The organism is Streptosporangium sp. NPDC020145, assembly GCF_040631275.1.
Classification (GTDB): Bacteria; Actinomycetota; Actinomycetes; order Streptosporangiales; family Streptosporangiaceae; genus Streptosporangium.
The window spans coordinates 338,490-382,916 of record NZ_JBEXZT010000006.1 but is presented as its reverse complement, the minus strand read 5'-3'; the positions used below and the strand labels follow the sequence as shown (position 1 = coordinate 382,916).

At 70.7% G+C, this 44,427-nt stretch carries 37 protein-coding genes; 16 read left to right on the top strand and 21 right to left on the bottom strand.

Annotated elements, in window-relative coordinates:
• From ABZ463_RS15145 to ABZ463_RS15135, 3 genes are all read left to right on the top strand, one after another.
• Positions 1-1,293 (top strand): GAF domain-containing sensor histidine kinase (locus tag ABZ463_RS15145; protein WP_362776407.1); only part of this gene is annotated, 1,293 nt, incomplete at its 5' end.
• A 371-nt stretch (positions 1,294-1,664) separates the two neighbouring features.
• Positions 1,665-2,363: a hypothetical protein gene (locus tag ABZ463_RS15140; protein WP_362776405.1), complete on the top strand. Its 699-nt coding sequence runs from the start codon at positions 1,665-1,667 to the stop codon at positions 2,361-2,363.
• A gap of 43 nt (positions 2,364-2,406) precedes the next feature.
• The gene (locus tag ABZ463_RS15135) at positions 2,407-2,670 is read left to right on the top strand and encodes a phosphoribosyltransferase family protein (protein ID WP_362776403.1); all 264 of its coding nucleotides are present in this window, start codon (positions 2,407-2,409) and stop codon (positions 2,668-2,670) included.
• A 175-nt stretch (positions 2,671-2,845) separates the two neighbouring features.
• On the opposite strand, the gene ABZ463_RS15130 is transcribed toward ABZ463_RS15135, so the two are convergent.
• From ABZ463_RS15130 to ABZ463_RS15110, 5 genes are all read right to left on the bottom strand, one after another.
• The gene (locus ABZ463_RS15130; RefSeq protein WP_362776401.1) at positions 2,846-3,052 is read right to left on the bottom strand and encodes a DUF1918 domain-containing protein; all 207 of its coding nucleotides are present in this window, start codon (positions 3,050-3,052) and stop codon (positions 2,846-2,848) included.
• A 55-nt stretch (positions 3,053-3,107) separates the two neighbouring features.
• Complete coding sequence (locus ABZ463_RS15125; RefSeq protein WP_362776399.1) at positions 3,108-3,542, bottom strand: OsmC family protein; 435 nt, start codon at positions 3,540-3,542, stop codon at positions 3,108-3,110.
• 27 nt (positions 3,543-3,569) lie between these two features.
• Entirely contained in the window at positions 3,570-4,406 is an 837-nt protein-coding gene (locus ABZ463_RS15120; RefSeq protein WP_362776397.1) for a slipin family protein, read from the bottom strand.
• A 123-nt stretch (positions 4,407-4,529) separates the two neighbouring features.
• Complete coding sequence (locus ABZ463_RS15115; RefSeq protein WP_362776395.1) at positions 4,530-4,784, bottom strand: dsRBD fold-containing protein; 255 nt, start codon at positions 4,782-4,784, stop codon at positions 4,530-4,532.
• A 263-nt stretch (positions 4,785-5,047) separates the two neighbouring features.
• On the bottom strand, positions 5,048-7,717 hold the full coding sequence (locus ABZ463_RS15110) for a cation-transporting P-type ATPase (RefSeq protein ID WP_362776393.1): 2,670 nt from the start codon (positions 7,715-7,717) through the stop codon (positions 5,048-5,050).
• A gap of 197 nt (positions 7,718-7,914) precedes the next feature.
• Between ABZ463_RS15110 and ABZ463_RS15105 the strand changes: the two genes are divergently transcribed.
• The 3 genes from ABZ463_RS15105 (at position 7,915) to ABZ463_RS15095 (ending at position 13,220) form a co-directional block, all read left to right on the top strand.
• Complete coding sequence (locus tag ABZ463_RS15105) at positions 7,915-9,585, top strand: NADH-ubiquinone oxidoreductase-F iron-sulfur binding region domain-containing protein (RefSeq protein ID WP_362776391.1); 1,671 nt, start codon at positions 7,915-7,917, stop codon at positions 9,583-9,585.
• Complete coding sequence (gene fdhF, locus ABZ463_RS15100; protein WP_362776389.1) at positions 9,582-12,260, top strand: formate dehydrogenase subunit alpha; 2,679 nt, start codon at positions 9,582-9,584, stop codon at positions 12,258-12,260. Before ABZ463_RS15105 ends, fdhF begins: the two co-directional genes overlap by 4 nt.
• A gap of 108 nt (positions 12,261-12,368) precedes the next feature.
• Entirely contained in the window at positions 12,369-13,220 is an 852-nt protein-coding gene (locus tag ABZ463_RS15095) for a universal stress protein (RefSeq protein WP_362776387.1), read from the top strand.
• Between the two features lie 156 nt (positions 13,221-13,376).
• On the opposite strand, the gene ABZ463_RS15090 is transcribed toward ABZ463_RS15095, so the two are convergent.
• Both ABZ463_RS15090 and ABZ463_RS15085 read right to left on the bottom strand, forming a co-directional pair.
• A complete protein-coding gene (locus ABZ463_RS15090) occupies positions 13,377-14,012 on the bottom strand; it encodes a CBS domain-containing protein (protein ID WP_362776384.1) in 636 nt (211 codons plus the stop codon).
• 34 nt (positions 14,013-14,046) lie between these two features.
• Entirely contained in the window at positions 14,047-16,701 is a 2,655-nt protein-coding gene (locus ABZ463_RS15085; RefSeq protein WP_362776379.1) for a GNAT family N-acetyltransferase, read from the bottom strand.
• 51 nt (positions 16,702-16,752) lie between these two features.
• On the opposite strand from ABZ463_RS15085, the gene ABZ463_RS15080 reads away from it, so the two are divergent.
• Positions 16,753-16,935, top strand: coding sequence for a hypothetical protein (locus ABZ463_RS15080; protein ID WP_352011741.1), 183 nt, complete (start codon positions 16,753-16,755; stop codon positions 16,933-16,935).
• A gap of 26 nt (positions 16,936-16,961) precedes the next feature.
• Here the strand turns inward: ABZ463_RS15080 and ABZ463_RS15075 are convergent, their stop codons facing one another.
• The 3 genes from ABZ463_RS15075 to ABZ463_RS15065 form a co-directional block, all read right to left on the bottom strand.
• A complete protein-coding gene (locus ABZ463_RS15075) occupies positions 16,962-19,079 on the bottom strand; it encodes a glycoside hydrolase family 65 protein (protein ID WP_362776376.1) in 2,118 nt (705 codons plus the stop codon).
• Positions 19,054-19,812: a beta-phosphoglucomutase family hydrolase gene (locus tag ABZ463_RS15070; protein WP_362776374.1), complete on the bottom strand. Its 759-nt coding sequence runs from the start codon at positions 19,810-19,812 to the stop codon at positions 19,054-19,056. The genes ABZ463_RS15075 and ABZ463_RS15070 overlap by 26 nt, the downstream gene beginning before the upstream one ends.
• 115 nt (positions 19,813-19,927) lie before the next feature.
• Positions 19,928-20,602: a pyridoxamine 5'-phosphate oxidase family protein gene (locus ABZ463_RS15065; protein ID WP_362776372.1), complete on the bottom strand. Its 675-nt coding sequence runs from the start codon at positions 20,600-20,602 to the stop codon at positions 19,928-19,930.
• Positions 20,603-21,050: 448 nt separating this feature from the next.
• On the opposite strand from ABZ463_RS15065, the gene ABZ463_RS15060 reads away from it, so the two are divergent.
• The 4 genes from ABZ463_RS15060 (at position 21,051) to ABZ463_RS15045 (ending at position 25,239) form a co-directional block, all read left to right on the top strand.
• Positions 21,051-23,369 carry a heavy metal translocating P-type ATPase gene (locus ABZ463_RS15060; RefSeq protein ID WP_352011745.1) on the top strand — a complete coding sequence of 773 codons (2,319 nt, stop codon included), beginning with the start codon at positions 21,051-21,053 and terminating at the stop codon, positions 23,367-23,369.
• A gap of 208 nt (positions 23,370-23,577) precedes the next feature.
• On the top strand, positions 23,578-24,267 hold the full coding sequence (locus ABZ463_RS15055) for a DUF305 domain-containing protein (RefSeq protein WP_352011746.1): 690 nt from the start codon (positions 23,578-23,580) through the stop codon (positions 24,265-24,267).
• Between the two features lie 81 nt (positions 24,268-24,348).
• Entirely contained in the window at positions 24,349-24,684 is a 336-nt protein-coding gene (locus tag ABZ463_RS15050; protein WP_362776369.1) for a metalloregulator ArsR/SmtB family transcription factor, read from the top strand.
• 12 nt (positions 24,685-24,696) lie between these two features.
• Positions 24,697-25,239: an N-acetyltransferase family protein gene (locus ABZ463_RS15045; RefSeq protein WP_362776367.1), complete on the top strand. Its 543-nt coding sequence runs from the start codon at positions 24,697-24,699 to the stop codon at positions 25,237-25,239.
• Positions 25,240-25,375: 136 nt separating this feature from the next.
• Here the strand turns inward: ABZ463_RS15045 and ABZ463_RS15040 are convergent, their stop codons facing one another.
• From ABZ463_RS15040 to ABZ463_RS15020, 5 genes are all read right to left on the bottom strand, one after another.
• Positions 25,376-25,774 (bottom strand): metalloregulator ArsR/SmtB family transcription factor, encoded by a 399-nt coding sequence (locus ABZ463_RS15040; RefSeq protein ID WP_352011748.1) that lies wholly within the window; start codon positions 25,772-25,774, stop codon positions 25,376-25,378.
• Positions 25,775-26,143: 369 nt separating this feature from the next.
• Positions 26,144-27,064 carry a TauD/TfdA family dioxygenase gene (locus ABZ463_RS15035; RefSeq protein WP_352011749.1) on the bottom strand — a complete coding sequence of 307 codons (921 nt, stop codon included), beginning with the start codon at positions 27,062-27,064 and terminating at the stop codon, positions 26,144-26,146.
• 34 nt (positions 27,065-27,098) lie between these two features.
• Entirely contained in the window at positions 27,099-27,185 is an 87-nt protein-coding gene (locus ABZ463_RS15030; RefSeq protein ID WP_352012079.1) for a putative leader peptide, read from the bottom strand.
• Positions 27,186-27,314: 129 nt separating this feature from the next.
• Positions 27,315-28,916 carry a monocarboxylate uptake permease MctP gene (gene mctP, locus ABZ463_RS15025; protein ID WP_352011750.1) on the bottom strand — a complete coding sequence of 534 codons (1,602 nt, stop codon included), beginning with the start codon at positions 28,914-28,916 and terminating at the stop codon, positions 27,315-27,317.
• Between the two features lie 3 nt (positions 28,917-28,919).
• Positions 28,920-29,132: a DUF3311 domain-containing protein gene (locus ABZ463_RS15020; RefSeq protein WP_352011751.1), complete on the bottom strand. Its 213-nt coding sequence runs from the start codon at positions 29,130-29,132 to the stop codon at positions 28,920-28,922.
• Positions 29,133-29,397: 265 nt separating this feature from the next.
• Here ABZ463_RS15020 and ABZ463_RS15015 point away from each other — a divergent pair, with 265 nt between their 5' ends.
• Together ABZ463_RS15015 and ABZ463_RS15010 are read left to right on the top strand one after the other, a co-directional pair.
• Complete coding sequence (locus tag ABZ463_RS15015) at positions 29,398-29,694, top strand: hypothetical protein (protein ID WP_352011752.1); 297 nt, start codon at positions 29,398-29,400, stop codon at positions 29,692-29,694.
• Between the two features lie 76 nt (positions 29,695-29,770).
• Complete coding sequence (locus ABZ463_RS15010) at positions 29,771-30,685, top strand: SDR family oxidoreductase (RefSeq protein WP_352011753.1); 915 nt, start codon at positions 29,771-29,773, stop codon at positions 30,683-30,685.
• Here ABZ463_RS15010 and ABZ463_RS15005 read toward each other — a convergent pair.
• On the bottom strand, positions 30,682-31,638 hold the full coding sequence (locus tag ABZ463_RS15005) for a transcriptional regulator (RefSeq protein WP_352011754.1): 957 nt from the start codon (positions 31,636-31,638) through the stop codon (positions 30,682-30,684). The two genes, ABZ463_RS15010 and ABZ463_RS15005, sit on opposite strands and share 4 nt — an antisense overlap.
• 26 nt (positions 31,639-31,664) lie before the next feature.
• The gene (locus ABZ463_RS15000) at positions 31,665-33,272 is read right to left on the bottom strand and encodes a CocE/NonD family hydrolase (protein WP_362776362.1); all 1,608 of its coding nucleotides are present in this window, start codon (positions 33,270-33,272) and stop codon (positions 31,665-31,667) included.
• Positions 33,273-33,581: 309 nt separating this feature from the next.
• Here ABZ463_RS15000 and ABZ463_RS14995 point away from each other — a divergent pair, with 309 nt between their 5' ends.
• Both ABZ463_RS14995 and thyX read left to right on the top strand, forming a co-directional pair.
• Entirely contained in the window at positions 33,582-35,726 is a 2,145-nt protein-coding gene (locus ABZ463_RS14995) for an anthranilate synthase component I (RefSeq protein WP_362776360.1), read from the top strand.
• Between the two features lie 220 nt (positions 35,727-35,946).
• Positions 35,947-37,581 carry an FAD-dependent thymidylate synthase gene (gene thyX, locus ABZ463_RS14990; RefSeq protein ID WP_362776358.1) on the top strand — a complete coding sequence of 545 codons (1,635 nt, stop codon included), beginning with the start codon at positions 35,947-35,949 and terminating at the stop codon, positions 37,579-37,581.
• Between the two features lie 14 nt (positions 37,582-37,595).
• On the opposite strand, the gene ABZ463_RS14985 is transcribed toward thyX, so the two are convergent.
• Genes ABZ463_RS14985 through ABZ463_RS14975 form a run of 3 tightly spaced genes read right to left on the bottom strand, consistent with a single transcriptional unit; the run spans position 37,596 to position 40,358 of the window.
• Complete coding sequence (locus ABZ463_RS14985; RefSeq protein ID WP_362776356.1) at positions 37,596-38,321, bottom strand: hypothetical protein; 726 nt, start codon at positions 38,319-38,321, stop codon at positions 37,596-37,598.
• Between the two features lie 36 nt (positions 38,322-38,357).
• Complete coding sequence (locus ABZ463_RS14980; protein ID WP_352011759.1) at positions 38,358-38,744, bottom strand: cupin domain-containing protein; 387 nt, start codon at positions 38,742-38,744, stop codon at positions 38,358-38,360.
• Between the two features lie 21 nt (positions 38,745-38,765).
• Positions 38,766-40,358, bottom strand: a complete 1,593-nt coding sequence (locus tag ABZ463_RS14975) for an MFS transporter (RefSeq protein WP_362776353.1) — start codon at positions 40,356-40,358, stop codon at positions 38,766-38,768.
• A gap of 63 nt (positions 40,359-40,421) precedes the next feature.
• Here ABZ463_RS14975 and ABZ463_RS14970 point away from each other — a divergent pair, with 63 nt between their 5' ends.
• Positions 40,422-41,084 (top strand): TetR/AcrR family transcriptional regulator, encoded by a 663-nt coding sequence (locus ABZ463_RS14970; protein WP_352011761.1) that lies wholly within the window; start codon positions 40,422-40,424, stop codon positions 41,082-41,084.
• A gap of 42 nt (positions 41,085-41,126) precedes the next feature.
• Here the strand turns inward: ABZ463_RS14970 and ABZ463_RS14965 are convergent, their stop codons facing one another.
• Positions 41,127-43,958, bottom strand: a complete 2,832-nt coding sequence (locus ABZ463_RS14965) for a BTAD domain-containing putative transcriptional regulator (protein WP_362776351.1) — start codon at positions 43,956-43,958, stop codon at positions 41,127-41,129.
• Between the last annotated feature and the right edge of the window lie 469 nt (positions 43,959-44,427).

The window sequence follows — 44,427 nt, the reverse complement described above, 5'->3', positions numbered from 1 at the left end:
CACCCGCCGATGGGCTCCTTCCTCGGGGTGCCGATCCGGGTCCGCGAGGAGGTCTTCGGCAACCTCTACCTCACCGAGAAGCGCGGCGGCGGGGCATTCGACGAGGAAGACGAGGCGATCGTGGTCGCGCTGGCCACCGCCGCCGGTGTGGCCATCGAGAACGCCCGGCTCTACGAGGAGAGCCGCAGGCGGGAGGTGTGGCTGCAGGCCTCCTCCGAGGTGACGACCAGCCTGCTGTCCGGGGCCGACCCGCAGCGGGTGCTGACCCTGATCGCGCGGCGGGCCAGGCAGATGGCGGGCGCCGACATTGTGGCGGTGCTGCTGCCTGACGACACCGGACAGGTCCTGCGGGTGGCCGTCGCCGATGGGCTGACAAGTGATCAGGTGGCCCATGTCGAGGCGGAGGTCACCGATTCCTTGGCAGGGCGGGCTTTCAGCAGCGGCGAGTCACTCATGGTCACTACGCTCGACGAGGCCGGGGCAGCGGTGGCCATTGCCGAATATGCCGAGTTGGGGCCGGTGGCAGCGGTGCCGATTGGGGCTGCGGGAGCCGTACGCGGGGTGCTGTCGCTGGGCAAACGGTCGGGTCGTATCCCGTTCACCCAGGTCGAGCTGCGCACTCTGCACGCTTTCTCCGCGCAGGCTGCGATCGCCCTGGAGCTGGCCGAGAGCAGGATGGACGCCGAGCGGCTCGGTCTCCTCGAGGACCGTGACCGGATTGCCCGCGATCTGCACGACGTGGTGATCCAGCGGCTGTTCGCGGTGGCCATGACGCTGATGAGCACGGTGCGGCTGGTCGAGCACCCTGAGGCCTCCTCACGCGTGAAGAACGCGATCGACGAACTCGACAGCACCATCCGGCAGATCCGCTCGACCATTTTCGCCCTGCAGACGCCCCACCAGGACGGCGAGGCGGGGTTGCGCACGCAGATCGTGGGACTGGTTGAGGGCGCCCGCGGCCACCTGGGGTTCATGCCGGGCCTGGAGATGGAGGGCCCGCTGGACACCCGGGTCGGGCCGGAGCCGGCCGAGCATCTGCTGGCCGTCCTGCGGGAGGCGCTGTCCAACGTCGTACGGCACGCCAGGGCGACCAAGGCCGACGTGCGCGCTGAGGCGACGGGGGACCGGCTCACCTTGGTGGTGACCGACAACGGGGCCGGGCTTCCAGCCGACAGCAGGCGCAGCGGGCTGCGCAACCTCGCCGAGCGCGCGGAGCGGTTCGGCGGCTCCTTCGAGATCAGCTCCCCTTCCGAGGGCGGCACCCGGTTGACCTGGAGCGTCCCCCTCATCTGAGGCTGGATCGGAACAGGTGGCACCGTTCGTGCCGCGTCCGTTCGATCAAGGCAGGGTCGGCCGCCGACACGGGGACGACCCAGGATATGGCCGGCCGCTCGCGGGTACGGCGGCCCGACGCTGCGGCGCGATGAGATCCGCTCCGCCCACAGTACGACGCGACGCGCTAAAGGACCTCGCCGCCGTACCGGCACGGTCGTCGAAGTTTCGTCAGATGCCCGCGGCCTCACCTTTCGGCGGGGCCGGTGTGTTCACCTCCGGTCGGTCCACCGAGCCGATGCCTCCCAGCAAGGGCACAGCGGGTGGAAGGGACCTTCGTCCCTGGAAGCGACGGTGGGAATGGCGGATGGTGGAAAGCGGGGGTGATTGACGTGAAGGAAGGTCATGAGTTCCGCTGGGGCGGGCTGGCCGGGATCACCGCGCTGGTGTTCATGATCGCCGGACGGCTGACGATGGGAAACGTGCCGAGGGTCACCGATCCTGCGGCGGTGATCGCCGGCTACTTTCCGCAGTACCGCGTTCAGATCCTGATCGGAGCACTGCTGTACGCCATCGCGATCGCACTGCTGCTGTGGTTCGGGGCCGCACTCGCCACGGCCTTCCGCCGCGCGGACGAGACGGGGGACGCTCCCGCGCTGGTGCTTGCCGGGTATGTGCTCATGTGCGTGCTCGGGTTCATCGGCGTGGCGCTGTTCGCCGGAATCGCGTACGCGCTGACCATGTACCGCGGCCTTCTGGAGGTCGCCGCGGGGCCGTACACCGCGCTGACCGCGATGGGCACCGTTGCCGGGATCGCGGTGGCCGTACCGTTCGGAGCCTCCGCGGCGGCCATCTTGCGCACACGGGTCTTTCCCGTCTGGATGGCCTGGTTCGCCGTCGTCGTCGCCGCGGTCAATGTGCTGTCGGCGTTCGCGGTGGGAGTCACAGGAGGTGCGTTGGCACCCGATGGTCCGATCGTGGGCTACGTTCCCGGGGCGCTGGTGGGCCTGTGGGTGCTGGTTGCGAGCGGGCTGCTCATCCGCGAGCACCTGCCGCTCCCGGCGGGAGCACGACCGGTGATGGGGCACTGACACGATTCCACCCGCGTGTAGGGCGTGTCCCCCATCAGAGATCGTGCGGCCAGCGAGACTGACGCCAGCGGAGGAACACGAGCGGGCCGAACTTCTTCGTCGCGTGCGACGTTTCCGGAACGGTCGCGTCTCGCTGGATCCGGCGGGCCGTACGGTGATCGTGGTGGACGACGGTGTGGCCACCGGCGGGACGGCCAGGGCGGCCTGCCAGGTCACTCGGGCCCGGGGAGCCTCTCGGGTGGTGCCGGCGGTTCCCGTGGGGCGCCGGACACGATCGCAGGCCTGCGTGAGGTCTCCGATGACGTGATCTGCCGGCGGATCCCCGGTTGTCTTCGCGGGCTCGGGGCATGGTACGGGACTTCACGCAGACCACCGACGAGCAGGTGATCGAGCTGCTCAGGCGGAGCGCGCCCCCGGCGGGCGCACGACGGGAGGTCCCTCGTGACCGTGGCAGGCTAGAAGAGCCACGTGGCGGGAGGCGGTCAGGGGCTCTCGGTCCTCGCTTCCTCGTGCTCGACGTGGGCGTCCGGGCCGGGGAAGAACATGACCTCGTGTTCCTGGTCGAGCCAGTGGACGTCGTACGGAGGCGTACCGTCAGAGTGGTGTAGCCCGGTGATGAGGCCGATACGTCGTGGCTCGCCCACGTGGGTGCTCTCGACGATCAACCGGTCTCCTACTTGCGCCTTCATGATCCTTACCTCTCTCGGTTCTTACCGGCTTTCGGAAAGTACGGTGGTCTGTGGGCTACGCGTGCCCCGGCGTGGACAGGTCCTCCGTGATGTGAAGCCGGAAGGCGATCTCCGGTGGCGTTCGCAGCGAGTTGTACACGGCACTGTGCTCGATCGCCGAGATGAAGGAGTCCCGTAGCCCAGCAGGTACGCCTGAAGCTTCGACGACCAGTTCGATCCGGTTGACGCGTGCGGGACGCAGGGCGAGCTCGTAGCGGGCGGTGACGGTGACGCCGGCGGGCAGTTCACAGCGGTGAAGGTAGCGTTCGGCGCGCTGGGCGGCACAGGCGGCGAGACTTCCGGCGAGCAGTTCGACCGGGTCGGGGCCGGTGTCGCCGCCGCCGAAGTCTCTGATCTGGTCGACGCGGACGATGTGTTGCCGCATGTGGATGTCGAAGCGGTCACCACCGTGCCAGACGATTTTCACGGTGCCGTTGTGGTTCTGCCCCATGCTGACCTCCCGGGATGGGTCCGGGTTTCAGGAACCTGGATGTGAGGTGGTTCGCGAGCCCGTCCCCTGTGTCCATGGCGTGCCCGCCTTCGTGGTTTTGTGCTGTTCCGTGCCGCGCCAGGTCTTGAGTGCACGGGGAGCGATCCTGTCGCGTTCGGCGGCGACGAAGTCGGACAGTTCACGGGCGCGGGTGAGGAACTGGGCAGGGAAGACGATGGTGGAGTTGTGTTCCACGGCGATCTCGCTCAGCACCTGAAGGTTACGCAACTGCAGTGCGATGGGGTGGGCGGCGATGACGTCGGCGGCCTCGGCGAGTCTTCCGGCCGACAGTGCCTCTCCTTCGGCGGCGATGATCTTCGCGCGCTTCTCGCGCTCCGCCTCGGCCTCGCGGGCCATCGCCCTCTGCATCGACTGCGGCAACTCGATGTCCTTGAGTTCCACGAGCAGCACGTAGACGCCCCACTGCTGGGTGATCCGGTCGAGGATCTGCTTGATGGACTCGTTGAGCGTCTCGGTGTCGGTCAGCACCTGATCCAGCAGGGAGCGTCCGACGACGTTGCGGACGGTCGTCTGGGCGATCTGACTGACCGCGTCCTGCACGTTCTCGATCTCCACGATCGACTTCACCGGGTCCACCCGGCGGAAGTAGGCCACCGCGGCGACTCCGATGGAGACGTTGTCGCGGGTGATGATCTGCTGCGAGGCGATCGGCATCGTCACGGTGCGCAGGCTCACTTTACGCATCCGATCCACCAGCGGGATCATGAACCGTAGCCCGGGCTCGCGAACCGCCCGCACCTGGCCGAGCCGGAACACCACTCCGCGTTCGTACTGCCGCACGATTGCGATACCGAGGTTTGACATGACGGTCCCCTTCCTGCCGTCCCCTCCACCCTGTGTCCGTGTCACGCTGGAACACGGACCCGGCGGGCCGGTGGCCACGACCGCGAACCTCCCTGTTCGGACGGTCGCGCCCCACGAGACCTGTTACGAGGCGGAGCCTGTGAACTGGGCGATGTCGTCCGAGGTGACGTTGAGCAGTCTTGCCGCCAGGTCGGCCAGCGCGCGGGCGACAGCGAGCTCGTCGCCGATCTCGGCCACCGGCTCGTCGACCGGGTTGCGGCGTGCCCGGCCGACCCCGGTCAGGTCGTGGGTGTCCCTGGTGGTCAGAACCGCTCTGGCGAGGGTCTCGTCGCCTTCCTCGGTGATGTGGATCTGTACGGCCCACTGCTTGGCTTCCATGATCTGAAACTCCGTTCGACGAAGTGGTGATCGCGATGCCGAGCCGGGTGCCGGATCTCCTTGCCGCTGTACGGTTCGGCGCAGCGCTCTTCGAACCGCCGGGCGCGCAGCATCCGGCGCGACGGCTCCCGCTGTGGGATGGTCCACGCCTTGCGTTTGACTGTCATGGCCGTGTCTCACATGCGCACACCCACCTTCTCCACTGTCGGTACCGCACGCGATGATCGACAGTGGCTAAGGTCCCATTTCTCCAGGTAATTCGGCTATTCCTCGGTGGAACCGTTCATCGGTCGAACACGGTCGCGGGCCGCTGCCGAGCGGCGTACGAGCCGGCGACGGAACTCGTCGCTCCCCCACACGACGAACGGGAACAGGGTGATCAGGGCAACGACGTCGAGCGGGAGCATCGCCGTGCCGAAGACACGTTGCAGAGGCGGAACGTAGACGACCAGGGCGGTGAAGGCCAGCTCGAAGGCGATTCCCCACAGCAGCAGCGGGTTGGTGAACAGTCCGATCCCGCGCAGGGAGGCGTGTTCGGTGCGGGCGGCGAAGGCCGTGCCGACCTGGCACATGACGATCCCGGCGAACGTCGCGGTGGTGGCCTGGACGTAGGCGTGATTCAGGGCCGTGCCCGGCCCGGTCGGGGCGCCCGGATACCAGCCGGACCGCCACAGGATGAGGAAGAACACCACCATGACCAGGGTCGCGGAGATCAGACCGAGGAAAACCCAGGCCCGCACGAGCATGGCAGCGGTGATCACGCCTTCCTGCCGGCGGCGGGGCGGACGGTTCATGATGCCGGGCTCGGCGGGCTCACGGCCCAGGGCGAGGGCCGGGAGTGTCTCGGTGCCCAGGTCGATGGCCAGGATCTGCAGGACCGTCAGCGGTAACGGCACCGCGCCGCCGCTGAGGGCGAAGATCAGGAACGGCACGACCTCGGGAGTGGTGTGGGCGAAGATGTACAGGATGAACTTGCGCACGTTGTCGTAGACCCGACGCCCTGACTCCACGGCGGTCACGATGGTGGCGAAGTTGTCGTCGGTCAGTACCATCGTCGCCGCCTCCCGGGCGACATCGGTGCCCGAACGGCCCATCGCGACCCCGATGTCCGCCCGATGCAGCGCGGGGGCGTCGTTCACCCCGTCTCCGGTCATGGCCACGATCTGTCCCTGGCCGCACAGGGCGTCGGCGATGCGGAGTTTCGTCTCCGGCGACGAACGGGCGAAGACGATCTCCTGGTCGCGGGTGAGCAGTTCGTCCAGTTCGTGATCATGGACGTGTTCGGCCTCGGCGACGACGCACAGGCGGGGGTGGCCGACGCCGACCTCGCGGGCGACCTCGGCGGCGGTCATCCCGTTGTCACCGGTCACGATGTGCACGCGCAGTCCGGCCCGGTGACAGCGCTCCACGGCCCCGGCCACCTCGGGGCGGGGCGGATCGTCAAGGCCGACCAGGCCGATCAGCCGCAGGTCCCGTTCAGCGTCCTCACGGCGTTCAGGGGCGCGACCGGTCGTACGGGCGGCCACGGCCAGGACGCGCAACCCACGTCCGGCGAGAACGGCCACCTCGGCCATCACGTGTTCCCGGTCGCAGTCCGGGACACGGGCGAGTACGGCCTCGGGCGCCCCCTTGACGTAGACCACATGATCGGTCGCGACGGACATCAACCTCAGGAGCGGGTCGAACCTGAACAGCGCCCGGCGGCGTTTGTCGCGACCGTCCAGGTCAGCGGGGTGTCCGAGCCAGTCGGCGCCCTCGACGAGCGCGATCTCGGTCGGGTCCCCGGCCAGGCCGTCAGGGGTGCGGGCGACCGTGGTGCACTCGGTCGTCGCGGCCGCCAACCTCTCGAAACCGGCAGGGTGCGGACACGAGCGGTCGACCGTGCCGTGCGGGGTCCACGCCGCCTCAAGGCGCATCCGGTTGCGTGTCAGGGTTCCGGTCTTGTCGGTGCAGATGACGGCGGTGGATCCGAGCGTCTCCACCGCGCTCAGCCGTTTGACGACGGCGCCGTCGCGGGCCAGCGCGCGCACTCCGACGGCCAGTGCCAGGGTGATCGTGGGCAGCAGTCCTTCGGGTACGTTGGCCACCAGCAGGCCGATGGCGAACGTCAGCGCGGCGACCGTGGACATCCCCGAGGCGACGCCCGCCAGGAGGAACACCGCTCCCATACCGACGGCGGCCAGGGCGATGAGCCAGGCGACTCGTCTCACCTGTGTCTCCAGCGGGCTGCGCTCTCGTACGGTGCGTTGGCTGAGCACCGCGATGCGACCCAGTTCGGTGTGGTCACCGGTGGCGAAGGCCACCGCCGTCGCCTCTCCGGCGACGCAGGTGGTTCCGCTGAAGACCAGGTTGGGCTCACTGAGCAGAGGAGCGCCCTCCCGCGACGGGTCGGCCGTCCGGGCCACCGGCATGGACTCACCGGTGAGCATGGACATGTCCACCTCAAGGGTGCCGTCGATCAGGCGCAGATCGGCGGGAACCCTGTCGCCCTCACCGAGCAGCACGAGATCTCCGGGCACCACCCCGCGAGCCTCGATCGACACCTCCTGGTCATCTCGCGTCACACGGGTGTGTTGCGGCAGGTAGCGGGCGAGGGTTTCGACCGCCCGCTCGGCCTGCCGTTCCTGCAACAGCGCGAACACCGCGTTCAACACGACGACGGCGATGACGGCGGCCGCCAGCACCGCCGTACCCGCGGCGTAGGCCAGGGCCCCGGCCGTCCACAGCAGTAAGGCGAGAGGATGGACCAGCTGACCGAGTAATTCGTCGAGCAGCGACCGGTGCCGTCTGCGGCGTACCTCGTTGGGGCCGTACACCGCAAGACGGCGGGCCGCCTCCCGGGATGACAGCCCTCCGGGACCGGTGCCGAGCTCCCGACGCAGCCGGGACAGGGGTTCCCGAGGGTCCAGATCCCTGACCTCGGCACTTTCCATAGTTCTCACCGTCGGATTCCCGGGGGCGTTCACGGTAGCGGTCCAAGGACTCTTGACATGGGGCGAAGGTCCCACGTCCTGGTAGGAGGGCCTGGCCCGTCGAACCCGGACCAGGATCGGGCAGGAGGGGCGAAGGTCCCGTCGCGTCGGGTCCATGGACCCTGAGAGGCGGGATACGGCGGAACCATTCTGGACTTATGGGCGGTTTCAACGGCTCCAACGGTTTTCGTGTGCTCGCGGGGCGAAGAGGGCACCTCGGTGCCAGGCTGCTGGAGGCTTTGGCCGGGGCCGCCGAGAGGTCACCGGACGGCCCGCAGGTGTGGGCTCCGCGGGTGGCCCGGCGCCTGGGGCTGCCGGCGGCCGCGGGGCTGGGGTCGGCCACCTTCTACGCCGACCTGGCCGCCCCGCGCGGCCGCCGCCACGTGCGGGTCTGCGCCGCGGCGGCCTGCTTCGCCGCCCGGGCGGGTCGTCAGCTCACCGAGGTCGAGGAGGCCCTGGGCGTCGCGGTCGGTGGCGTCGGCCGGAACGACGTCTCACTGCAGGCGGTTCGCTGCCTGGGCTTCTGCTACGCGAGTCCTGGCTGCCTCGACGGTGACACGCCATGCGTCGGCCCCACCCTCACCGAGCAACTGGCCGGGGGGCTGCCTCCCGTGGCACCCGCCATTCCGGCCCGGGACGTCACCGGCGATCCGGTGGCGCTCGCCGGGATCGTCGCCGGTGAAGAGCCCTGGACGGTGTGGCCCGAGGCTGTGGCCACCGGAGCCGCACAGCGGGTTCTGGCCGAGGTGGCGGCCTCCGGGCTGCGGGGACGAGGCGGTGCCGGTTTCCCGGTGTCCGCCAAGTGGGCCGCCGCGGGCGGCTCACCCGACACGGTGGTCGTCGCCAACGGCGACGAGGGCGATCCGGGTTCCTACGCCGACCGGTTGCTGATGGAAGCCGATCCGGCGCGGGTGCTGGAGGGCCTGGCTCTGGCCTGCCTGGCCTGCGGAGCCCGTCGCGCCGTGGTACTGGTGCGCTCGGAGTACCCGCAGGCGCTCACCCGGATGCGGGCGGCGGTCGGCCAAGCCTACGCCGACGGCCATCTGGGCGGCTCGGTCCACGGCAGTGAGGTGAACCTGGACGTCGAGGTCGTCGAGGGCGCAGGATCCTACGTGGCGGGAGAGGAAACCGCGCTGATCGCCGGGCTGGAGGGCGGCCGCGGCTGTGCACGGTCCCGCCCGCCCTACCCCACGCGACAGGGCCTGTGGGACGCCCCGACCGTGGTCAACAACGTCGAGACACTGGCCGCCGTACCGTGGATCGTACGGCGTGGCGGAAACGCCTACGCCTGCCGCGGCACCCGAACCGAAACCGGCACGAAGCTGGTCTGCCTGTCCGAACGCTTCGCCCGGCCCGGCTGCTACGAGGTCGAGCTCGGCACCCCGGTGATCCACATCGTCACCGAGCTGGGCGGCGGCCTGCAAGAGGGGGCCGAACTGGGGGCACTGCAGGTGGGCGGCCCGCTGGGCGGATTCCTGCCCCCTGACGGGCTGGACGTACCGCTGACGGAGGCCGATCTGGCCCGCCACGGCGCCGCCCTCGGACACGCCGGTCTTGTCGCCTTCGACCGGCGTGTGACGGGGCGGGAGGTGCTGCGGCACGTGTGGGAGTTCGCCGCCGCAGAAAGCTGCGGAGCCTGCTCCCCCTGCCGGGTCGGCTCCCGCCGGGGCCTGGAGATCACCGGATCCGGCACGCCGTCCGAGGAGTACACACGGCTGTTGCGGGTGATGGGCCAGGCGAGCCTGTGCGCCTTCGGGCGCAGGGTGCCCGCCGCGGTACGGAGCCTCGCCCGAGCCTACGGGGACGAGCTCGGGGAGTGGGACCGATGAGGGTCGACGTCGACGGCGTCGCCGTCCATCTGGAAGACGGCGCCTCACTGCTGGACGCGGTTCGTCTCGCCGGGGGCGAGTTGCCCACGCTGTGCCACGACGACCGCCTGACATCGGTGGGCTCCTGCCGTACCTGTCTGGTGAGATCCGGCGGGAGCGTGGTGGCCGCGTGTGTCACTCCGGCCGTGGACGGTGCCGTAGTCGAGGTCACCACCGGCGAGTTGCGAGGACTGCGCCGTGACGCCGTGGAGCTGATCGTCTCGGCTTTGCCGCCCCGCGCCCTGGACGGCGGTGCGGACGGTGGCGAGCTGGCCCGGATCTGCCACGAGCTGGGGCTCGCCCCGGACAGCGCCCAGGGGCAGGGCGGACGAGGGCGTGACGACACCCATCCCTACGTCCACCTGGACCGGGATCTGTGCATCGCCTGCGGCCGGTGCGTTCGCATGTGCGCCGAGGTCCAGGGAACCTTCGCCCTCACCCTGACCGGCCGGGGCGCAGACACGGTGGTCGCCCCCGGCACAGGCGGATCATGGGCCGACTCGGACTGCGTCTCCTGCGGCGGCTGTGTCGACACCTGCCCCACCGGGGCGCTCACCGAGCCCGGTCTGCCGGTGGGAGACCGGGCAAGGACCTCAGGACGGACCCATACCACCTGCGGCTACTGCGGGGTCGGATGCTCCCTGGAGGTGCTCACCCGCGATGGCGAGATCGTCGCGGTCCTGCCGGACCACGATGGTCCGGTCAATCGTGGGCACGCCTGTGTCAAAGGCCGTTTCGCGCACGGGTTCCTTCACGCGTCCGAACGGCTCATCCGGCCGCTGCTGCGCCGCGACGGGCTCCTCACACCGGTGAGCTGGTCCGAGGCCCTCGACCATGTCGCTCGTGGCCTACGTGAGGCCGTCGCCGCAGGGGGTCCCGACGCGGTGGCGGCGATCTCCTCGGCCAGGGCGACCAACGAGGAGAACTACCTGATCCAGAAGTTCATGCGGGTCGCCGTCGGCACCAACAACGTCGACAACTGCTCCCGCCTCTGCCACGCCCCCTCGGCGGCCGGTCTGACCGCGGCCTTCGGCCTGTCCGGCGGCACCGACAGCCTCGACGACGTGGAAGGAGCCGACTGCCTGCTGCTGGTGGGCGCCAACCCGGTCGAGGCCCACCCCGTGGTCGGCGCGCGGCTGCTGCGGAGGGTTCTGCACGGGGCACGGCTGATCGTCGCCGACCCCAGGACCGTCGGCCTGGCCCATCACGCCGACGTACACCTGCGGCCGCTGCCCGGCTCCAACGTCGCCCTGTTCAACGGCTTGGCACACGTGATGCTCGCCGAGGGGCTCGTCGACGACGATTTCCTGCGCCATCGGGTCGCCGGGCTGCCGGAGCTCACCGCGCTGCTGGACGGTTACGGACCGGACCAGGTGGCCGCCCTCACCGGGGTTCCGGCCGGGGACCTGCTTGAGGCCGCCCGACTCTACGGGCGGGCCGAGCGGCCGGCGATCGTCTACGGACTGGGCGTCACCGAGCACCTGCACGGCACCGACGGGGTCCGCGCCCTGGCCAACCTGGCGATCCTGCGTGGCGCAGTCGGCACCGGACACGGTTTCGGTATCAACCCGCTGCGCGGCCAGAACAACGTCCAGGGCGCCTCCGACATGGGCGCGCTGCCCGACCTGCTGCCCGGCTACGCCAAGGTGACCGATCCCGCCGCCCGGGCCAGGGCCGCCGACGTCTGGGGAGCGCCGGTTCCGGACCGGCCCGGGATGCGCATCCCGGAGATGTTCGCCGCCGCACGCGCCGGAACGCTGCGGACCCTGTGGATCGTCGGGGAGGACGTCTGCGCCACCGACCCCGACACCGTCCGGGTCACCGAAGCCCTGGAGACCTGCCCGCTGGTCGTCTGCCAGGAGCTGTTCCTGTCCGAGACGGCCCGCCACGCCGACGTCGTGTTGCCGGCCGCGGCCTGGCTGGAGAAGGACGGCACCTTCGTCAACTTCGACCGCCGCTTCCAGCGGGTCCGCCCCGCTCTGGATCCTCCGGGAGACGCCAGGACCGACTTCGCGGCGGTCCACGCTCTCGCCTCCGCCCTCGGCGTGGACCTCGGCTGCCGGACGCCGGCCGAGGCGCTGGCCGAGTGCGCCCGGGTGGCGCCGCTCTTCGCGGGGATCTCCCACGAACGGCTTGACCGTGAGGGCGCCGTCCCCTGGCCCTGCCCGGATCCCTTCCGGCCGGGAGAGGCGAGCCTGTATCGGGAGCGGTTCTCCACCTCCGACGGCCTGGCCCACCTGGCCGCCTGCCCCTACCTCCCACCGGGGGAGACGCCGGACGACCATTACCCTCTCGTTCTGGTCACCGGACGACGCTGGGCGCACTACAACTCCGGGAACATGACCCGCCGTACGGCCAACCTTCAGCTGGAAGGGGTTGATCTGCTCGATCTCCATCCTGCCGACGCCGCTCGGTGCGGCCTCGGGGAGGGGGATCCGGTTACGGTGAGGAGCCGGTACGGCCGCGCCGTGTTGACCGCTCACCTCAGTGACGACATGGTGCCCGGCCAGGTCTTCTGCGCGTTCCACTTCCCTTCCAGCGGGGTGAACACTCTCACCTCCCGCCATGCCGACACCGTGACGTCGTGCCCGGAGTACAAGGTCACCGCGGTACGGCTGATACCGGGGTGCGTCTGAACGGTGACCTACCCACGGCGGGGCGAACGTCCTTTCCGGATCGGGACGATCGCCTCTGGAGGAGGCGGTTTGCCCGCGGTCCGATGAAAGAGGGAAAGGGGGAAGGACATGACCAAGTCGATTGTCGTCGCCACCGACGGCTCATCCGCCGCCACGGCCGCCGTGCGGTGGGCGGCCGACGACGCGGCACGCAGAAGACTGCCGGTGCGGATCGTGCACGTCGTGGAACGCTGGCCGTACGGGATCTCGGCGTTCTCTCCACCGGAATGGCAGGACGCGCTGGCCGACGCCGGTGAGCGGGTGCTCACCGAGGCGGCGAAGGCCGCCGCGGAACGCAGGCCGGACATCGACGTGACGACCGAACTGGTCGGGGGAACACCCGCTGAGACCCTGCGCGAGCGGGCCGCCTCGGCCGTCGAACTCGTGATCGGCAACCGAGGCCTGGGCGGCTTCGCCGAGGCGCTGCTGGGTTCGGCGGTCCTGCGACTGGCGGGCCACGTGCCCGGCGCCATCGTGGTCGTCAGGACTGAGGAGAACGAACCGCGAGACGAGGTCGTCGTGGGCGTCGACGGCTCCCCGGAGTGCGAGCCCGCCCTGGGCTTCGCCTTCGAGCAGGCCCGGCTGCGCGAATGCACCCTGCGTGCCCTGCACGCCTGGCAGGTTCCGTTGCACGCCTTCATGCCGGAGCCTGTCCGTGACCTCTCCGGGGAACGGCGGGAGCAGCAGCGGATGCTCGCCGACCGGCTCACCCCGTGGCGGGACAGGTTCCCCGAGGTCGAGATCGTGTCGGAGGTGACCTACGCCCACCCGGTGTCGGCTCTGAGGGACGCCTCGGCGCAGGCCGACCTGCTGGTGGTGGGTTCCCGTGGGCTGGGTGCCGTCGGTTCGGCGGTGCTGGGGTCCGTCAGCCGGGACGTGCTCCACCACGCCCGCTGCCCGGTGGCCGTGGTCCGGTCGTGAACCTTCCGCGGGAGAAACGTCGGGTCGTGGCTGGGGACGATCTTCTGGTGGTGGACTCCGTGGACGTGGTGACGTCGCCTCGGTCTGGACGGCGCTTCCTCGCGGGCGAGGGCGGGGGAGTTCCCGTCCGGCCATCGGCCAAGGTCTGTGGATCTCCTATCTCTCTTCGGGTCTTCCTTCGGGGCCGGTGTTGTCCCGGTCCCAGGTGAGCTCGTCGACCACGTCGACGACTCCGTCGACCTGCCCAGTCATCCGGACGGCGAGCCGGACGTCCTTGCGCAGAGTCATCCTCCCGCTCAGTGTGACCACGCCGTCGGCGACGACGACACGGATTCGTGAGGTGTCCATCCACAGCGACCGGGACAGCACGTCCCGGCGTATCTCACGCGCGATGTCGTCGTCGGAACGGGCGAACACCTTCAGCAGGTCACAGCGGCTGACGATGCCCGCCAGATGACCGTGGCCGTCGGTCACCGGCAGCCGCTTGACGCCGTGGTGTTCCATCAGGCGGCCCGCGGTCACCACGGGGGCGTCCACCGGGACGGTGACGGCCGGAGCGCTCATCAGGTCTCGGGCCGTCTCGCGCCCCGGCCGGGGCGACCCAGTGCGGAACCGCTCCCGGCGCACCAGGTCGGCCTCGGAGACGACGCCGACCACGTGGCCGTCGCCGTCCAGGACCGGTACGGCACTGACTCCGTGCTCCAGGAGCGTCTCGGCGATGTCCTTGAAGCAGGTGCCCTCGGTGACCGAGACCACCCGCCGGGTCATGACGTCCTTGACGGTGACGCGCATCATCGCCTCCCACCGGATCCGCAGGTCCGGTCGCTCATCGCAGTCTCCTGCGGAAGGGCGACGGCGGCGGGGCGGCGGGTGCGAGCCGTATCCGGACGTCCACGGCGAGCGCGCCGGACGTGGTGACGATCACCGGGTTCAGGTCGAGTTCGGCCACCTGCGGAAGGTCGTCCAGCAGCTGTCCGACCCCGGCGATCTGTTCCCGGAGCGCGGCGACGTCGACGGCGGGGCGTCCCCGGTAGCCCGAGAGCAACGGGGCGCATCGCAGTTCGGCGACCATCGCAGCGGGATCCTGATCGTCGAGCGGAGGTACCCGGAAGGAGTGGTCGGCCATGAGCTCGGCGGCGGCGCCGCCCATGCCGACCATGAGCAACGGGCCGAAGGACTCGTGTGCGACGCCACCGATGATCATCTCCACACCGGGCTCGGCCATCGGCTGGACGATCGCGCCGGTCATCGCCGGTCCGATGGCCTCGGCCATCTCCTGGTAGGCGTGGCGGACCTCGCCGGGAGTGGAGAGGCCGAGGCGGACTCCGCCGACGTCGCTCTTGTGCACCAGGCCGGGCCCGGTGGCCTTGAGCGCGACCGGTAGCCCGGTGGACTCGGCGGCCGCCGCGGCGGTGTCGGGGCCGTCGGCCTTGGTCGAGGCGATGACACGGACGCCGTAGCAGCCGAGCAGGCGGGCTGCGGTGGCGTGGTCGAGCCATCGGCCGCCGGGATGGCGGGCCAGGTCCGCCGCCACGAGGCCACGGGCGGTGACGGTGTCGGCCGCCGGTGGCTTGGCGGGCGCGGCCTGTGGCCTCGCGCGCCACGCCGCGTACCCCACCGTGTGACGCAGGGCCCCCACGGCCTGTTCGGGAAAGGCGTAGCACGGGATCCGTCCGTCCAGCAGGCCGTCGTGCCCGGCGATACAGGCGGCCACGGTCTTGGTCGTCGTGGCGGTCGCGGCGATGATGGCATGGCGGGTGCCGGCCAGTCCGGAGCCGAACGGCGGGGTGTAGACGATCAGGACGGCGTCGATGTCGGGGTCGGCCAGGACGGTCTCCACGGCGAAGGCGAGATCCCGTGCGCCGCCGCCGGCGGTGAGATCAACGGGGTTGGCCACGGCGGCCGAGGCAGGAAGCCGGGAACGCAGGCGTCCACGGGTGAGGGGCGACAGCCCGGGAACCAGCAGGCCGTGCCGCTCGCAGGCGTCGGCGGCCAGGGCTTGAGGTCCGCCGGAGTTGCCGACGACGGCCACCCGCCCGCCACGGGGCAGCGGCTGGGTTCCCAGCAGGCGCGCGGTGTCGAGCATGTCCTGGACGCTGTCGACGCGGATGACTCCCGACGCTTTGAGCAGGGCGTCGACGGCGACGTCCGGGGTGGCGGCGGCCGCGGTGTGGGAGTGGACCGCCCGCTCCCCGGAGACGCCCCGGCCGCTCTTGATCACGATGATCGGCTTGCGTCTGCTCACCCGCCGTGCGATGCGGCCGAATCTGCGGGGGTTGCCGAACGACTCCAGGTACAGGGCGATCACGTCGGTCGCCGGGTCGTCCTCCCAGTACTCCAGCAGGTCGTTCCCGCTGACGTCGGCCTTGTTGCCGACCGAGGCGAAGCCCGACAGGCCGACCCCCAGGGCGTTGGCCCGGTCGATCAGAGCGACCGCGACCGCGCCCGACTGCGACATCAGGGCCAGGCGCCCGGGAGCGGGAGGATGAGGCAGGAAACTGGCGTTGAGATGGGCCCCGGTGTCGGCGACACCGAGGCAGTTGGGGCCGATCAGACGCATGCCGGATTCACGGCAGATCCTCAGCAGCTCGCCTTCCATACCTGTCTCACCCGCCTCGGCGAATCCGGCCGTGACGACGACGAGGTCGTGCACGCCGTGGCCGGCGCAGTCGCGGGCGATCTCCAGCACGGTACGGGCCGGGGTGGCGACGACCGCCAGGTCGACCGGGCCGGGCACCTGCCGCACGGTCGCGTACGCGGGCAGGCCGAGGATCCTGTCGGCGTGCGGGTTGACCGGGTGGACGGGGCCGGAGAAGCCGGCGTCGAGAATGTTGCGCAGGATGCGGTGGCCGATCCCGCCCGGGGCGCGTCCCGCGCCGATCACCGCGATCGACTCCGGGTGGAACAGCCGCTTCAGGCAGGCGGAGGTCGCCTCGTGGGCGCGTTCCTCGATCCGCTCCAGCAGGCCCGGAGTGGGATGCGGATCCATCCGGATCTCCACCGTCCCGTCGAGGAAGGCCCGCCGGGTGGGCAGTCCGAGATCGTCCAGCACTCGCAGCATGGGGCGGTTGTCGGCCAGTACCTCGGCGACCAGCTCGCGCACGCCCTCGTCGGCGGCCTCCAGCGCCAGGTGCTCGACCAGCAGGGTGCCCAGGCCACGGTGGTGCATCGTGTCGTCGATCAGGATCGCGAGTTCGGCGTCGCCGTCCTGACCGGGGACGTACTCCGCGACCGCCACCAGGCCGCCGTCCACCGCGGCGACCAGGACGCGGCCCGGGTGGTCCGGTTCGGTGACGCGGTCCATGTAGGCGTGGGCGCCGGCCTTGCCTCCGGTGAAGAACCGCAGGTAGGCCGAGCGTCCGGACGACCTGTCGACCAGCCTGTGCAGGGACGGCCCGTCGCCGGGACGCAGGGGGCGGATGTGGGCGATGCCACCTTCACGTAACAGGACATCGCATTCGTCGGGGACGGTTCGCCTCATACCAGCAGCCTCCGCCACCGCCGCGCCGGATCCTAGGGCCGAAGTGCCCTGGTGGCAGGGCCGGTCGTCGTCGGCTACCTGGTCCTGGTCGAGCCGGCCAAGAAGGTGTTCTCCGCGTTCCCGGAGGGTGGTGGGCCCGCCGTCCGGCGCCGTGGACACGCCCACCACGCGCGGCGCCGGGCGTCCCGGCTCAGCCACACCGGCCCCCTGCCGAGTGGAGCCGCGCGGCCCTGACGGTCACATGCGCTAGCCGGTGGTGCTCAGGGCCTCTCGAACAGAACGGCCACCCCGGCCATCGCCCCCAGATGGACCCCCTCCGCCGTGGTTCCGCCCTGCAGGTCCCGTACGTCGTTGTTCAGCGCCTCGACGAGGAAGGGCTGGGAGGCGCCGGGACGTACGTGGGCGAGGACCCCGGCGTGCACGACCGCACTGAGCGTGGAACCGTGGCAGGTGCGGGTCAGGTAGTAGTCCACGGTGCGTGCCGCCATCGCGGAATTCCACGTGTGGCCCAGGCCGGTCAGCGCCTCGCCAAGCCCGTCGGAGCCCAGCAGGTGGAACAACATCAGCACGTCGGCCTGTTTGGAGATCTTGTACCGGTTCGGAGTGTCTCCCTCGGCCTCCAGGATGCGATCAAGCCGTCGAATGTCACCATATTTCCTGCGATAGGAGGCCCAATCCAGTTCCTTCAGGGCGTCGTAGCCCTCGAACTGGCTGATCACCCCGTCGTGGAAGTCCACCCGCATCCGTGCGGCCATGGCGGTGAAGCGGTCGACCTCCTCCTGGCTCACCCTTCCGGCTCCGACCAGGGCGATCATGTCCAGGACGCGGCGCATCAGCCAGGCGGTCATCACGTTGGTGTAGGCGTTGTTGTCCACTCCGGGCTCGGCGCGGTCCGGGTAGCCGTCGTGGTACTCGTCGGGCCCCATCACGCCCCGGATGGAGTACCGATCTCCCTCCCGCACGGCGAGGCAGGCGAAGAACCGGGCGATCTCCACCAGCAGCTCGCCGCCGAAGCCGGCCAGGAAGGCGGTGTCCCCGGTGGCCAGGTAGTGCCGCCAGACGTTGTAGGCCACGGCCAGGCCGATATGCCGCTGCAGATGGGAGTGGTCGAGCAGCCAGCGGCCCGATCGGGGGTTCAGGTGCAGGCGGGGGGTCTCCTCCCGGCCGTCGCTGCCGCTCTGCCAGGGGAACATCGCCCCGGTGTACCCGGCTTCACGCGCGGCCCAGCGCGCCTCGGGCAGCCGCCGCCACCGGTAACGCAGCAACGCCTCGGTGACCTCGGGCAAGCGCGGCGCCAGGAAGGGGAAGGCGAACACCTCGTCCCAGAACACGTGTCCCCGGTAGGCCTCGCCGTGCAGGCCGCGAGCGGGAAGCCCGGCGTCGAGTTCGGCCAGGTGCGGGGAGGCCGTCTGCAACAGGTGAAAGACGTACAGGTTGAGGACCTGCTGGACGTCGGCGTCCTCGGCTGTCACGTGAGCCCGCTGCCAGAGCCGATCCCAGGCTCGCGTGTGCCGTCCGAGCAGTGCCTCGAAGGAACCCGCACGTGCCACCGCGGTCCTGGCGGCGCTCTCGCTCCCGGCGATGGCCCGGTCACGGGAGGTGTGCAGGGCGACCACCTTCTCCACGACGATCTCCTGGCCCTCGGCCACCTCCACGGTCCGCTCGTCGCTCACCCACTCCTTCCGGGCGTCGTGTGAGACACCGCCGTCGGCATGGTCGCGTCCTCCGGTCAGGGTGGTGCGGGAGGCCAGGGCGATCTCCACGCGAGAGGTGGCGGTACGCGTCAGCAACCCGATCACCCCGTGGGCGGCGTGCGAGCTGATCGGCACCAGGTGCCGACCGGCCAACCCCTGATAGCGGGCGACCCCGGAGTTGACGACACGCCCGTCCAGAGCGGAGCGGACCCGGAGCGTGCCGCTCCAGTTCTCCGGGACGATCGTCGTCCTCAGGGCGGCCAGGTGCGGATCGTCCATCGAGACCAGCCGTCGCTGCTCCAGCCGGGTGATCCGTCCCCGGAAGTCGCGGACACGCAGCAGCCGGGTCAGCACTCCCGCACGCATGTCGAGAACGCGGCGGGCGGTGAGGAACTCAACCGTGCCGGGGGCGAACCAGTCGTCATCGTCGACGCGGAAGGTCAGCGGCAGCCAGTTCGGCACGTTGACGAGATCCTCGTTGCCCACCGTACGGCCCGCGACCCGGGAGAAGAGCCGGTCGTAGCAGCCGGCCACGTAGGTGCCGGGATAGCGCACACCGTCGGCGTGCGCCTCCGGTGCGGCTCCGCGGGTGGCGAAGTAGCCGTTGCCGAGCGTCGTCAGTGCCTCCCGCAGTCCCTCGGAGGCGGGATCGTCATCGTCATAGATGAGGAGCCAAGGGTTCACCGCTTCTCCCGGCCAGTCGTAGCTCCGCCAGATCGCCGACGACGATGTCGGCTCCCGCCGCCCGTAACGCGTCCCCCGAGCCGTGCCGGTCGACGCCGATGACGAGGCCGAACCCACCCCGCCTGCCCGCCCGCACCCCGGCGAGGGCGTCCTCGACCACCGCCGTCCGCCGCGGCGACACTCCAAGTTCCCCGGCCGCCTTCAGGAACAGCGCGGGGTCGGGCTTTCCGGCCAGTCCCAGCCGAGCTGCCTCGACACCGTCGACTCGGACGTCGAACAGGTGGTCGGCCGCCGCCGCGCGGAGCACCCGCGCGCAGTTACGGCTCGCCGAGACGACGGCCGTACGCACCCCACGACGCCGGAGCTCACGAACGACCTCGACGGTCGAGGGGAAGGCGGCGACACCGTTCCTGCGGATCTCGGCCAGGAAGAAGGCGTCCTTGCGCGCGGCCAGGTCGGCCACCGTTTCCGGGTCCGGCGCGATGCCCCGGGAGCGGAGGAAGTCCTCCACCCCGTCGCGGCGGGATTTGCCGTCGACATGACGCAGATACTCCCCACCGGCGTCGAAGGGCCGGAACCGCCCCCCGGATCGGTCGGCGTGTTCACGCAGGAAGGGGTCGAACACCTGTTTCCACGCGGCGGCGTGCACCCCGGCCGTGTCGGTGACGACCCCGTCGGTGTCGAAGACCACCGCGGCGATCCGCCCAAGGTCGACGACCGCGGGCAACGGCATGGCGCACCCCCTCACTCGCACGGTACGGCGGCGCGCGCCGCCGCCATCAGGGCTGACCGATCATTGGAGGATCGCGCACGTGGTGGATCACCGGCCACGAGACGGTCGTGCGGCCTCACAGGACGTGCTGGATGCGCCGCCCGCTGATCTCCGCGGGGGTGATCGAGACGTACAGCTCGCGGTCGCCGCCCGCCCACGGCTGGACGCCGGAGGTCTCCGCGTCCGCCTGTTCGTCGCCGGTCACGACGTGGTGGAGACCGCCGCGGATGAGCACGCTCCAGCCCTCTCTGCCGGCCTCGTCGATCCGGTCGACCTGGAAGGCGACCTTGAACTCGGCCCCCTGGACGCCGGTGCGCAGATTGCCGTCGAGCGGGCCGCCGAAGGCCGTGCGGAAGACCACGGCACCGTTGTGCACCGCGTAGTTGACCGGCAGGACCACCGGCCCCTCAGGCTCGTTGAAGGCGACCCTGCCCACGCCGCCGGGAGCGATCAGCCGCAGGCACTCGGCGGGGTCGAGCCTGTTCAGGCGGGGACCCGCGGTGGGGCGGCCCCGGCCGGGAGGCAGATCGACCGTCCCACCGAGCAGTTCGGCGACGCCGACGCCCAGAGCGGTGGCCAGCCTGCGCACGGTCTCGGCCGACGGCGCGGCGGGCGTCTCCTCCAGGTACGCCAGGTACAGGGCGTCGATTTCGGCGTGGTCGGCCAGCTGGTCGCGGGTCAGCCCCAGGTCTTCACGCCGTCTGCTCACCCGGCGGCCCAGGTCTCCCGGGGTCGTCATGTGTCCGGTCATCGAGATCTCCCAGCGAGAAAGGGGCGGACCGCCGCAGGTCCGCCATGCCCTCCATTCCATCGCAGGGAAAAGGAGGAGGTGAGGGCCGGAAGTCCCAGGACGACGGGCCTTTCGGGCCGCTGGGAAGGAGAGGCAGCCGGGTGCAGGATGCGCGGTGACACTCACCGCGCCGGGATTTATGGAGAAACGGGTCCAAAGTCACCAAATAGCAGGTCTGTCGTCTCTGGGTTCCTTCACTCCCGCGTCCGACGCTTGATCTGACCGTGGGCTTGTACATGAGGACTCCTGTCCCGCCGATACCTCCAGCAGGGTGGACCCGGTCGTTGTGCGCCTCTCTGCGGCACCGAGGAACGCGGCACCACGTTCACTGTCCGGTGGCGATCCGGTCCTGGGCCCGTGCGGGCCGGCGGATCCGGGCGAGCCGGTTCGCAGCGGGAAGGCTGAGAACATGCGAAAGTTCGGCGGCACCGCGTTCGTGGTGGTCACCGTGGCCGGGCTGGCGGCCGGGGCCGTGTGCCATCTGGCCGGAGCGTCCCCGGCTGGAGACGCCGTGTGGGCGACCGTCACGGTGGTGGCCCTGCTTCCCGCGCTCTGGCAGGTGCTGTCGGCGCTGCGCGAGCGCCGGCTGGGCGTGGACGCCATCGCCGTGCTCGCCCTGGCCGGGGCGCTGGCCGTACGGGAGTATTTCGCCGGTGCGGTGATCGGCGTGATGCTGGCCACCGGCCAGGCGCTGGAGGACTACTCCCTGCGCCGGGCCCGCCGTGACCTGACCGGCCTGTACGAACGTGCTCCGCGCTCGGCGCGTCGCTACGAGGACGGGACGCCCCGCCAGGTGGACGTCGGCCTGGTCCGCCCCGGTGACCTGCTGCTGGTCCCCAGTGGTGAGACCGTCCCTGTGGACGGGGTGGTCGCCGCGGGCCTGGCGTCGCTGGACGAGTCGGCGCTGACAGGGGAGGCGCTGCCGGTCGAACGCCCCGCCGGGCAGGGGGTGCGCAGCGGCGTGGTGAACGCCGGTGCCGCCTTCGACCTGCGGGCCACCCGGATCGCGGCCGAAAGCGCCTATGCGGGAGTGGTACGGCTGGCACGGCAGGCCGAGGCGGGCAGCGCTCCCGTGGTGCGGCTCGCCGACCGGTTCGCCGCCTGGTTCCTGCCCGCGACGTTGCTGCTGGCCGGGGGAGCCTGGCTGCTGTCCGGAGATCCCGTCCGGGCGGTCGCGGTCCTGGTCGTCGCCACCCCTTGCCCGCTGTTGCTGGCCGCGCCCGCCGCCATCGCCTCCGGTCTGTCCCGTACGGCGCGTCATGGCGTGGTGGTCAAAGGAGGGGGAGCACTGGAGAGGCTGGGGCAGGCCCGCACGCTTGTCCTGGACAAGACCGGCACGCTGACCGCGGGACGCCCCGAGGTGGTCGACGTGGTGGCCGCCCCCGGTGTCCAGGCCGACGACGTGCTGCGTCTGGCGGCCGCGCTGGACCAGATGTCCTCCCACGTGCTCGCCGCCGCGATCGTCGACGCCGCTCATGCTCGCGGCCTCACGCTGCCCCAACCAACCGAGGCGCAGGAGAAGCCGGGCACCGGGACCACGGGGTTGGTCGGGGGACGCCGGGTAGAGGTCGGCAAGGCGGCGGCCCGGTCCGATTCCGAATGGGAACGAGCCCAGCGGGCCAGGGCCACGCTGGACGGCGCCATGACCGTCTGGGTCACGGTCGACGGCCGGACGGCCGGGGTGATCCTGCTGCGCGACGCCGTACGGGCCGACGCCGCGCGGACCCTGCGGCGGCTGCGCACCGCCGGGATCGAAAAGGTGATCATGCTCACCGGAGACAGGGCCGAGGTCGCGGAGAGCGTGGGCACGGTGCTCGGCGTCGACCGGGTGCTGTCCGAGCAGACGCCGGTGGCCAAGGTGGAAGCGGTACGGAGGGAGGTGGCCGAGGCGGTGACCGTGATGGTCGGCGACGGGATCAACGACGCTCCGGCGCTGGCCGCCGCCGACGTCGGGGTGGCCATGGGCGCCCGAGGGTCGGCCGCCTCGGCCCAGGCCGCCGACGTGGTGCTCACCACCGACCACCTGGACCGGCTCGCCGACGCCATGGACGTGGCCCGTCGCTCCCGCCGCATCGCCGTACAGAGCGCCGCCGCGGGGATGGGACTGTCGCTGCTGGCCATGGCTGTGGCCGCGGCCGGAGCACTGCCTCCGGCGGCCGGTGCCCTGTTGCAGGAGGCCATCGACGTCACGGTGATCCTCAACGCGCTGCGGGCGCTGCGTCCCACCAGGGGGACCAGAACGGTGGTCGACGCGGAGACCGAGTCCCTGCTGCGCCGCTTCGAGATGGAGCACTCCTCGCTGAGGCCACCCCTGGAACTGATCCGTGAGACGGCGGACCGGCTCGGCCAGAGCCCCCCGGAGGTGGCTCTCGACCGGCTGCGGGAGGTCCACGACTTCCTCACCGAACGCCTGCTGCCCCACGAACGCGCCGAGGAGAGACGACTGTACCCGGCCATGGGGCAGGCACTGGGTGGTTCGGAGGTCACGATGACCATGAGCAGGGCGCACGCGGAGATCGAACGCCTCATCCGCCGCCTGGACGGCCACCTCGCCCTCACCGGAGCGGAAGGGCTCCGTCCCGAACAACTCGACGACCTGCGTGCCTGCCTCTACGGCCTGTACGCGGTCCTGGTGCTCCACTTCGACCAGGAGGAGGAGGCCTACTTCTCCCTGACCGCCGCTCCGGACTCCGCGCACCCGGTTTTCTCCTCCCTCCGCTCACCGTGAGCCGAACCGGTTGCTCCTTGGTCTCCTCCAGAACAGGACATAAGTCCCACAAAGGGGTGACATCAGGCGGCTGTGATCAATCGGTCCAGAGCATGGGATGGAGTGGAGGCGGGCCTGCCGCGTTCCCGCAACGGTGGGGCGCCCGCCACCAAGAATCCGTGCCGTCCGGCCGCGCGCCGGATGTGAGAACCCCGTCAGGGGGGACGCCATGGCTGCACCGAGTTTTCCCGCCCGCCGCGTAGGTCTCGCGGCTCTGGGCGTCAGCGCCGTTCTGATGGCCTGCGGTGGCCCCGGCGACCTTCATGTCGCGCTCGTCGGGCCGTGGATCGGCGCTCCGGCCGTCTCGTCCACCGGCGTCCTGGCCGAGGAGCACAACGCTCAGGACGTACGCTTCGCCCAGGAGACGATCCTTCACCACCGGCAGACATTGATCATGACCGGGATGGCCGGGACACACACCTCGAACCCCCGGGTCAGGGCATTGGCCGAGCGGATCGGACGGGCCGAGGAAGCCGAGATCGCCCAGCTGACCGCCTGGCTGAGGAGCTGGGGAGAACCGGCTCCCGGCCTGGGTCCGTGCATGACGGGACCACCCGGCGGAGGGGACGACGAGCGGGGTCCGTGCAACCGAGGGCCGGAGGACATGGGACCCGGTATGCACCGGGGCCCGCACATGATGGGCTGGACTGACCTGGAAACCCTGGATGAGGCGTCCGGGACCGACTTTGACCGGATATTTCTGGACATGATGGTCTGGCACCATACTGACGCGATCGGCCTGGCCGCGGCCGAGCGGCGAGACGGCCTTTCTCCACGCGCCACGGCACTGGCCGCCTCGATCATCACCCGCCAGAAAGCCGAGCTCGTTCAGATGCGTTCCATGTTCACACGGCTCTGAACGCCGGCGACACTTCGCGGCAGAGGCCGGTTGACGGCCATGGTGGCCCATCCGTCATTCATCGTCTATCGTCGATGGACGATGAATGACGAGAAGAAGTCACTGCCCCGTGCGGAGGCCGAACAGTACGCGAGCTGGTTCAAGGCCCTCGCGGACGCCACCCGCATCCAGATCGTGTCGTTGCTGGCCCGGCGGCGCACGCCGATGAGTGTGGGCGAGATCGTGACCGTATCCGGGGTGGGGCAGTCGACCGTCTCGCACCACCTGAAGGTTCTGGCCGAGGTGCGGTTCGTGCTGGTCGAACGGCAGGGCACCACCAGCCTGTATCGGATCAACGAGGCATGCGTGAGCTGTTTCCCCACCGCCGCTGACGTGGTGATGGGCAACCCCGTTCCGGCCGTACCGGTTTGTGAGTGAAGGGAGCCCATGATGACGCACGAGGAGATCGTCCAGGCAGCCAAGCCCGCCGGGCCGGGCCTGGGGATCCGGCCGATGCTCCAGAGCGACGCCGAGCAGGTGCTGGCCATCTACCAGGCGGGCCTGGATACGGGACAGGCCGGCTTCGAGACGACGGCGCCCTCCTGGGAGGGGTTCACCGCGGGCAAGCTGGCGCACCCGCGGTACGTGGCCGTCGACACCGCGACCGGCCAGGTCGTCGGCTGGGTGGCCGCCTCGCCGGTCTCGGCCCGGCCGGTGTACGCCGGGGTGGTCGAGCACAGCGTCTACGTCCACCCGGGTTGCCAGGCGCACGGCATCGGCCGGGCACTGCTGGAGGAGTTCATCGCCGCCAGCGAGGACGCCGGGATCTGGACGATCCAGGCCGGGGTCTTCCCCGGCAACACCGCCAGCCTCGCCCTGCACGGCAAGCTCGGTTTCCGCGTGGTCGGCACCCGCGAACGCGTCGGCTGCCACCGCGGCCTCTGGCGGGACGTGGTCCTGCTGGAACGGCGCAGCGCCGTCACCGGGCAATAAGGCCAGAATGCCCCCGGGGTGGTGGGCGTCCAGGAGATGACGAAGTCGGCGCCCGCTCGTCGCAGGTGGTAGCCCGCCGCGAGCCCGGCTGTACGGCGCCGACGACCACGACATCCGTCAGACGAGCCGCGTCGGGTCATACGGTGAGCAGTTCCACGTCCACCGGGCCGTTCTGTGCTGCGGCGGGGGTGGCGAGCGGGGTGAACAGCGCGCCCAGCTTGTTCACCGCCTCGGGGATGATCCGGTAGTAGACCCAGGTTCCGCGGCGTTCGCCGTCGATCAGCCCGGCGGTGCGCAACACCTTCAGGTGGTGGGAGATGGTGGGGGCGGTCAGGTCGAAGACGCCGGTCAGATCGCACACGCACGCCTCGCCGCCCGCGTGGGAGCCGATCATCGACAGCAGCCGCAGCCGCACCGGGTCGGCCACGGCCTTGAGCAGCGTGGCCAGTTCGGTGGCGTCGGCTTCGCTGAGGGGCTCGCGGGCGATCGGCGCACAGCACTGCGCGCCGGTGGAGGCGGGGGCGGTGACGGCCATGGGCGATTCCTTAATTCGATGCTGGTCTAAATTATAGGCGGTGCTAGGCGACCAGCGCGAACACGGCGTACGGCTGTGGCGGGCTCGTCACCCGGACCCTGGGCGATGGCGGGACATCCGTCGGACACCGGCCTACCGATGGCTGCCACCTCACAGGTGCCGGGCGTCGGCACCGGCCCCGCGCAGAGCGTTGGAGGAGGAGGGGGCTTGCGCGTGGAACGCCTGGGCGACGAGAGCCACCCCTTTTCGCGGCACGAATAAGCCCGCCCGGTGGAGGAGGAGCCGGGCGGGCTTGCTTCGGAGGGGAGGCGGCGAAGTTCTTCGGCGCGCCGTACCCGAGGGGACCGTGCCCCTGTCAGACGGCCCCCGTCAGGCGGCGACGGGCGTGACGGAGGCGATGGGCGAGTAGATCGAGGCGTCGCCGGACAGCACCTCGCTCGGGCGGCCGTCGACGCCCACGGGGACGTCGCCGGCGACGGTGACCCGGTGCAGGCGGCGCGGTTGTGCCCCGAAGTCGTGCACGACCCGGTGCTGGGTCGCCCGGTTGTCCCAGATGGCGACGTCGCCGGGGGACCAGCGCCAGCGGACGGTGTTCTCGACCAGTGTGACCTGCTCCTGGATCAGGCGGATCAGTGAGGCCGACACGTCGTTGGGCAGGCCGATGATCCGTCTGGCGAAGTCACCGAGCAGGATCGAGCGTTCTCCCGTCTCCGGGTGGACGCGGACGACGGGGTGTTCGGTCTCGAAGGAGATGGAGGAGAAGACCTCGGCGTGCCTGCGGGCCTTGTCCGGGTCGTCGGAGGCGTTGACCCGCGCGTAGTCGAACTGGTTGGTGTGTACGGCGCGCAGCCCGTCGATCAGCCTCGCCAGCTCCGAGGGGAGGTTCTCGTAGGCGGCCACCGTGTTGGACCACAGGGTGTCGCCTCCTGAGGGAGGGACGACGACGGCCCGGAGCACCGAGGCCAGTGGCGGACGGTCGACGAACGTGACGTCGGTGTGCCACCGGTCGACCTTCTGCCCGCTGCTGTAGTCCAGGTCGAGGATGGGGAAGTCGTCGTTGAGGGCGGGGACGGTCGGGTGGGCGGTGGTCAGCGGGCCGAGCAGGCGGGCGAAGGCCACCTGGCCGGGTTCGTCGAGGTGTTTCTGACCACGGAAGAAGATCACCTTGTGGCGGAGCAGGGCCGCACGGATCTCCTTGACGACTTCGGCGGGCAGTTCACCACCGAGCCGGACGCCGACTATCTCGGCGCCGATGCGCCCGGCGACGGGGGTGATGACGAGTGACGACATCGTGTCTTCCTTCCAACGAGCCAATGGAACCTTCTCAAGACCGGGTGGAAGGACACAGCGCGCTGGCCACGCGGCAGAGGTCCACGTGACCTCGTGTCGTGAGGTACAGCGGGGAGGTCATGCCCTCACGGTAGGCTTCCTCGCCGATAATTGTCAACTAATACGGTAGGAAATTAGGGTTATTGCAGAGGGTCCCGCCGGGTCCGTCCGGCCCATCGGGGACGGACCCGACGAAAGCCGTATTCGGATGTCAGCCCACGAGGTCGAGATCCTTGACCCGGGGGTCGCCCTCGTCCGCTGTGTAGTGGGCGGGGCTGGTGAGGTCCCCGCCGTCGGCGAGCCTGGCCGCACGGGCGGCGAGGGTGCCGATCGCGGCGACGAGCAGGTTGACGGCCAGGGCGAGCAGGCCCGCGTAGACCGTCATCCTGGTGTCCAGGCCCAGGTTGCTCAGCGGGAACGCGGACCCGGCGAAGTGCGCCTTGCCGGTCACCGGGTTGCCGATGCTGTAGAGCATGAGCACCCCACAGGTCATGCCCGCGGCCCACCCGGCGACCAGGCCGCCCCGGTGGAACCAGCGGGTGTAGAGGCCGAGCCCCACCGCGGGCAGTGTCTGCAGGATGATGACGCCGCCGACGAGCTGGAGGTCGATGGAGAAGCCGGTGTCCATGAACAGGATGAACAGCACCGCGCCGACCTTGACGAGCAGGGACACGATCTTCGAGACTCTGGCCTCGTCCGCGTCGGTCGCGGCGGGCTTCAGGAACTCCCGGTAGATGTTGCGGGTGAACAGGTTCGCCGCGGCGATCGACATGATGGCCGCCGGGACCAGCGCGCCGATGCCGACCGCCGCGTAGGCGACGCCGGTGAACCAGTCGGGGAACATCTGGTCGAACAGCTGCGGGACGATCGTGTTGCTGTCGGGCCTGCCCGCCGTCACGATCGGCTTCACCCCGGCCGCGATCGCCATGTAGCCGAGCAGCGCGATCACGCCGAGCAACAGGCTGTAGGCGGGCAGCGCGGACATGTTGCGCTTGATCACGTCGCGGTTCTTCGACGCGAGCACGCCGGTGACGCTGTGCGGGTAGAGGAACAGCGCCAGTGCCGAGCCCAGAGCCAGCGTGATGTACTGCAGCTGGTTGCCGCCGTTGAGCAGGATGCCGTCACCCGGCGCGGGCGTGGCGGCGAACTTGGCCTCGGCCGCGTCGAAGATCGCGTCCCAGCCCCCGAGCTTCAGCGGGATCACGACGAGGGCTGCCAGGATCACGATGTAGATCAGCGAGTCCTTGACGAAGGCGATCAGGGCCGGGGCGCGCAGCCCCGACTGGTAGGTGTAGGCGGCGAGGATGGCGAAGGCGATGATGATCGGAAGGTGTCCGGTGACGCCCATCGACTTCAGTACGGCCTCGATGCCGACGAGCTGGAGCGCGATGTAGGGCATGGTCGCCACGATGCCGGTGATCGCGATGAGCAGCGCCAGCGTCGGGGAGCCGAAACGGGCCCTGACGAAGTCGGCGGGCGTCACGAACCCGTGTACGTGCGAGACCGACCAGAGTCTGATCAGCACCAGGAACACGATCGGGTAGGTGATGACCGTGTACGGCATCGCGAAGAAGCCCGTGGCGCCCGCCCCCCACAGCAGGGCGGGCACGGCCACGAAGGTGTAGGCGGTGTAGAGGTCGCCGCCGATGAGGAACCAGGTGACCCACGAGCCGAAGCTCCGGCCGCCGAGTCCCCACTCGTCCAGGCTGGCGAGGTCGTCCGGGCGGCGCCAGCGTGAGGCGACGAACCCCATGACGCTGACGGCCAGGAACAGCACGGTGAAGACGATGATCTCGGTGAGGTGGGCGTTCACGGGTCACCGCCTCCGTTTGGTCATCTGGTAGACGGTCGCGGTGCAGGCGACGCCGAGGGCGACGAAGGCGAGCTGCAACCAGTAGAACCGTGGGAAACCCAGAAACCGGGGGTCGAGGGCGTTGTAGAGAAAGGGCAGCAAAGGCACGACGATCGGAATGATCAGCAGCCGGTTCCACGGGCTGCGATCGCCTCTGTCCTTGTCCGGAGTGGCCAATACGGTCTCCTCGGGGCTGGAGAACGGACAACCGAATGGGGGGTTGACTCCTTCGGCTGACCGGAAGCGTAATTACGTGGTTGTTTCATTGCGGTCACGGAGCGCCGAACGGGGTGCTTTGCGCGGCGAGCGGTAGGTCGATACCCCGGTGACCGGGGCAATTGTGGAGAATTCGCCCTATCGACCGGAGTATCAGCTTCCTTGACAGGATTAGTGGAGGTATGGCGGTCGGCCGCGTCCGGCGAATTCGCAATAGGCTGGTGCCATGCCGAATTTAGGGCCTACGGAACTGGTCATCATCGGTCTGATCCTCATCCTGTTCTTCGGCGGGATCATCGCCGCCCTCGTCCTTCTCGTACGGCGCTCCTCCAGGCCCGCGACGTTTCTGCCGCACCCCGCGCAACCCCCTTCCGCGACTCCGCGTCGCGGCGGCGCCGATCTGGCCTCCCGGGTCCACGACCTCAAGACCTCCGGCCGAGCCGAACAGGCCGTCCTGCTCGTCAGAGGAGAGACCGGTATGACCGAGCCCGACGCGCGGCGCTTCGTCGACGCCGTCGGCTGACCGGACTCCGGCCGCCGCCGGACACGGCGCGAAAACATGACATAAGGTGTCCTGTTTCTTGGGCAGGGTCAGTGGCATGCACACGACACTGCGAGAGAAGGTCGCCCTGGTCGCCGGGGCGACCAGGGGGACGGGCAGGGCCATCGCGACGGCGCTCGGCGAGGCCGGAGCCACGGTCTACTGCACGGGCAGGACGACCCGCGAGCACCGCTCGGAGATGAACCGCCCCGAGACCATCGAGGAGACAGCCGAACTGGTGACGCGGGCCGGCGGCCGGGGCATCGCCGTACAGGTGGACCATCTGGAGTCAGAGCAGGTGCGCGCGCTGGTGGAGCGGATCGACCGTGAGCAGGGCAGGCTCGACCTGCTCGTCAACGACGTCTGGGGCGGCGACCCGCTGGCCGCCTGGGACACCCCGCTCTGGAAGCACTCGCTTGAGGACGGCCTGCGCCTGCTCAGGCTGGCGATCGACACCCACGTCATCACCAGCCACCACGCCCTGCCGTTGCTGACCAGGAACCCCGGCGGCCTGGTCGTCGAGGTGACCGACGGAACCGCCGAGTACAACGCCGTCAACTACCGCGTCTCGTTCTTCTACGACCTGGCCAAGGTCTCGGTCAACCGCCTGGCCTTCTCCCAGGCCCACGAACTGAGGCCGTACGGCTGCGCGGCCGTGTCGCTCACACCGGGCTGGCTGCGCTCGGAGATGATGCTTGAGCACTACGGTGTCACCGAGGAGACCTGGCGTGACGCCCTCGTCAGGGAACCGCACTTCGTGATCTCGGAGTCGCCCGCCTACACCGGGCGCGCGGTCGTCGCCCTGGCCGCCGACCCCGACCGGGTCCGCTGGTCGGGACAGTCCCTCTCCAGCGGGCAGCTGGCCCAGGTCTACGGCTTCACCGACGTGGACGGCAGCAGGCCGGACGCCTGGCGCTACATCGTCGAGGTCCAGGACCAGGACAAGCCCGCGGACGCCACCGGCTACCGCTAGACCTGTCGGTCGTACAGGCCGTGCAGCCGGGCGGCGGCCTCGGCCACGCGGGCGCGCAGGGACGGCGGGTCGAGGACCTCGGCCTCCGGGCCGAACCTGAGGATCTGCGCGTAGGCGACCTCCGGGGACTCGACGGGCAGGTGGAGCGTGACCCACCCCCGCTCGTCGGGCTCCCCGGCGGAGGCGAGCGCGTCGTCGAGGGCCGCCGGGTCGGCGAAGACGGGCAGCGCGCGCAGGCCCTCGGGGCTGAGCCGTACGGTCACCCGCGTCTTGAGCAGGGAACGGGCGAACTCGGCGGCGCGCTCGTTCCAGAAGGCGGCCAGGTCGAAGCCGGGATCGCGGGTGAAACACCGATCGGCGTGGACCTCGACCTCGCTGAGCCGCTCGACCCGGTAGATCACCGAACGGGCCGCGACGTACCAGACCCCGGCCTTGAGCACCAGGCCGTACGGTTCCAGGGTCCGCCGGGCGCCCCGGTAGGCGGCCGTCACCGGATGATCGCCCCACACGGCCCTGGCCAGCGGCAGCAGGGACTCCGGCGGCGGCCGGTCACGGGCGAACCAGCCGGGGGCGTCCAGGTGGAAGCGCTGCGCCGCGTCCGCCTGGGCGTCCCGCGCGTCCGCGGGCAGCGCGGCCGACGCCTTCAGGCGCGCCACGGCTCCGACCTCGCCCAGGCCCATCTCGCGCAGCGCCTCGGGCACACCGGACAGGAACAGGGCCTGCGCCTGCGCCCGGTCGAGGCCGGTGAGGCGGGTGCGGTACCCGTCGAGCAGGCGGTAACCGCCACCCCTGCCCCGGTCGGCGTAGACCGGGATCCCGGCCTCGGACAGGGCCAGCACGTCCCGGTGGACGGTCCGCTCGGAGACCTCCAGCTCCTCGGACAGTTCGGCGGCGGTCATCCCGCCACGGGCCTGGAGCAACAGCACCAACGACATCAGCCTGGCCGCGCGCACCCTCCGACCCTAACCCCGCCCCGCTCTCAGCCGGCCACGAGCGGCAGCACGACCGCCGAGGGACGGACGGGGTCGTGGAAGACCTCGTGCAGGCAGGCGACCATCGCGCTGCCGGTACCCAGCGGCTCTCCGGTACCGAGGTTGCGGGCGATGCGGGGGTAGGCGCCGCCCGCGACCTGCAGACGGATGCGGTGACCCCTGCGGAAGCGGTGGCCGACCGGCCACAGGTCGACCAGGACACGGCGCACGCCGTCCACGTCGGGCTGGGGAGAGCCGGGAAGCAGGCGGCGCACGCCGTCGCACACGTCGTAGGAGGTGCCGTCGGGGTGCACGTCGCAGACGCGGACGACCACGTCGGCGTGCTCGGTACTCGTCCTGACGTACAGCTCGGCCCGGACCGGGCCGATCACGTCGGTGTCCTCGCGCAGCTCGGGCCCGGTGTAGACGAGCACGTCACGGCGGGCCTCAAGGCGCCGGTTGTCCCGCGGCTCGGAGTTGCCCAGCAGGACGGGGCCGCCCAGCGCGGGGGTCGGGTGCGCGGGGTCGTAGCGGTAGCGGTCCGGCTCGCCGGAGGAGGGGCTGTCCGGGGAGAGAGCCCGGCCGGGCTGCAGGTGCCAGCGTCGTTCCCGCATGCCGGGAACCGGCCAGTCGGGGTAGTCGCGCCACTCGCCCGCGCCCGTGACGTACAGCCTGACCGGCTGCCGGCGCAGGCCGGAGGGATCGCCGAGCAGGTGCGCCCTGAACCAGGCGAGCGCGTCGGCGTTGGCGGCCCTGCCGTGCCGGACGTCGGCGTGGTACCACGGCCCGATCGTCAGCTGGGGGCGTCTGCCCGCGGCCCGCATCGCCGTGTAGTCCTTGATCTGCCACGGCAGGAACACGTCGTACCAGCCGCCGACCATGGTGACGGCGGCCCCGACCTCGCCGACGGAGGCGGAGAAGTCACGTGCCGCCCAGTAGGACCCGGGGTCGGCATGGTGGGTCAGCAGGTCCTGGAAGAACGGCAGGTCCCGGCCCGCCGACAGCACGTCCATCTCCCCGAGGGGCCGCCCGGACAGCGCCGCCCGCCTGGTCCTGCGCGGCGCGAGGAGGGCGGCGGCACCGCCGAACGGGCCGTCGATCGAGGCGGTCAGCGTGATCCACATCAGCGTGGACTCCAACGCGAACGCCCCGCCCACGTAGGCGGCGTCACGGAACTGGGAGGCGGTCACCGAGGTCGCCATGGCCTTCAGGTCGGGGCCGGCGAACGGGGCGATCGCCCACTGGGCGTAGCCGAGGTAGGAGGGGCCGTGCATCGCGAGGTCGCCGCCGTACCAGGGCTGGGCGCGCAGCCAGGCGAGGGTGGCCAGGCCGTCGTCGTGCTCGTCGCCGAGCGGGTCGAGCAGCCCGCCGGAGCCGAACCCGCCCCGGCAGCTCTGCAGCACGACCTGGAACCCGTGCCGGGCGAACGCCCTGCCGTAGGCGAACCCGAACATCCCCCGCCTGCCGTACGGCGAGCGGACCAGGATGGTCGGCGGGCGCACGGCGCCGACGGGCGCGTAGCGGTCGGCCAGCAGGACGACCCCGTCGGCCATGGGCACGGGCAGATCGCGCTGGATCGTGACCCGGTGCGCGGACCGCGGCCATGTGATCGTCATGCGGCCTCCTCACCTGGCCTTTTACTCGCCGGTAACGAAACTGCCCTCCTCCCTACTGGTAACAGAAGAAGGGGCGTGACGGCTACCCGGCCGCCACGCCGCGGGGGCGGTCACGTTGCATGATCACAGTTTCCGCCGCTAGTCTTGTGGCATGCGACACCCCGAAACCCAGCAGTGGTGGCGCCGCTTCTAGGCGGCGCGGGTTTCGCATTCGCGAGAGCACACAGACGGCCGCCCCGAGTGAGGCGGCCTTTTCTGTGTCAGCCGCCTCTTTGAGGGCCCAGGAGAACCTAGAGGGACGAGGCAGCAGTGGAGACGAGCGGATATACCACCGCGGGGGGCATAGAGGTCGAGGTCACCGCCTCCGACGTGCCCGAGACGATGCTTGAGGATGTCGTCACGACGCTCGGTGAGCGTCGCGGCGGCGTGCTGTCCTCCGGCATGGAGTACCCCGGCCGCTACAGCCGGTGGCATCTCGCCTACGTCGACCCCTGCCTTGAGATCGTGGCCCGGGGACGCAGGATCTCCGCCCGCGCCCTGAACGCCCGCGGCCGGGTCGTGCTGCCCGCAGTCGCCTCCTGCCTGCTCGCCGCGGGCAAGCCGACCGGTGAGCCGACCGCCGACCACGTCGAGGTGTACGTCGCCGAGTCCGAGGACATCCTCCCCGAGGAGATGCGCAGCCGCCGTCCCACCGTCTTCACCGCGATCCGCGAGGTGGTCGCGGCCTTCGCGGGCCAGGACGAGCACCTGGGGCTCTACGGCGCCTTCGGCTACGACCTGGCCTTCCAGTTCGAGCCGATCAGGCAGGTACTCACCCGCGCCAAGGACCAGCGTGACCTCGTGCTGCACCTGCCCGACCGGGTGATGGTCATCGACCGTAAGCGGGAGACCAGCAAGGAGTTCCGCTACGAGTTCACCGTGGACGGCGTCTCGACCGGGGGCCTGCCCCGCGAGGGGGAGAGCGTCCCGCTGCCCCCGGTCCCCACCGAGCTGCCCGCGGACCCGGAGCGGGGCACCTACGCCCAGGTCGTCGCCGCGGCCAAGGAGAAGTTCGTCCGCGGCGACCTGTTCGAGGTCGTGCCCGGCCAGGTCTTCCACTCCTCCTGCACCGACCCGGCCGCCTTCTACCGGACGCTGCGCAAGGTCAACCCGGCGCCGTACGAGTTCCTGTTCAACCTCGGTGAGGACGAGCACCTCGTCGGCGCCTCCCCCGAGATGTACGTCAGGGTCAACGGCGACCGCGTCGAGACCTGCCCCATCTCCGGCACCATCGCGCGCGGCAGCACCCCGATCGAGGACGCCGAGGCGATCCGCACCCTCCTGTCCAGCGTGAAGGAGGAGTCGGAGCTGACGATGTGCACCGACGTCGACCGCAACGACAAGTCCCGTATCTGCGTGCCGGGGACCGTCCAGGTCATCGGCAGGCGCCAGATCGAGATGTACTCGCGGCTCATCCACACCGTGGACCACATCGAGGGACGCCTGCGGCCCGGGTTCGACGCGCTGGACGCCTTCCTCACCCACATGTGGGCCGTCACCGTCACCGGCGCCCCCAAGACCTGGGCGATGCAGTTCATCGAGGACCACGAGGCGACCACCAGGCGCTGGTACGGCGGCGCGGTCGGCTACATCGGCTTCGACGGCTCCATGAACACCGGCCTCACCCTGCGCACCGCGCAGATCCGCGGCGGGGTCGCCACCGTCAGGGCCGGCGCCACGCTGCTGTTCGACTCCGACCCCGAGGCCGAGGAGCGGGAGACCGAGCTCAAGGCGAGCGCACTGCTCGGCGCCCTGGCGGCGGTCAGCGCGGGACAGGCCGACCAGGCGGTCGAGGAGCGGGCCCCCGCCGTACGGCCCGGCGAGGGCATGAAGGTGCTGCTCGTCGACCACGAGGACTCCTTCGTCAACACGCTGGCCGACTACTTCCGCCAGCAGGGCGCCGAGGTCGTCACGCTCAGGCACGGGTTCCCGGTGCGGATGATCGACGAGATCGCGCCGTCGCTCGTGGTGCTGTCGCCCGGACCCGGCTGGCCCTCCGACTTCGGCCTGAGCGGGCTCATCGAGGCGCTCTACGAGCGGGACCTGCCGGTCTTCGGCGTCTGCCTCGGCCTGCAGGGCATGGTCGAGCAGGCGGGCGGAAGCCTCGACCTGCTGTCCTACCCCGAGCACGGCAAGCGGGGCAGGGTCAGGAGGCTCGGTGAGAGCGCGCTGCTCGACGGCCTGCCCGAGGAGTTCACCGCCGCCCGTTACCACTCGCTGCACGCCAAGCAGCCGGGAGTCGCGGGCTTCACCGCGACCGCCCTCACCCCGGACGGCGCGGTGATGGCGATCGAGGACGTGGCCAGGCGGCGCTTCGCCGTACAGTTCCACCCCGAGTCGATCCTCACCGCGGAGGGCGGCGCCGGGGCGAGGATCATCGCCAACGTGCTGGAACTCTGCAGGACCTCGCACTGAGGAGACGCCGGATCGCACGGGAGGGCCGTGAGGCGCCGCTCCCGGTGTGAGGCCGGTGTCGGGCCACGGGCGGATCGGTGCCGGTTCGCCCGTGGCCACCCCGTGGCCGCCCCGTGGCCGCTTCGCGGCCGGGTTCGGGAAACGCGCGCCGCGTCTGTGGTCTTCTGGGGCCGCCGGTAGGGTTGAGCCGCCCCAACCCCGACGCAGGAGGTCTTCGCCCGTGGACGACAGCAGGCCCCGTTTCCTCGACGACGTCACCGTCGAACTGGTCAAGCACAGCGCCTCGGACTCCGACGTGCTCTGGGCGGCCCGGGTGTCCACCGCGGGGGAGCAGTCCATCGAGGAGATCAACAAGGACCCCGAGCGCTCGAAGGGCCTGATCAACTTCCTGATGCGCGACCGTCACGGCACCCCTTTCGAGCACAACTCCATGACCTTCCTGGTCAAGGCGCCGATCTTCGTCTTCCGTGAGTTCCAGCGCCACAGGGTCGGATGGTGCCTCGCGGGCGACTCCGAGATCACGCTGGTAAGCGAGAAGGGACACATCCGGCGGCGCACGATCGAAGAGCTCTACCGGCTCTGGCATCACGGTGTGCAGGACGCCGTGCCCCGGTCGGGCGGTGGCGTGACCTGGCATCGGAAGGCCGGAAAGTGGAACGCTCAGGTCAAGCGCGCGAACCAGGTGCACTACCTGGGGCTGTACGAGGCGCGGGAAGCCGCTGAGCAAGCGGTGGCGGCTTTCAGGGCGGCGAATCCCACAAGGCGGCTGAGAAGGCTTGAGTCGGTTCGCCGTAACCATGTCCGGTGCTATGACGAGACGACGTTGCTGGCCTCCCGCGCGAAGATCCTCGACGTCATGGAGTCCGGGGTCAAGCAACTGATCCGTCTGACCACCGCGAGCGGGGAGACGCTGAGATGCTCCGTGGACCACGCGGTTCTCACCCCCGACGGATGGCGGAAGGCAGGAGAGCTTGAGGCCGGGGACGCTCTCATGGTCGGGGGAACCGCTCCGAAGCCCTCCGAGGCGCTGATTCCTCCCTCACTGCGCAGAGGAATCGGAGTCTGGACCTCCATGAGGAGGAGCCAGCTCATCAAGGAGTCGGATACGTGCTACCTCTGCTCGGGAGAGTTCGCACGCGATGACCTGGTTCTCGACCATGTGGTCCCCGTTGCGGCCGACCTGCTGAAGGCTCTTGACGAGAGCAACCTCATGCCTGCCTGCCGATCGTGCCACCGCGAGAAGAGCGACGCCGAGCAGGCGCTCGCCAAGCGCGGAGGCAAGGTTTCGGTCGCCAAATCCAGCCTGATCGTCTCCATTGAGGAAGACGGTGAGGAAATGACCTATGACCTGGCGGTCGAGGGGCCCTGGCATAACTTCCTCGCCAACAACGTTGTCGTTCACAATTCCTACAACGAGGAGAGCGGGAGATATCGGGAGCTCCAGCCTGACTTCTACGTTCCCGGTCCCGAGCGCAGGCTGGTGCAGGAGGGGCGCCCCGGCAAGTACGTCTTCGTCGAGGGCACCGAGGAGCAGCACAAGATCGCCACAGAGGCGATGGAGTCGGCCTACCGGCGGTCCTACGAGGCCTACCAGGAGATGCTGGAGGCCGGGATCGCCCGCGAGGTGGCCAGGGCCGTGCTGCCGGTCGGCCTGTTCTCCTCGATGTACGCCACGTGCAACGCCCGCTCGCTGATGCACTTCCTGTCGCTGCGCACCAAGAGTGAGCAGGCCAAGGTGCCGTCGTTCCCGCAGCGGGAGATCGAGATGGTCGCCGAGCGGATGGAGGCGGCCTGGGCGGGGCTGATGCCCCTGACCCACGCCGCCTTCGTGACCAACGGCCGGGTCGCCCCGTAGGGGTCTGCCGGGTCTCAGTGCGTGGAGGCCCGGTAGAGGTAGAACCCGAAGGACCAGTAGCCGCTGTTGTCCCCGGGGTTGGGGTCGTTGACGCCGAACAGCAGCCGGACGGGCGGTCCCGACCAGACCGTGCAGCCGCCGAACGCGGTCGCCTGGTGGATCGGCCCCACCCAGCCGCCGGGGTCGTTGTTGAACCGCAGGATCGCCGAGTACTCCAGCGACCCCGGGTACGGCCAGCCGGTGCTCGGCGCCGGGACGCCGTTGCCGTCCGGTGGGTAGCTCGGCCCCCAGGGCCAGCTGTCGAACTTGACCTTGTAGTAGCTGGACGACAGCAGGAGGAAGACGTCGCCGTCCTGGAGGAGGTTGGGTGGGTTGCTTCCCTGGGGGATGCCCCCGCCGCCGTTGCCGTAGACCCTGAAGTCGCCGATGCTGAAGTCGGCCGACTCGCTGCGCCGGCAGGCGGCCAGGGCGCCCGCGGTGTCGGCGTGCGCGACCTGTGGTGCGGCGGGTACGGCGGCCAGGGGGACGAGCGCCAGCGCGGCGGAGGCCAGCGCCCTGCCGACGCGGGATCCGCGGGGCCGGGTGCCGGTGTGACGTGACGATCCGGACGGGGACATGGCGAGCCTTTCGAGGACGAGGACGGGACGCCCGGCCGGGGCGTGCCCGGAGGCCCGCCAGAGGCGGCCGGTCGTGTCCTGAGGATCCGGCCGGGTCCGTCCCCGGGAGAAGGGGGAGGCCATATGTCCGTACAAGGCCGTACAGCCTCCCGGTCGCGTTCATCCCAGGCGTTTCTCCAGGAGGGTGCCACGGCGCAGGGTGACGGACATCAGGTCGCTGGGGCCGTCGAGTTCCAGGCGGTGCCAGCGGCCACGCGGGACGACGAAGGCGGTCCCCGCGGTGAGCGTGACCGCCGTCTCGCGCTGTTCCCGGTCCTGCGGCCGCAGGTAGAGCCGGGCGCCGCCGCTCAGCACGCACACCGCCTCGTCGGCGGCCGGGTGCATCTCCCAGTGGTCGGCGTGGACGTCCTCGTCGGTCTCGACGTGGAAGGCGGCGACGGTCCAGCCGCCGGAGTCGCCGGTCATCCGCCGTGGTCCGGGCAGGACCGTCCCGTCGTCGTCGAGGTGGATGCCGAGGGAGAACATGTCGATGGGCGTGGTGTTCACGGTGAGGTCGCCTTTCTGTGGTTATTCGTGGGTTCCGGCTGTGGCCACGGCCTCCGGCGGAGCCGTGGCCCGCAGGGGGTTCGTGGCCTCCAGAGGGGCCTCCAGAGGGGCCTCCAGAGGGGCCTCCAGAGGGGCCTCCAGAGGGGCCTCCAGAGGGGCCTCCAGAGGGGCCTCCAGAGGGGCCTCCGGCGGGGTCTCGGGGGCGGGCCTGACCGTACGGCCGCGCCTGGGCAGCACCGTCACGGCGACGGCGACCGCGGCGGCCAGCAGGACGCCGGAGACGGCCAGGCCGAGGGAGTAGCCCGAGGTGACGGCGGCGGGGGTGGTGCCCGTTCCGGTACGGCCCGCCGCGACGGTGGTCAGGGCGGCCAGGCCCACGGAGCCGCCGAGCTGCCTTGAGCTGTTGAGCAGTCCGGAGGCCATGCCCGCCTCGTGTGGCGCGACGCCCGCCGTTCCCGCGGCGGCCAGCGGGGCGAAGCACATGCCCAGGCCGACGCTGGTGACCAGCGAGGGGCCGAGGACGTCCACGGCGAAGTTTCCCGAGGGGTCGATCAGGCTGAACCAGCCGAAGCCGATCGCGGCGAGCACACCACCGGGGATCAGCAGGGTGCGGGGAGCGTGCCGGGCGGAGACCCCGGTGGCGATGACGGTTCCCACCACCGTGCCGAAGGTGAAGGGCAGGAACGCCAGGCCGGTCGCGGTCGCGCTCATGCGCAGCACGCCCTGCATGTAGAGGGAGACGAAGTAGAAGGCGGCGAACATGCCCGCGCCCGCCAGGAAGATGAACAGGTTGGCCCCGGCGATCGAACGGTTCCGCAGCAGGCCGAGCCGGATCATCGGGGTTCTCGGGCCCCTGGACCGTGCGGCCTCGACCAGGACGAACACGGCCAGCAGCGCGACGGCCGCCGCGAGCGTGCCCAGCGTGACCGCCGAGGTCCAGCCCTCCTCGCTCGCGCGGACGACGCCGAGGACCAGCAGGGTCACCCCGCAGGTGCCGAGAAACGCGCCGAGCAGGTCGGGACGCTCCCCCTGGGCCCGGCGCCGGTCGGCGGGGACGGACGTCACGGTGAGCGCCAGCGCGGCCACCACGACGGGCACGTTGACCAGCATCACCCAGCGCCATCCCACGTGGTCGGTCAGCAGGCCTCCGGCGAGCACTCCCGTGGCTCCGCCGGCGGCGTTGACCGCGCTCCACACCCCCAGCGCCCTGGTACGGCCCGGGCCTTCGGGGAAGGTCGTGGTCAGTGTCGCCAGTGCGGCGGGGACCAGTGCCGCGGCGGCCAGGCCCTGGACCGCGCGGGCGGCCACCAGCAGGTCCGCCGACTGGGCCAGTCCTCCGGCCAGGGAGGACAGGCCGAACAGGCCGAGGCCCACGGAGAGGAGTCCGCGTCTGCCGTACAGGTCGGACATCCTGCCGCCGAGCAGCAGCAGGCCGCCGAAGGCCAGCGTGTAGGCGTGGACGACCCACTGCAGCCGGGCGGCGCCGAAGCCCAGGTCGGCGCGGATCGCGGGCAGCGCGACATTGACGATCGAGATGTCGAGGGCCGCCATGAACTGCGCGGCGGCCACCGCCGTCAGTATCAGCCCGGGGTGGCCGATGCCTTTTTTGTACATGTATAAAAACTAGCCCGGCCAGGACGCGGGCGTCAACGTCACGGGTGGGCCATCATGGATCCCATGTCACAGTCGGTTCCGCAACGCCCGCGGGTGGGCAGGCCACCACGGATCTCCCGGGAGGAGGTCCTGGCCGCCGCCCGCAGGATCGTCGAGGAGGGCGGCGTGGGAAGCCTGACGATGCGGCGGCTGGCCGCGGAGGTCGGCAGCACGCCGATGGCGCTCTACCACCACGTCAAGGACAAGGAGGAGTTGCTGCTGCTGCTCCTGGACGACTACGCCGCGGGACTGGCGCGCCCGGCACTGCCGGAGGAGCCCAGGGAACGGCTGGTCACCGCCGCGCTGGCGATGCACGACGCGCTCGCCGGATGCCCGTGGGTCGTCGAGGTCCTCGTCGCCGACGACCTGATGTCCGACGCCGGGCTCTGGTACGCGGAGCACATCGTCGAGGCGGCCGTGGCCTGCGGTCTCACCCCGGAACAGGCCGTTCACGCCTACCGGTCCGTCTGGTACTACACCGCCGGGGAGATCATCATCAGGGCGGCGGGGCGCAGGCGCGCCGCCGAGGACCGGCCGACCCACCGCGAACGGGTCTTCGCCGATCTGGACCGGGAGGCGCTGCCCAGACTGGCGTCGATCGGCGGCCGGTGGACCGCGCTCACCGCGGAGGACACCTACCGCCAGGGGCTCGAAGCCCTCGTCGGGGGACTGCTCCCACGCGCGTAGGCCGCCGGGGCCGCGTACTCGGGCTGGGTACCGGAACGATCCTCAGCCGCCTCGGCCGCGGCTCGTCGGCGGGACGCCGCACCTGGCCGCCAGGCGTTCCTCCAGACGGGCGTGCCGGAACTGGTACACCGCGCCCACCTGGCGCAACACCCCCCGCCGGTGCGCGTCGTCGAGGAAGCGCATGAGGTGGAGCGGGATGTGCCCCCGGGCGGCCAGCCAGAGCCGGACGACGGTGAAGGCGCCCCACGCGCGGGCAAGGCCGACCGTGAGTCCCCCCGCGAGGCCGAACAGCGCGCCCACCGTCAGGGCGTTGGCGAGGCTGGGCGCGCGGGAAAAGATCAGTCCGCCGACCACGGTTCCGGCGAGCCCGTACGCCGCACCGCCGAGGTTGCCCAGCAGGAAACGGCCCAGCAGTCCCGACGCCAGGCCTGCGGCGCAGGCGAGTCCGAGGTCGAAGGTTCCCCCCAGGACGGGGACGAACCGGATCTCGCGCGTGAAGGCGAAGGCCACGGTGTAGAACAGCCCCAGCGACGCCATGAAGGACAGGGTGAACGCCCAGGTGGCGATGCGGTCGTTGCGCAGCACGAGGGGCGGGCTGGAAACGCGGTTGACGTCGACCGGGGTGGCCAGCCAGACGTGCAGGCCGACGCCGAGACCGAAGACGGTGGCGAGCAGGCCGATCATCTCCGCGGACAACGACCAGCCGAGGCCGAGGCTGACCCCGATCACCACTCCGATCCCGAAGCGCCCCAGGAATCTCGTCGCGGTGCTGCGAAAGTGCAGCTCCACCCGCAGCGGCCCCGGACGCCGCCCCAGCGTGTGGACGCCGCAGCCCGCCGCCGCGAAGAACAGCCCGTAGACCAGTCCGATCAGCGGGCCGCCCGCGAGCCACCCGGTGATCCAGAACAGCAGGGCGGCGGGCATGCCGAGCAGCAGGCCGCCGACGGGCCTCGGCACGGCGCGGTCGAGCCGCCACCAGGCGAGGTCGTGGGTGCGGGTCCGGTTCAGGTGCCGGGCGAGGAAGGCCAGCCACCGTTCGGCGTGGTCGACGTCGTAGGCACGCGCGGGCACGGGCCGCTCGTGCCGCAGGGGCGGCTCCGGCCAGGACGCGTAGACGGCCGGTAGGTAGGCGTCCAGCAGGTGCCCCTCTATCGCGGCCCGATCGCCGAACCGGGCCGGGTCGCACAGCTCGGCGGGCACGGTCGACGGGTGGGCGTAGGCCGTACGGGCGAGATCGATCATCAGGGGGGTGCGCAGTGACTGGGCGAGCGCGCTGCCCGGGTGCCGCCGCAGGTGGTCGATCACGGGCTGCCAGCGCTCCTCACCCACCCGCCTGCGCGCGGTGAGGAAGTCGACGGCGTCTTCGAGGGCGACGGGCTCGATCTCCACGACCGCCGCGCGCGCGAGGATCGCGCCCCCCTGGTCCGCCGCCAGCTCGTACTCCTCGCTACGGCAGGTCACCACCAGAGGCCGGTCACCCGCCACGGCCCTGTCGAGGGCGTCGATGGCCGCCGCGCGCAGGCCGGGCGGTATCTCGTCGAGGCCGTCGAGCACGGGCAGGACCCGGTTCTCGACCACCAGCCGCGTCGCCGCGTCCCGTCCGTAGACGGCGGTGTTCGCCAGCCCGGGGTACTCCTGGACGAGCATGCGGGCGAGCCAGCGGTGTATGTGCTCCCGGTGCGGGTTCCACGAGGCCAGCGAGAACAGCACCGGCACCGGCTCGCCGGGCCGGTGGTCCGCGAGCAGACCGAGGGTGAACAGGATCGCCAGCACCGACTTGCCCGCGCCGGGGCCGCCCAGCACCACCAGTTGGCGCGTGGGCACCTGCCGGAACCTGGCGAGCAGGTCGGTGAGGCCACCGCTCGGCATCGGCCGGTCCGGGTCCTCGGCCGATCGGCCGTACGGCGGTGCGGCGGCCACCGCCGCCACCTGACGCCTGGTCTCCGACCATCTCAGCGGCACCGGTTCCGGCCGGTTCAGCGAGCGCACCTCGGCCTCGGCCGTCCACTGCCGGGTGATCACCATGACCAGCTCCTGCACCGCCCGGTCGAGACGGGGCGGCTCCGGGGCGGCGGGCCCCGGTCGCGGAGTCGGCGCGGATCCCGGCTCCCGCACGGCGGATACGGGCGGGGAGAGGTCCACCTCGCCGCGCAGGACACGTTCGTACAGCTCACGGACCTCGGCCCCGGGGTCGACGCCGAGTTCCTCGGCGAGCCTTTCCCGCAGCCGGTGGAACACCTCTATCGCCTCGGCCTGCCTGCCGCAGCGGGTCAACGCGAGCATCAGTTGCGCGTGCGGCCTTTCCCGCAGCGGGTGCTCGGTGACGAGTTCCACCAGCTCGTCCGCGACCTCGCGGTGCTCACCCAGCGCCAGTTGCCAGTCCACGCACTGTTCGAGCGCGTCGAGCCGCTGCTCGTCGAGCCGCCTGGCGCGGGCGGTCAGCGCGGCGGTGCCCAGGCCGTCGAGCGCGGGGCCGCGCCACAGCCGCAGCGCCGAGCGCATCTCCAGTACGGCCTCCGCCGGCTCGCCGGCCGCCGCGAGCACACGCGCGGTGGCGATCCGGCGGGTGAAGCAGAGCAGGTCCAGTTGGTCCTCGGTCACGGCCACGCGGTATCCCCGGCCGTCGGTGGCGATGACCTGGCATTCGGTGTCCCCGAGACGCCCCCGCAACGCCGAGACACAGTTCTGGATCTGCTTGGTCGCCGTCGCGGGCGGCTCGTCGTCCCAGGTCGCCTCGACCAGCTTCGACACCGGTACCACGGCGCCGGGCGTCAGCAGCAGCATCGCGAGCACCCGCTGGTGCCGGGTGCTGGGCAGGGTCACCCTGTTCTGGCCGTCCCAGACTTCCAATGTCCCGAGTACGAGAAATTTCATCTCAATGATTTCCCCCCAAAACCGATGCTATCTGGCCAATTAGCGGCCGGGAGTGATTTCGAAGGACGCCGTGATGACGGCGCGATGACGCCGTGAGGACGGTCTCCGCCACGGTGGGAGTCGTCCGGTTCGCACGCCGGACGGCGGAAAGAGGCGAGAAGTCGTGGATCGCGAAAGGAGAATGCCCGTGGCCTGAATCTCGCGGCGAGAACCGCTCACGGTGACCGTGACATCGGCGGTGGTCCGGCCAAGGACGGACGCCACCGCCGGCGCTCCGCGCGGAAGATCCCTTCACCGGATCGTCCTCTCCTCCCCTCGGGTGAAGTTCGACGGGGACCACCGAACTGTCCTTACGGGGATCGAGGGCGCCTCACCGCACGACGGAGCGCTGCGTTGGAACTCCCTGCTTTCTTCGTTTTCGGGCAGCCGGAAAATCCGGAATTGCCGGAGGCGTTCGGTTTATACGGCC

Coding starts and splice junctions, on each gene's coding strand:
- ABZ463_RS15045 (WP_362776367.1), top strand. CDS start 24,697: ATGACGCACGAGGAGATCGTCCAGGCAGCCAAGCCCGCCGGGCCGGGC.
- ABZ463_RS15010 (WP_352011753.1), top strand. CDS start 29,771: ATGCACACGACACTGCGAGAGAAGGTCGCCCTGGTCGCCGGGGCGACC.
- ABZ463_RS15060 (WP_352011745.1), top strand. CDS start 21,051: ATGCGAAAGTTCGGCGGCACCGCGTTCGTGGTGGTCACCGTGGCCGGG.
- ABZ463_RS15050 (WP_362776369.1), top strand. CDS start 24,349: ATGAATGACGAGAAGAAGTCACTGCCCCGTGCGGAGGCCGAACAGTAC.
- ABZ463_RS14985 (WP_362776356.1), bottom strand. CDS start 38,321: ATGGCCTCCCCCTTCTCCCGGGGACGGACCCGGCCGGATCCTCAGGAC.
- ABZ463_RS15130 (WP_362776401.1), bottom strand. CDS start 3,052: ATGAAGGCGCAAGTAGGAGACCGGTTGATCGTCGAGAGCACCCACGTG.
- ABZ463_RS15000 (WP_362776362.1), bottom strand. CDS start 33,272: ATGACGATCACATGGCCGCGGTCCGCGCACCGGGTCACGATCCAGCGC.
- ABZ463_RS15040 (WP_352011748.1), bottom strand. CDS start 25,774: ATGGCCGTCACCGCCCCCGCCTCCACCGGCGCGCAGTGCTGTGCGCCG.
- ABZ463_RS15120 (WP_362776397.1), bottom strand. CDS start 4,406: ATGTCAAACCTCGGTATCGCAATCGTGCGGCAGTACGAACGCGGAGTG.
- ABZ463_RS15125 (WP_362776399.1), bottom strand. CDS start 3,542: ATGGGGCAGAACCACAACGGCACCGTGAAAATCGTCTGGCACGGTGGT.
- ABZ463_RS15030 (WP_352012079.1), bottom strand. CDS start 27,185: ATGACCTCCCCGCTGTACCTCACGACACGAGGTCACGTGGACCTCTGC.
- ABZ463_RS15035 (WP_352011749.1), bottom strand. CDS start 27,064: ATGTCGTCACTCGTCATCACCCCCGTCGCCGGGCGCATCGGCGCCGAG.
- ABZ463_RS14970 (WP_352011761.1), top strand. CDS start 40,422: ATGTCACAGTCGGTTCCGCAACGCCCGCGGGTGGGCAGGCCACCACGG.
- ABZ463_RS15105 (WP_362776391.1), top strand. CDS start 7,915: ATGGGCGGTTTCAACGGCTCCAACGGTTTTCGTGTGCTCGCGGGGCGA.
- ABZ463_RS15090 (WP_362776384.1), bottom strand. CDS start 14,012: ATGCGCGTCACCGTCAAGGACGTCATGACCCGGCGGGTGGTCTCGGTC.
- ABZ463_RS15015 (WP_352011752.1), top strand. CDS start 29,398: ATGCCGAATTTAGGGCCTACGGAACTGGTCATCATCGGTCTGATCCTC.
- ABZ463_RS15055 (WP_352011746.1), top strand. CDS start 23,578: ATGGCTGCACCGAGTTTTCCCGCCCGCCGCGTAGGTCTCGCGGCTCTG.
- ABZ463_RS15065 (WP_362776372.1), bottom strand. CDS start 20,602: ATGACCGGACACATGACGACCCCGGGAGACCTGGGCCGCCGGGTGAGC.
- ABZ463_RS15095 (WP_362776387.1), top strand. CDS start 12,369: ATGACCAAGTCGATTGTCGTCGCCACCGACGGCTCATCCGCCGCCACG.
- ABZ463_RS14965 (WP_362776351.1), bottom strand. CDS start 43,958: ATGAAATTTCTCGTACTCGGGACATTGGAAGTCTGGGACGGCCAGAAC.
- ABZ463_RS15110 (WP_362776393.1), bottom strand. CDS start 7,717: ATGGAAAGTGCCGAGGTCAGGGATCTGGACCCTCGGGAACCCCTGTCC.
- ABZ463_RS15115 (WP_362776395.1), bottom strand. CDS start 4,784: ATGGAAGCCAAGCAGTGGGCCGTACAGATCCACATCACCGAGGAAGGC.
- fdhF (WP_362776389.1), top strand. CDS start 9,582: ATGAGGGTCGACGTCGACGGCGTCGCCGTCCATCTGGAAGACGGCGCC.
- ABZ463_RS14975 (WP_362776353.1), bottom strand. CDS start 40,358: ATGTACAAAAAAGGCATCGGCCACCCCGGGCTGATACTGACGGCGGTG.
- ABZ463_RS15070 (WP_362776374.1), bottom strand. CDS start 19,812: ATGCCGTTGCCCGCGGTCGTCGACCTTGGGCGGATCGCCGCGGTGGTC.
- ABZ463_RS15085 (WP_362776379.1), bottom strand. CDS start 16,701: ATGAGGCGAACCGTCCCCGACGAATGCGATGTCCTGTTACGTGAAGGT.